General features: G+C 71.2%; 56 protein-coding genes and 1 riboswitch (2 of these 57 only partly in view). Of the genes, 30 read left to right on the top strand and 26 right to left on the bottom strand.

The annotated features are described in order from the left end of the window. Nucleotides 1-139, top strand: the final stretch of a protein-coding gene (locus AVAK2825_RS09660) for a peptidoglycan-binding domain-containing protein (protein ID WP_284397188.1). Its footprint begins 935 nt before the window's first position; 139 of the gene's 1074 nt are visible here — the last part of the coding sequence; its start codon lies beyond the left edge, outside the window; its stop codon occupies nt 137-139. A 93-nt stretch (nt 140-232) separates the two neighbouring features. On the opposite strand, the gene AVAK2825_RS09655 is transcribed toward AVAK2825_RS09660, so the two are convergent. Further along, entirely contained in the window at nt 233-2233 is a 2001-nt protein-coding gene (locus AVAK2825_RS09655) for a carboxylesterase family protein (RefSeq protein WP_284397183.1), read from the bottom strand. 280 nt (nt 2234-2513) lie between these two features. Further along, nucleotides 2514-2747, top strand: a riboswitch (cobalamin riboswitch). A 132-nt stretch (nt 2748-2879) separates the two neighbouring features. On the opposite strand from AVAK2825_RS09655, the gene cobM reads away from it, so the two are divergent. Genes cobM through AVAK2825_RS09600 form a run of 11 tightly spaced genes read left to right on the top strand, consistent with a single transcriptional unit; the run spans nt 2880 to nt 12065 of the window. Next, a complete protein-coding gene (gene cobM / locus AVAK2825_RS09650; RefSeq protein ID WP_284397180.1) occupies nt 2880-3701 on the top strand; it encodes a precorrin-4 C(11)-methyltransferase in 822 nt (273 codons plus the stop codon). Then, the gene (locus tag AVAK2825_RS09645) at nt 3698-4708 is read left to right on the top strand and encodes a sirohydrochlorin chelatase (RefSeq protein ID WP_284397177.1); all 1011 of its coding nucleotides are present in this window, start codon (nt 3698-3700) and stop codon (nt 4706-4708) included. Before cobM ends, AVAK2825_RS09645 begins: the two co-directional genes overlap by 4 nt. Further along, a complete protein-coding gene (locus AVAK2825_RS09640) occupies nt 4705-5400 on the top strand; it encodes a precorrin-8X methylmutase (protein ID WP_272566252.1) in 696 nt (231 codons plus the stop codon). The genes AVAK2825_RS09645 and AVAK2825_RS09640 overlap by 4 nt, the downstream gene beginning before the upstream one ends. After that, nucleotides 5397-6506 carry a cobalt-precorrin-5B (C(1))-methyltransferase gene (locus AVAK2825_RS09635; RefSeq protein WP_284397174.1) on the top strand — a complete coding sequence of 370 codons (1110 nt, stop codon included), beginning with the start codon at nt 5397-5399 and terminating at the stop codon, nt 6504-6506. Before AVAK2825_RS09640 ends, AVAK2825_RS09635 begins: the two co-directional genes overlap by 4 nt. Further along, nucleotides 6503-7876, top strand: a complete 1374-nt coding sequence (cbiE, locus tag AVAK2825_RS09630; protein ID WP_284397171.1) for a precorrin-6y C5,15-methyltransferase (decarboxylating) subunit CbiE — start codon at nt 6503-6505, stop codon at nt 7874-7876. Before AVAK2825_RS09635 ends, cbiE begins: the two co-directional genes overlap by 4 nt. Further along, nucleotides 7873-8709: a precorrin-2 C(20)-methyltransferase gene (cobI, locus tag AVAK2825_RS09625; protein ID WP_284397169.1), complete on the top strand. Its 837-nt coding sequence runs from the start codon at nt 7873-7875 to the stop codon at nt 8707-8709. Before cbiE ends, cobI begins: the two co-directional genes overlap by 4 nt. Continuing rightward, entirely contained in the window at nt 8706-9503 is a 798-nt protein-coding gene (locus AVAK2825_RS09620) for a cobalamin biosynthesis central domain-containing protein (protein ID WP_284397167.1), read from the top strand. Before cobI ends, AVAK2825_RS09620 begins: the two co-directional genes overlap by 4 nt. Beyond that, nucleotides 9500-9937 carry a cobalamin biosynthesis protein gene (locus AVAK2825_RS09615; RefSeq protein ID WP_284397164.1) on the top strand — a complete coding sequence of 146 codons (438 nt, stop codon included), beginning with the start codon at nt 9500-9502 and terminating at the stop codon, nt 9935-9937. The genes AVAK2825_RS09620 and AVAK2825_RS09615 overlap by 4 nt, the downstream gene beginning before the upstream one ends. Nucleotides 9938-9985: 48 nt before the next feature. Next, entirely contained in the window at nt 9986-10648 is a 663-nt protein-coding gene (locus AVAK2825_RS09610; RefSeq protein ID WP_284397162.1) for an energy-coupling factor ABC transporter permease, read from the top strand. Between the two features lie 14 nt (nt 10649-10662). After that, complete coding sequence (gene cobJ, locus AVAK2825_RS09605) at nt 10663-11667, top strand: precorrin-3B C(17)-methyltransferase (RefSeq protein WP_272566244.1); 1005 nt, start codon at nt 10663-10665, stop codon at nt 11665-11667. Further along, nucleotides 11664-12065 carry a (2Fe-2S) ferredoxin domain-containing protein gene (locus tag AVAK2825_RS09600; protein ID WP_284397158.1) on the top strand — a complete coding sequence of 134 codons (402 nt, stop codon included), beginning with the start codon at nt 11664-11666 and terminating at the stop codon, nt 12063-12065. The genes cobJ and AVAK2825_RS09600 overlap by 4 nt, the downstream gene beginning before the upstream one ends. Before the next feature lie 53 nt (nt 12066-12118). On the opposite strand, the gene AVAK2825_RS09595 is transcribed toward AVAK2825_RS09600, so the two are convergent. Beyond that, complete coding sequence (locus AVAK2825_RS09595) at nt 12119-13009, bottom strand: LysR family transcriptional regulator (RefSeq protein ID WP_284397156.1); 891 nt, start codon at nt 13007-13009, stop codon at nt 12119-12121. Between the two features lie 91 nt (nt 13010-13100). On the opposite strand from AVAK2825_RS09595, the gene AVAK2825_RS09590 reads away from it, so the two are divergent. Both AVAK2825_RS09590 and AVAK2825_RS09585 read left to right on the top strand, forming a co-directional pair. Next, nucleotides 13101-14171, top strand: a complete 1071-nt coding sequence (locus tag AVAK2825_RS09590; protein ID WP_284397154.1) for an alkene reductase — start codon at nt 13101-13103, stop codon at nt 14169-14171. Between the two features lie 43 nt (nt 14172-14214). Continuing rightward, complete coding sequence (locus tag AVAK2825_RS09585; protein ID WP_284397151.1) at nt 14215-15150, top strand: NADP-dependent oxidoreductase; 936 nt, start codon at nt 14215-14217, stop codon at nt 15148-15150. A 63-nt stretch (nt 15151-15213) separates the two neighbouring features. On the opposite strand, the gene AVAK2825_RS09580 is transcribed toward AVAK2825_RS09585, so the two are convergent. The 8 genes from AVAK2825_RS09580 to AVAK2825_RS09545 form a co-directional block, all read right to left on the bottom strand. Continuing rightward, nucleotides 15214-15516, bottom strand: coding sequence for a hypothetical protein (locus AVAK2825_RS09580; protein ID WP_284397150.1), 303 nt, complete (start codon nt 15514-15516; stop codon nt 15214-15216). A 70-nt stretch (nt 15517-15586) separates the two neighbouring features. Continuing rightward, nucleotides 15587-15805 (bottom strand): hypothetical protein, encoded by a 219-nt coding sequence (locus AVAK2825_RS09575; RefSeq protein WP_272566235.1) that lies wholly within the window; start codon nt 15803-15805, stop codon nt 15587-15589. 76 nt (nt 15806-15881) lie between these two features. Then, nucleotides 15882-16538, bottom strand: a complete 657-nt coding sequence (locus tag AVAK2825_RS09570; protein WP_284397148.1) for a flavin reductase family protein — start codon at nt 16536-16538, stop codon at nt 15882-15884. Nucleotides 16539-16687: 149 nt separating this feature from the next. Then, nucleotides 16688-17209, bottom strand: a complete 522-nt coding sequence (locus AVAK2825_RS09565) for a TIGR00725 family protein (RefSeq protein ID WP_284397147.1) — start codon at nt 17207-17209, stop codon at nt 16688-16690. Beyond that, nucleotides 17187-18008 (bottom strand): ABC transporter permease, encoded by an 822-nt coding sequence (locus AVAK2825_RS09560; protein ID WP_284397146.1) that lies wholly within the window; start codon nt 18006-18008, stop codon nt 17187-17189. Before AVAK2825_RS09560 ends, AVAK2825_RS09565 begins: the two co-directional genes overlap by 23 nt. A gap of 5 nt (nt 18009-18013) precedes the next feature. Next, nucleotides 18014-19090 (bottom strand): extracellular solute-binding protein, encoded by a 1077-nt coding sequence (locus AVAK2825_RS09555; protein WP_284397145.1) that lies wholly within the window; start codon nt 19088-19090, stop codon nt 18014-18016. A gap of 66 nt (nt 19091-19156) precedes the next feature. After that, on the bottom strand, nt 19157-20188 hold the full coding sequence (locus AVAK2825_RS09550) for an ABC transporter ATP-binding protein (protein WP_284397144.1): 1032 nt from the start codon (nt 20186-20188) through the stop codon (nt 19157-19159). After that, the gene (locus tag AVAK2825_RS09545; protein WP_284397143.1) at nt 20185-20952 is read right to left on the bottom strand and encodes an ABC transporter permease; all 768 of its coding nucleotides are present in this window, start codon (nt 20950-20952) and stop codon (nt 20185-20187) included. The genes AVAK2825_RS09550 and AVAK2825_RS09545 overlap by 4 nt, the downstream gene beginning before the upstream one ends. Before the next feature lie 242 nt (nt 20953-21194). On the opposite strand from AVAK2825_RS09545, the gene AVAK2825_RS09540 reads away from it, so the two are divergent. Further along, nucleotides 21195-22103 carry a LysR substrate-binding domain-containing protein gene (locus AVAK2825_RS09540; RefSeq protein ID WP_284397141.1) on the top strand — a complete coding sequence of 303 codons (909 nt, stop codon included), beginning with the start codon at nt 21195-21197 and terminating at the stop codon, nt 22101-22103. A gap of 18 nt (nt 22104-22121) precedes the next feature. On the opposite strand, the gene AVAK2825_RS09535 is transcribed toward AVAK2825_RS09540, so the two are convergent. After that, nucleotides 22122-23051, bottom strand: coding sequence for an AraC family transcriptional regulator (locus AVAK2825_RS09535; protein ID WP_284397139.1), 930 nt, complete (start codon nt 23049-23051; stop codon nt 22122-22124). Between the two features lie 65 nt (nt 23052-23116). Here AVAK2825_RS09535 and AVAK2825_RS09530 point away from each other — a divergent pair, with 65 nt between their 5' ends. Beyond that, nucleotides 23117-24403, top strand: a complete 1287-nt coding sequence (locus AVAK2825_RS09530) for an MFS transporter (protein WP_284397137.1) — start codon at nt 23117-23119, stop codon at nt 24401-24403. Between the two features lie 100 nt (nt 24404-24503). Here the strand turns inward: AVAK2825_RS09530 and AVAK2825_RS09525 are convergent, their stop codons facing one another. The 8 genes from AVAK2825_RS09525 to AVAK2825_RS09490 form a co-directional block, all read right to left on the bottom strand. Beyond that, nucleotides 24504-25514 carry an aldo/keto reductase gene (locus AVAK2825_RS09525; RefSeq protein WP_284397135.1) on the bottom strand — a complete coding sequence of 337 codons (1011 nt, stop codon included), beginning with the start codon at nt 25512-25514 and terminating at the stop codon, nt 24504-24506. A 61-nt stretch (nt 25515-25575) separates the two neighbouring features. Then, nucleotides 25576-26421 carry a shikimate dehydrogenase family protein gene (locus tag AVAK2825_RS09520; RefSeq protein ID WP_284397133.1) on the bottom strand — a complete coding sequence of 282 codons (846 nt, stop codon included), beginning with the start codon at nt 26419-26421 and terminating at the stop codon, nt 25576-25578. Nucleotides 26422-26455: 34 nt separating this feature from the next. After that, the gene (locus AVAK2825_RS09515) at nt 26456-27853 is read right to left on the bottom strand and encodes an MFS transporter (protein ID WP_284397131.1); all 1398 of its coding nucleotides are present in this window, start codon (nt 27851-27853) and stop codon (nt 26456-26458) included. A gap of 130 nt (nt 27854-27983) precedes the next feature. Further along, entirely contained in the window at nt 27984-28358 is a 375-nt protein-coding gene (locus AVAK2825_RS09510; protein WP_284397128.1) for a DUF485 domain-containing protein, read from the bottom strand. 68 nt (nt 28359-28426) lie between these two features. Next, nucleotides 28427-28852 carry a hypothetical protein gene (locus tag AVAK2825_RS09505; protein ID WP_284397126.1) on the bottom strand — a complete coding sequence of 142 codons (426 nt, stop codon included), beginning with the start codon at nt 28850-28852 and terminating at the stop codon, nt 28427-28429. A gap of 38 nt (nt 28853-28890) precedes the next feature. Then, nucleotides 28891-29220, bottom strand: a complete 330-nt coding sequence (locus tag AVAK2825_RS09500) for a hypothetical protein (protein WP_284397124.1) — start codon at nt 29218-29220, stop codon at nt 28891-28893. 31 nt (nt 29221-29251) lie between these two features. Continuing rightward, nucleotides 29252-29779: a hypothetical protein gene (locus AVAK2825_RS09495; RefSeq protein ID WP_284397122.1), complete on the bottom strand. Its 528-nt coding sequence runs from the start codon at nt 29777-29779 to the stop codon at nt 29252-29254. A gap of 94 nt (nt 29780-29873) precedes the next feature. Next, complete coding sequence (locus AVAK2825_RS09490) at nt 29874-31298, bottom strand: FAD-binding oxidoreductase (protein WP_284397120.1); 1425 nt, start codon at nt 31296-31298, stop codon at nt 29874-29876. 134 nt (nt 31299-31432) lie between these two features. On the opposite strand from AVAK2825_RS09490, the gene AVAK2825_RS09485 reads away from it, so the two are divergent. The 8 genes from AVAK2825_RS09485 to AVAK2825_RS09450 all read left to right on the top strand — a co-directional run bounded on the left by AVAK2825_RS09485 (nt 31433) and on the right by AVAK2825_RS09450 (nt 38519). Then, a complete protein-coding gene (locus AVAK2825_RS09485; RefSeq protein ID WP_284397119.1) occupies nt 31433-32104 on the top strand; it encodes a TetR/AcrR family transcriptional regulator in 672 nt (223 codons plus the stop codon). Nucleotides 32105-32180: 76 nt separating this feature from the next. Beyond that, a complete protein-coding gene (locus AVAK2825_RS09480) occupies nt 32181-33176 on the top strand; it encodes a Bug family tripartite tricarboxylate transporter substrate binding protein (protein ID WP_284397118.1) in 996 nt (331 codons plus the stop codon). After that, the gene (locus AVAK2825_RS09475) at nt 33173-34675 is read left to right on the top strand and encodes a carboxylesterase/lipase family protein (protein WP_284397117.1); all 1503 of its coding nucleotides are present in this window, start codon (nt 33173-33175) and stop codon (nt 34673-34675) included. Before AVAK2825_RS09480 ends, AVAK2825_RS09475 begins: the two co-directional genes overlap by 4 nt. Nucleotides 34676-34766: 91 nt before the next feature. Next, nucleotides 34767-35528 (top strand): GntR family transcriptional regulator, encoded by a 762-nt coding sequence (locus tag AVAK2825_RS09470; RefSeq protein WP_284397649.1) that lies wholly within the window; start codon nt 34767-34769, stop codon nt 35526-35528. Further along, nucleotides 35525-36334, top strand: coding sequence for a transporter substrate-binding domain-containing protein (locus tag AVAK2825_RS09465; RefSeq protein WP_272566205.1), 810 nt, complete (start codon nt 35525-35527; stop codon nt 36332-36334). Before AVAK2825_RS09470 ends, AVAK2825_RS09465 begins: the two co-directional genes overlap by 4 nt. Nucleotides 36335-36386: 52 nt before the next feature. Then, nucleotides 36387-37049, top strand: a complete 663-nt coding sequence (locus tag AVAK2825_RS09460; RefSeq protein ID WP_284397113.1) for an amino acid ABC transporter permease — start codon at nt 36387-36389, stop codon at nt 37047-37049. A gap of 32 nt (nt 37050-37081) precedes the next feature. Further along, a complete protein-coding gene (locus tag AVAK2825_RS09455) occupies nt 37082-37732 on the top strand; it encodes an amino acid ABC transporter permease (protein WP_272566202.1) in 651 nt (216 codons plus the stop codon). Next, nucleotides 37719-38519 (top strand): amino acid ABC transporter ATP-binding protein, encoded by an 801-nt coding sequence (locus AVAK2825_RS09450; protein ID WP_284397107.1) that lies wholly within the window; start codon nt 37719-37721, stop codon nt 38517-38519. The genes AVAK2825_RS09455 and AVAK2825_RS09450 overlap by 14 nt, the downstream gene beginning before the upstream one ends. A 131-nt stretch (nt 38520-38650) precedes the next feature. Here AVAK2825_RS09450 and AVAK2825_RS09445 read toward each other — a convergent pair whose 3' ends face one another. Continuing rightward, complete coding sequence (locus tag AVAK2825_RS09445) at nt 38651-39031, bottom strand: EF-hand domain-containing protein (protein WP_284397103.1); 381 nt, start codon at nt 39029-39031, stop codon at nt 38651-38653. A 167-nt stretch (nt 39032-39198) separates the two neighbouring features. Here AVAK2825_RS09445 and AVAK2825_RS09440 point away from each other — a divergent pair, with 167 nt between their 5' ends. Continuing rightward, complete coding sequence (locus AVAK2825_RS09440; protein ID WP_284397100.1) at nt 39199-39771, top strand: cob(I)yrinic acid a,c-diamide adenosyltransferase; 573 nt, start codon at nt 39199-39201, stop codon at nt 39769-39771. A gap of 39 nt (nt 39772-39810) precedes the next feature. On the opposite strand, the gene AVAK2825_RS09435 is transcribed toward AVAK2825_RS09440, so the two are convergent. Both AVAK2825_RS09435 and scpC read right to left on the bottom strand, forming a co-directional pair. After that, the gene (locus AVAK2825_RS09435) at nt 39811-40233 is read right to left on the bottom strand and encodes a hotdog fold thioesterase (protein WP_284397097.1); all 423 of its coding nucleotides are present in this window, start codon (nt 40231-40233) and stop codon (nt 39811-39813) included. A gap of 96 nt (nt 40234-40329) precedes the next feature. Next, entirely contained in the window at nt 40330-41847 is a 1518-nt protein-coding gene (gene scpC, locus AVAK2825_RS09430; RefSeq protein ID WP_284397095.1) for a succinyl-CoA:acetate CoA-transferase ScpC, read from the bottom strand. 167 nt (nt 41848-42014) lie between these two features. On the opposite strand from scpC, the gene AVAK2825_RS09425 reads away from it, so the two are divergent. Next, complete coding sequence (locus AVAK2825_RS09425) at nt 42015-42743, top strand: TFIIB-type zinc ribbon-containing protein (protein ID WP_284397094.1); 729 nt, start codon at nt 42015-42017, stop codon at nt 42741-42743. 37 nt (nt 42744-42780) lie between these two features. On the opposite strand, the gene AVAK2825_RS09420 is transcribed toward AVAK2825_RS09425, so the two are convergent. Next, the gene (locus tag AVAK2825_RS09420) at nt 42781-44067 is read right to left on the bottom strand and encodes a solute carrier family 23 protein (protein WP_284397092.1); all 1287 of its coding nucleotides are present in this window, start codon (nt 44065-44067) and stop codon (nt 42781-42783) included. 274 nt (nt 44068-44341) lie between these two features. Here AVAK2825_RS09420 and AVAK2825_RS09415 point away from each other — a divergent pair, with 274 nt between their 5' ends. Together AVAK2825_RS09415 and AVAK2825_RS09410 are read left to right on the top strand one after the other, a co-directional pair. Next, the gene (locus AVAK2825_RS09415; RefSeq protein WP_284397090.1) at nt 44342-45637 is read left to right on the top strand and encodes an AsmA family protein; all 1296 of its coding nucleotides are present in this window, start codon (nt 44342-44344) and stop codon (nt 45635-45637) included. 212 nt (nt 45638-45849) lie between these two features. Next, a complete protein-coding gene (locus AVAK2825_RS09410; RefSeq protein ID WP_284397087.1) occupies nt 45850-48450 on the top strand; it encodes an ATP-binding protein in 2601 nt (866 codons plus the stop codon). A 27-nt stretch (nt 48451-48477) separates the two neighbouring features. Here the strand turns inward: AVAK2825_RS09410 and AVAK2825_RS09405 are convergent, their stop codons facing one another. The 3 genes from AVAK2825_RS09405 to AVAK2825_RS09395 form a co-directional block, all read right to left on the bottom strand. Further along, nucleotides 48478-49323, bottom strand: coding sequence for a hypothetical protein (locus tag AVAK2825_RS09405; protein WP_284397084.1), 846 nt, complete (start codon nt 49321-49323; stop codon nt 48478-48480). A gap of 185 nt (nt 49324-49508) precedes the next feature. Then, a complete protein-coding gene (locus AVAK2825_RS09400; protein ID WP_284397083.1) occupies nt 49509-50099 on the bottom strand; it encodes a hypothetical protein in 591 nt (196 codons plus the stop codon). Nucleotides 50100-50207: 108 nt separating this feature from the next. Next, nucleotides 50208-51233, bottom strand: coding sequence for a phosphatidylinositol-specific phospholipase C (locus AVAK2825_RS09395; protein ID WP_284397082.1), 1026 nt, complete (start codon nt 51231-51233; stop codon nt 50208-50210). A gap of 171 nt (nt 51234-51404) precedes the next feature. Here AVAK2825_RS09395 and AVAK2825_RS09390 point away from each other — a divergent pair, with 171 nt between their 5' ends. Then, complete coding sequence (locus AVAK2825_RS09390; RefSeq protein WP_284397077.1) at nt 51405-52112, top strand: response regulator transcription factor; 708 nt, start codon at nt 51405-51407, stop codon at nt 52110-52112. Beyond that, nucleotides 52112-53583 carry the 5' portion of an ATP-binding protein gene (locus AVAK2825_RS09385; RefSeq protein ID WP_284397073.1) on the top strand. It continues 511 nt past the right edge of the window, so the window shows 1472 of its 1983 coding nt (coding positions 1-1472); its start codon is at nt 52112-52114; the stop codon falls past the right edge of the window. The genes AVAK2825_RS09390 and AVAK2825_RS09385 overlap by 1 nt, the downstream gene beginning before the upstream one ends.

Below are 53583 nucleotides of genomic sequence, written 5' to 3'. Positions count from 1 at the left end.
CCTGGGCTACAACGTGGGCACGCCCGATGGCGCTGCCGGCGCCCGCACGGCCACCGCGCTGCGCAACTTCCAAAAATCGAAGGGCCTGCCGATCACGGGCCGCGTGGACGCCGCCACGGCCGACGCGCTCTCTCGCTGAAGCCAAAAGCGCGAAGGGGACCGCCGGCCCGCGCCTGCCCGTCCCCTTTTGCGCGGCGCCGGGCCTGGCCCCGGCGCCGCCATGCCACCCCGGTCACTGCCCCCCGATGGGCGCCACCGTGTTCCACAGCGCGGTGCAGTGGGCCGCCGAATCGATGGACGATGCCAGGAGGCTGCTGGGGCCGCCCGCGGTGCTCCATTGCGAAAGCGACGAGGTCAGGCCGGCATAGGGCGTCCAGGCCGTCGGCAGCTGCGCGCCGCTGGCGGCCACCGGCGTCCATGGCGCCGGGCTGGCGGGGCTGTTCACGAAGCTCGCCCAGGCGGCGGCCATGGTCTGGGCCAGGGCCTGGTCGGCGGGCGGCGGCGGCTGGCTGCCCCGGGTGTACACCGCGTAGGCCGTTCCCAGGGTGTTGAACACGTAGGGCAGCTCGTTGCCGTGGCAGACGTTGCCGTTCTTGCCCGGTGCGCAGGCCGCGACTTCCGTGGGCGGCTTGCCGGCGCTGTAGAGGTCGATCAGCGGTGGCTGGGCGAACAGGTAGCCGAAGGCCGGCAGCGCGGGGCTCGCTTGCGCGTTGCGGGCGGCCGCCCGGTTCGCCATGGCCAGGTTGCCGCAGCGGAACGCGAAATCATTGATCACGCCGGACAGCGTCGCCGCCGTGCCGTTCATGTAGCTCGGCGCGGGCCGGGTGGGCGCGCGGTAGGGGAAGACCGCCTGGCCTTGTGCCGTGGTGCTGTAGCCCAGAATGGTCTTGGCGTCGTCCGGCCAGACCTTCGGCACCAGCTCCCCGTTGAAGACCAGGGAATTGAGCCCCACCCCCAGCTTCAGGAAGGCCAGGTCGGCGAAGACGGCGCCCTCGTCGCGGTTCACGCCGAAGACGAAGGGCTTGGGCGGCATCGAGGCCGTGGCGGACACCGCGTTGTAGCCGGCCAGCGGCTGGCCCACGATGACTTTGCCGTCCACGGTGGGCGACCAGGGCAGGCCATCGTTGACCTGGGGCGACGCCTGGGCCAGAAGCCCCACCAGCGGGCGCGTGGCGGCCTCGCGTTCGGCGGCGGTCAGGGCCTTGGGGGTGCCGGCCTTGCCCCGGGTGCCGAACAGCTGGCCCGCCTGGGCCGCGACGATCTGCGCCGGCGTGGCCTTCAGCAGGATGGGCTTCTTCGCAAGGCACCCGCCCACCTGGGTGCACAGGGCATCGCGGAACAGGCTGCCTATGCCTTGCGCCTGCGCGGGCGTGCGGTACACCGAGCCCACCGGGTTGCTCTCCATGATGGCGGCCTGAAAGCGCGTGGCGCTGTCCGGTGCCGAGAACAGGTGCAGCCCCGCCGACATGGCCCCGGCGCTCTCGCCCGCGACCGTCACCCGGGTGGCATCGCCCCCGAAGGCGCCGATGTACTTCTGCACCCAGTCCAGCGCTGCCTGCTGGTCCAGGATGCCGAAATTGCCCCGCAGCGGCCCCCCGACGGTGGGGTTTTCCACTGCGTTGTCGAGGGCCAGGAAGCCCAGCGCCCCCAGGCGGTAGTTGATGGTGACGACCACCATGTCGCCCGCCGCCGCGAGGTACGAGCCGTCGTACAGGTTGCCCACCGTGGCGCCCTTGGCGCTGTCGTACAGCGGCAGGTAGCCGCTGCCTTCCACGAACGCGCCGCCGTGGATGAAGAACAGCACCGGCCGCTGGGGCTGCGCGCCGATGGCCGACTGCGGCGTGAAGACGTTCAGGTACAGGCAGTTCTCGCTCTGCGCGCTGGTGGGAAGGTTCGGCCGCGCGGCCTGCGGGCAGAACGGGCCGGCGGCCGTCTGCGCCACGTTGCTGCCGGCCGGGACCGTCGCCGCCGGGGGCTGGAACCGCGCGGCCGTCGCGTACTGGATGCCCAGGTAGGCGTTCACCGGCAGCGGCGCCGATGCGCCCGCGGGGGTGACGGGCGTCTGCAGTCCGCACAGCGTGGGCGCCGCGGGCGCGCCGGCGATGGTGACGGTGGTGCCGCTCGCGCAGGCCGGTGCCGTGGCGGCCGCGGCCATCTTCGGGGCGCCCAGGCACAGCAGGGCAGGGGCCGCCAGCGCCAGCAGGGCGCGTCGGGCGGAAGGGGGTCGTTGCATGGAAATCTCCCTCTCTTGTTCGATGGATCGGTGTGTCGCGCCCCCCGGGCGGGGGGCGGGTCCATTCTTGGAGAAAGCACGGGCCCCGGGCCGCCGCAGCGCCTGAAGCCTTCTGAATCGTTCTGGGTGGCGGTGCCGGCCCAGGGGGGCCGTGTGCAAGGCGTTACCTGCGGTCACAGCTCCTTGGAATCCTTGGCCTGGCCTGTCATGTTTGCTATTGAAATAATAGCTACCAAGGCATGTTTCACTAGGGCGTACGGCCTGAAAGGCTTGCAGTCGATCTATACTCCCGCCCGTTGGTGCTCGCGCGGTCATTGCGACCGCGCAGTTAAACGGGAACCAGGGAGGGCGCGTCCGGCACGGACCGCGCCCCAACCTGGGCTGCCCCCGCAACGGTAAGCGAAAGAAGGCCTCGCCTTCACCCCGTGGATCGTGCCCACTGGATGCCTCGGCATCTGGGAAGGGCCCACGGGTTTTCGCCAGCCCGGAGACCGGCCGACAGGGGGTCGCGCGCCCCAAGGCACAGGCCTTGGCGCGCGCGACCCATTTCACGGAACCTGCGGGGAGGCAGGGGTCCGGGCGAATGCATTCCTGTGGTCCCCATGCAAATCTTCTCTGTGCTGGCGCGTGCGCCAGCCCCGCGGCCATGACGCCGGGCACCGTCTGGTTCGTCGGCGCCGGGCCGGGCGATCCCGAGCTCATCACCGTCAAGGGCCGCGCGCTCATCGAGCGCGCCGGCGCCATCCTGTTCGCGGGCTCGCTCGTCAACGAAGCGGCCACGCGCTGGGCCCCGCCCGGCTGCACCATCGCCGACAGCAAGGACATGACGCTGCCGCAGATGGCGGCGTGGCTCATCCTGCAGGCGCAAAAGCACGACACCGTGATCCGCCTGCAGACGGGCGACCCGGCCCTGTACGGCGCGCTGATCGAGGTGGTGCAGCCGCTGGACGCCGCGGGCGTGCCGGTGCGCGTGGTGCCGGGGGTGTCCTCGGCCATGGCCTCGGCCGCGGCGGCGGTGGAGAGCTTCACCCTGCCCGAGGTCACGCAGAGCGTGATCTTCACCCGCGTGGAGGGCCGCACGCCCATGCCGCCGGGCGAGTCGCTGGCCGAGCTGGGCCGCCACCACTGCACGCTGTGCATCTTTCTGTCGATCACGCTGCTGCACAAGGTGCAGGCCGGGCTGCGCGAGGCCGGCTGGGCCGACGACGCGCCCCTGCTCGTGGTGCACAAGGCGAGCTGGCCGGGCGAGGAGCTGATCGTGCGCGGTACGCTGGCCGACATCCGCGACCGCTGCCGCGAGGCCCAGGTGGTGAGCCAGGCCATGGTGATCGCCAGCCCCACGCTGGGCGCCCGGCAGTGGACGGAGCTGGCCAAGTCCAAGCTGTACGACCCCACCTTCACGCACCGCTTCCGCCGGGCGAGCGAGCCCGCCCGCCCCACCCAAACCCCCTTGGAGCGTGCCCCATGAACACCACCATCCTGCTGATCGGCCATGGCTCGCGCGAGCCCGAGGGCAACGACGAGATCCACGCCTTCGTGGCGCAGTGGCGCGCGCGCCAGCCGGCCTGGCGCATCGAGGTGTGCTTCATCGAGTTCGCGCCGCCCGGCCTGCACGACGGCCTGCTGCAGGCCGCGCAGGGCAGCCAGCGCGTGCTGGTGCTGCCGCTCATCCTCAACGCGGCGGGCCACGTGAAGATGGAGATCCCCGAGGCCATAGAGCATGCGCGCGCACACTGCCCGGGCGTGGCGTTTCTCTACGGCCCGCACCTCACGGCGTGCGAGCCCATCCTGGCCATCCTGCAGCGCCAGCTGCGCCAGTGCATGAACGCGCTGGACATGCCCGACCCCACCACCACCGGCGTGGTGCTGCTGGGCCGGGGATCGTCCGACCGGCAGGCCAACGGCGACGTCGCCAAGATGGCGCGCTGGCTGCAGGAAGACGGCCACCATGAACTGGTCGAGATCGCCTTCACCGGCATCACCTGGCCGCGCCTGGAGCGCGTGGTGCAGCGCCAGGTGCTGCTGGGCATGAAGCAGATCGTGGTGCTGCCGTACTACCTGTACACCGGCACGCTGATGCAGCGCATCGGCCGGCAGGTGGCGCACCTGCGCGCGCAGTACCCGCAGGTGCGCTTCGCGCAGTCGCCGCACTTCGGCCTGGAGCGCGAGATCTTCGAGTTGCTGGAGGGCCGCGTGGCCGACCTGCTGGAGGGCACCCCGGGCAGCCTGCTGCCCTGCGACGGCTGCAAGTACCGCGAGATCGCGCACGACCTGGGGCACGGCCACAGCCACGAACACACGCACGCCCCGGCGGGCGCGCCCGCGCCGACCCCCGAGGCGGCGGTGGCCCTCTCCGCGGGCGGGGCGCCGGTACCCCGGCACGCGCACGCCCCGCACGGGGCCGACCACGCCCATGGCGCGGCGCACCCGCACCCGCACCCGCACCCGCACCCGCACGAGACCGCCGCCGCATGAGCACCGTCAACACCGTCACCGAGCAGCTCACGCGCGCCGGCCAGGCCATCGAGCACGACAGTTTCGCCATCATCGACGCCGAGGCCGGCCCGCACCCCTACACCGCGGCGCAGTGGCCCATCGTGCGCCGCATGATCCACGCCAACGCCGACTTCGAGTTCAACGGCCTGACCGACTTCCACCCGAAGGCGGTGGAGGCCGGCATCGCCGCCCTGCTGCGCGGCGGCGCGCCCGTGGTGGCCGACGTGGAGATGATCTGCTCGGGCCTGTCGCAGCCGCGCCTGGCCCACTTCGGCATGCGCACGCACCAGTTCATCAGCGACGCCGACGTGATCGCCCAGGCCCAGGCCGAGGACACCACGCGTGCCGTGCAGGCCATGCGCAAGGCGCACCGGCACGGGCTGCTGCAGGGGGCCGTCGTCGGCATCGGCAACGCCCCCACGGCGCTCATCGAGCTGGTGCGGCTGATCCGCGAGGAGGGCGTGCGCCCCGCGCTCGTCGTGGGCATGCCGGTGGGTTTCGTCTCCGCCGCCGAATCCAAGGACCTGATGGCCGGCGTGGACGCGGTGCCGTGGATCGTCATCCGCGGCCGCAAGGGCGGCTCCACGCTGGTGGTGGCCGCGCTGCACGCGCTGCTGGCGCTGGCCGAGGCCCGCCAGAAGGCCGCGATGCCGGGGGCGCCGTCGCCATGATGGAAAAGACCGTGCGCCGCGGCACGCGCACCGGCTTCACCACCGGGGCGTGCTCGGCCGCCGCCGCGCGCGCCGCGGTGCTGGGGCTGGTGCACGGCTGCGTGCCCGAGGCGGTGGACTGCCTGCTGCCCAACGGCGACGTGGTGCGCTTCGCCGTGAACGACGGCCGCTGCGACGGCCAGGCCGCGCATGCCATGGTCATCAAGGACGCGGGCGACGACCCCGACTGCACCGACAAGGCCCACCTGACCGCCGACGTGCGCGTGCTGCCCGGCGACGCCGGCGCGGTGCGGCTGGCGGGCGGCTTCGGCGTGGGCACCGTCACCATGGCCGGCCTGGGCCTGGCGGTGGGCGGCCCGGCCATCAACCCGGTGCCGCGCCAAAACATCGAAGAGAACGTGCGCGCCGTGGGCGAGGCGCTGCTCGCCCATGCGGGGCTGGAGGTCACCATCTCCGTGCCGCAGGGCGTGGACATGGCGAAGAAGACGCTCAACGCGCGCCTGGGCATCCTGGGCGGCATCTCCATCCTCGGCACCACCGGCATCGTGAAGCCCTATTCCACCTCGGCCTACCGCGCGAGCGTGGTGCAGGGCGTGCAGGTGGCGGCCACGCTGGGCCACGGCGTGGTGGTGCTCACCACCGGCGGGCGCACCGAGCAGTTCGCCATGAAGGAGCGCGCGCAGCTGCCCGCCGCCTGCTTCGTGCAGATGGGCGACTTCCTGCGCTACGCGCTCGACGAGGCCGTGGCCCAGGGGCTGCGCGAGGTCGTCATCGGCGGCATGGTGGGAAAGCTCACCAAGATCGCCCAGGGCGAGACCATCACCCACGCCAACCGCGCCGAGGTCGACACGCAACTGCTGGCCGAACTCGCCGCCGGCATCGGCGCGCCGGCCGACGTGTGCGCCGAGATCGCCGCCGCCGAGACCGCGCGCTTCGCCGCCGAGCGCATGGAAGCGCTGGGCCTGGCCGCACCCTTTCACGCCGCGCTGGCCCGCGCGGTGGTGGACACCCTCATGGCCCCCGACCGCTACGGGGGCCGCTTCCAGCTCCAGGTGCTCGTCTGCGACTTCGACGGCCGCAAGATGGCCGAGGCCTGCTCCGCATGAACGCCCCCGACACCGTGACCGCCTTGACCACTGCCCCGACCGCCATGCCCGACCCCCAACCCTGCCGCATCATCGGCGTGCTCGACGACGGCGCGGCCAGCCTGGGCGCCACCGCACTGGCCCTGCTGCGCCGCGCCGACCTGGTGGTGGGCGGCACGCGCGCGCTCGCGCTGTTCGAGGACGACATCGCTCCCGGCGCCACGCGGCGCGACCTCACGGGGCAGCTCTCCGCCGTGCCCGGCTGGATCGCCGCCGCGCGCGAGGCGCAGCAGGCCAGCGTGGTGCTGGCCACGGGCGACCCGCTGTGCCACGGCATCGCCAGCTACCTGGCCTCGCGCCTGTGCATCGAGGCCATCGAGGTGATTCCCAACGTCTCCACGCTGCAGCTGGCCTGCGCCCGCCTGGGGCTGGCCTGGCAGGACGCGCGCATCGTCTCGGTGCATGCCAGGGATGCGGGCGAGTGGCAGCAGGGCGCGGCGCCGTCGCACGGCCTGTATGCGCTGGCGCAGGCCGTGCGCGCGCACGACCGGCTGGCGGTGCTCACCAGCCCCGACAACACGCCTGCGCGCATCGCCCGCCTGCTGGTGGCCGAGGGCCTGCAGGACGACTTCCAGCTCAGCGTGGCCGAGCGCCTGTGCACGGCCGACGAGCGCGTATGCGCCGACCTGGCGCCGGCCGACGCGGCGCAGCAGGCCTTCGCCGATCCCAACGTGGTGCTGCTGGTGCGCACGCGCCAGCGGCCCGCGCCGGTGCGCTTCGGCCTGCCCGATGCGGCCTACCACCAGCGCCAACCGGACAAGGGCCTCATCACCAAGCAGGAGGTGCGTGCCGTGTCGCTGGCGCGCCTGCAGCTGCGCGCCGACAGCCGGGTGTGGGACATCGGCGCGGGCAGCGGCTCGGTGGGGCTGGAGGCCGCGCGCCTGTGCCCCCAGGGCCATGTGTGGGCCATCGAGAAGAACGAGGCCGATGCGGCCATCGCGCGGCAGAACGTGCAGGCCTTCGGCGTGTCCAACCACACGCTGGTGCACGGCAAGGCGCCCGAGGGGCTGGATGCGTGGCCTGACCCGGACGCCGTCTTCATCGGCGGCTCGGGTGGCGAACTGGCCGAGCTGATCGCGCTGTGCCTGAAACGCCTGCGCCCGGGCGGCTGGCTGGTGATGAACTTCGTCACGCTGGAGAACCTGGCCGCCGCCACGCAGGCCCTGCAGGCCGCGGGCGCCGCGTGGGACGTGCTGCAGCTGCAGGCCGCGCGCAGCAAGCCCATCCTGCACATGCACCGCATGGCCGCCGAGAACCCGGTGTGGATCGTCTGCGCGCAGGCCGTGGGCACAGAGGCCCCGGCAGCGGCGGTGGTGGAGGAGGGCGCATGACCGATACGACCCCGTCCAGCGCCGCCCTGGGCCGCCTCATCGGCGTGTCGCTTGGCCCCGGCGACCCCGGCCTCATCACCCGCGCCGCCTGGGCGCAGCTGCAGCGCAGCGATGCCGTGTGGACCTACCCGGCCCGCAGCACCAAGACGCCCAGCTACGCCTTCGACATCGTGCAGCGCGCGGGATTGACACCGCCCGCCGTGCACCAGACGCTGCTTTTCCCGATGACGCACGACGGCGACAAGCTCGCCCGTGCCTGGGCGCGCGCCGCCGCCGCCGTGCTGCCCTGGCTGCAGGCCGGGCAGGACGTGCTGTTCCTGGTGGAGGGCGATGCCAGCACCTATGCCACCTTCGGTCACCTGGCGCGCACCGTGCGGGCGCTGGATGCGCGCATCGAGGTGCCGGTGATCGCGGGCGTGAACGCTTTCACCGCCGCCTGCGCCGCGCGCGGCATGCCGCTGGCCGAGCAGGACGACACCGTCGCCATCGTGCCCGCCGCCTACGGCGTGGGCGCGGTGGACCGCCTGCTGCCCGACTTCGACACCCTGGTGCTCATGAAGGTCAAGCCGCTCATGGACGAGTTGATCGACTGGCTCGTGCGGCGCGGGCTGCTGCCGCACACGCAGTTCATCGAGCGCGTGGGCGCGCCCGACGAGCGCTGCGTGAACGGCCCGGACCTGCCGGCCCTGCGCGGCACCAAGGTCAGCTACCTCTCGCTCATGGTGGTCAAGAACCCGCACCGCATCCGCGGCGAGCGCATCAAGGGCTGCCTCAAGAAAACTTCGCCCACCGACGTGGGCGCCTTCGTATCCGAACCGGAGCTTGCCGAATGACTTCCCCCGCCGCCACCCCCGCCGTGGTGCTCTCCGCGCCCGCGCAGCCGCTGGAGGCCGTGCGCGTGTGCCTCGTCGCCATCACTCGCCACGGCGCCGCGCAGGCCGCGCAGTTGGCCCGCGACGTGCCGCAGGCCCATGTGTGCACCGCGGCCAAGTTCGCCAGCGCGTTCGAGGGCCTGCCCAACACCCTGCGGGCCTACGAAGGCGCGCTGCGCGACGAGATCGCGCCGCTCTTCGCCGCCTACGACCAGCTGGTGTTCTTCGTCTCGCTCGGCGCCGTGGTGCGGCTCATCGCGCCGGTGCTGAAATCCAAGGACGAGGACCCCGGCGTGACGGTGGTGGACGACGCGGGCCAGTTCGTGATCCCCGTGCTGTCGGGCCATGTGGGCGGCGCCAACGACTGGAGCGAGCGCATCGCCGCGCTGATCGGCGCCACGCCCGTGCTCACCACCGCGTCGGACGTGGGCAAGACCATTCCCGTGGACATCCTCGGGCGCCACCTGGGCTGGCGCGTGGAGGCGCCCAAGATCAACATCACGCGCGTGTCGGCCCACGTCGTCAACGGCGAGCCCATCGCCGTGGTGCAGGAGGCCGGCCGCCGCGACTGGTGGAACCGCGCGACGCCGCTGCCCGCCAACATCGCCTGCTTCGACCGCCTGGGCGATGTCGATCTGGCGCACTACCGGGCCGTGCTGTGGGTCACGCATGCGCCGGTGCCGCCCGAGCAGTGGCAGGCCCTGCAAGAGCGCCTGGTGGTCTACCGCCCGCCGCTGGAGGGCGCTGCGGCATGACGGCGGCACCCGGCACCGGTGGGCTGCGGCTGGCCATCGGCCTGGGCTGCGACCGCGGCACGCCCGAGGCCACGGTGCAGGCCTGCCTGCTGCAAGCCCTGGCGCAGGTGCCCGCCGACCTGCGCCACGTGGCTGCCGCCGCCAGCATCGCCGCCAAGGCCGACGAGGCCGCCTTTCTGGCATTGGCGGCGCGCCACGGCTGGCCGCTGCAGTGGTACACCGCCGCGCAACTGGCGGCCGTGCCCGTGCCCAATCCCTCGGCCACGGTGCTGCGCTACATGGGCACCCCGTCGGTCAGCGAGGCCGCGGCGCTGCTGGCGGCCGGTGCCGCGCACGACGCATCCGCCCTGCTGGTGGAAAAGCACCGGCTGCGCGGCGCGGACGGCCGCAATGCCACCGTGTCGATCGCGCGCATGGCGCACGCGGCCGGCTGATCCCTTCGTTCCGATCTTTCCCCTTCTTCACCCCAAAAGGCTCACACCATGCACATCGAAATCGGCATCCTTTCGCAGGACAAGATCGCCTTTGCCTCCGTCGCCGCCACGGCGCTGCTGGGCGCGCACGCGCTGCCCCTGCTCAAAAGCCCCACCGCCTGGCTGCGCACGCTGCTGGCGGCCTTTTTCTTCAGCGTGCTCATGCAGGTGTGGCACATGCCGGTGGGGCCGTCCGAGCTGCATTTCGTGGGCGCCATGCCCATCTACCTGCTGTTCGGCTTCATTCCCACGCTGTTCGGCTTCGGGCTGGGGCTGCTGGCCCAGGCCCTCGTGTTCGAGCCGCAGGATCTGGCGCATCTGGCCATCAACTTCCTGAGCCTGGCCGTGCCGCTGGTGGCTGTGCACCACGGCCTCGGAAAGCGCATGCAGCGCATCAGCGTGGCCAACGTGCTCAAGCTCGACGCCATGTACTACGCCGGCGTGACGCTCATGGTGGGCTTCTGGCTGTCCATCAGCAGCGATGCGGCGCCCGTGGCCGACTGGGCGCTGTTCGCCGCGTCGTACCTGAGCCTTGTGGCGGTGGAGCCGCTGCTCACCATCGGCATCACGCTCGGCGCCGCCCGCCTGCGCGGCCGCCGCTGGCTGGCCGCCTGCATCGACGAGCGCACGCTGCAGCGCGTCGCATCCCCCGCCCCGGCGGCCGCTGCGTGAGGGGCCCCGCGACCATGTCCGCAGGAAAGATCATGCTCGTGGGCATCGGCCCCGGCAGCACCGACCACATGACGGCGCGCGCGCGCGCCGCCATCGCCGAGGCCGACACCATCATCGGCTACGTCACCTACATCAAGCTGGTGGCCGATCTCATCGAGGGCAAGGAGATCATCCGCAAGTCCATGACCGAGGAGCTGGACCGCGCCATCGAATCGCTGGCCCGCGCCCGCGAGGGCAAGAAGGTGGCGCTCATCTCCTCGGGCGATGCGGGCGTGTACGGCATGGCCGGCCCCACGTTCGAGGTGCTGTTCCAGGCCGGCTGGACGCCGCCCGCCTTCGACGAGAACGGCGTGGTCGAGCCCGGCGGCATCGAGGTTGAGATCGTGCCCGGCGCCTCGGCCATCAACAGCTGCGCCGCCCGCGTGGGCGCGCCGCTCACGCACGACTTCTGCGCCATCTCGCTGTCCGATCTGCTCACGCCCTGGCCCACCATCGCGCGCCGGCTCGATGCGGCCGCCCTGGCCGACTTCGTGGTCGCGCTCTACAACCCCAAGAGCGGCCGGCGCACGCGGCAGATCGAGGAGGCCCAGCGCCTCTTTCTGCGCCACCGCAGTCCGGACACGCCGGTGGCCATCGTCAAGAGCGCCTACCGCCGCCGCGAGCGCATCGAGTTCGCCACGCTGGCCACCATGTGCGATGCCGACATCGGCATGCTCAGCACCGTGCTGATCGGCAACAGCAACACCATCGTGCAGCACGGCCTCATGGTCACGCCGCGCGGCTACGCCAACAAGTACGACGTGGAGGGCGGCGGCGCCACGCGGGCCGGCGAGCGGCCGGGCCGGTCGCTTTCCACCGGCCTCAACGGCTGGCTGGAGAATCTGCAGCTCGACCACGCGGCCGGCGAGAGCATCGAGGCCCTGGCCCGGCGCCACCGCCTGCCGGCCGATTACATTCGCGACACCCTGGCCCAGCCCCTGGCGGCCGAGGCCGTCGCCACCACCGAGGAAGAGGCATGAGCCAGCAAGACCCCACCACCGCCACCGCCACCGCCACGACCGCAGCGCCCGAAGGGGTGCGCGTGGCCATCCGGCCGAAGATCGGTGCCTACCGCCGCCACATCCTCATCTGCACCGGCCCGCGCTGCGCCGAAGACGGCCAGGCGCAGGCCCTGTTCGACAGCCTGGGCGACAAGTTCAAGGCCGCGGGCCTGAACGATGGCGAGTTGCGCGTCAAGCGCAGCCGCGTGAGCTGCTTCGCCGCCTGCAAGGGCGGGCCGGTGATGTGCGTGCAGCCCGACGGCACCTGGTACTACGACGTCACGCCCGCCAACATGGACCGCATCATCGAAAGCCACCTGGTGGGCGGCCAGCCGGTGCAGGACCTGGTGTTCCACCAGGGGCCGTCCGGGGGCTGAACGGCGCGGGTGCGGCGGCCGGGGCGGCCGGGCCGTGCACCCCGCGGCCGGCTTCACGCACCGGTGGCCAGCCGCTCCTGCAGGAACTCGATGAAACGCAGCGTTTTCGCCGGCAGTAGCCGCGTTTCGGTCAAGGCGTAGACCGGGACGGGCGTTCCGTACCAGCCCGGCAGGATGCGGCGCAGGCGCCCCTCGGCCACGTGGTCCGCGACGACGCCTTCCGCCAGCAGCGCGATGCCCTGGTCCAGCACGGCCAGGCTGCGGCACATCCCCACGCTGTTGACCTTGAAGCGCTGGCCGATAGCGACTTCCACGGTGGCCCCTCCCTCGTCGGCGTTCAGCACCCACGGGCCGAGCTTGGGAGAGCCGATGCACTCATGCTGTGACAGCGCGGCGGGGTCTGCGGGCTCGCCCGCTGCCTGCAGATAGCGGGGCGATGCGTACAGGTGGGTGGTCAGGCGGGCCAACTGGCGCGCGACCAGCGTCGAGTCCGGCTGCTCGCCCATGCGGATGGCCACATCGAAGGGTTCGGCCACCAGGTCCACCCGGCGCGGGCTGAGGTCCAGATCGAAGGCGATGCCCGGATAGCGGCGCGCGAACTCCGCGATCAGCGGCGCCACATAGATGGTCGCAAAGTCCACCGGCAGCGAAGCACGCAGCACCCCGCTGGGCTGGGCCAGCAGGTCGCCCAGCTGCTCGTGCGCGATCCGCGCCTCCTCGACGATGCGCCGGCAGCGCTCGTAGTAGATCTGCCCCGCCTCGGTCAACTCGATCCTGCGGGTCGTGCGGTGCAGCAGGCGCAGGCCGATCGATGTCTCCAGCGCGCCGATCCGGCGCGACAAGGTCGAGTTGGGCACCCCCGTCGCATCGCCGGCCGCGCGAAAGCTCTTGGCTTTCACCACCTCCACGAAAAGCGCCATGTCGTTCAGGTATTCGAGGGCCATTGCGTCAATATTGGATCAATCATTCCCATCAAACCATCTTTATCTCACGGGTGGGTTAATCGAAGATGCAGCTTCGCAACCGGAGAAACCCATGACCGCCCTTTTCAGCCCTGCCACCGTCGGCCGCTACACCCTCTCGAACCGCCTCGTGATGGCGCCGATGACGCGTTCCCGCGCCGCGCCCGACGGCACGCCCACGGCCCTCGCGGCCACCTACTACGCGCAGCGCGCCGATGTCGGGCTGATCGTCTCCGAAGGCACGCAGCCTTCCGACGACGGCCAGGGCTACCTCACCACCCCCGGCATCTACACCGATGCCCATGTGGCCGGCTGGCAGGGCATCACTGGCGCCGTGCACGCCAAGGGCGCGCGCCTGTTCATCCAGCTCATGCACGTGGGCCGCATGTCGCACCCCGATAACACGCCCCACCACCGGCAGGCCGTGGCCCCCTCTGCGATCGCGCCCGGCGCGCCGATGTTCACGATGACGGGCATGCAGCCCATCCCCGAGCCGCGCGCGCTGACCACCGAGGAGATCCAACAGACCGTGGCGGACTTTCGTCTGGCCGCTCGCCGGGCGATCGAGGCGGGTGCCGACGGCGTCGAAATCCACGGCGCGAATGGCTATCTGGTCCAGCAGTTCTTCGCCCCGAGCGCCAACACCCGCACCGACCAGTACGGCGGATCGATCGAGAACCGCGCCCGTTTCGCGATCGAAGTGGCCACCGCGATCGCCGAGGAAATCGGCGCGGACCGTACCGCCATTCGCCTGTCGCCCGGTGCCCAGCTGGGGGGCATCGATGAGGGGCCCGAAGGGCCGGCCCTGTACCGCTACCTGAGCGCCGAACTCTCCCGGCTGGGCCTGGCTTATGTGCATGTGATGCACGTGGGCGACGAAGCCTTGGTGGCGGACATTCGCAAGCTTTGGCGCGGCACGCTCATCGTCAACCGCCCGGGGCGTGCACGCGAGCAGATCGGCAACGACCTGGCGTCGGGCCTGGCCGATCTGGAAGCCTACGGACAGATGGTGCTGGCCAACCCCGACTTCGTCGAGCGCCTGAAAACCAACGCCCCGATGAATGCGCCGGACCACAACACCTACTACGGCGGTGGTGCCAAGGGCTACACCGATTACCCGGCCCTGGCCGGCGCAGCCGCCTGAAACGGCGCGCCCCGCCATCGACACCTGCACAGGAGAACCTCCCATGACAACGACCCAACGCGCAGTCCTGATCCGCGCCTACGGCGGCGCGTCGGCCGCCGAGATCGGCGAGATCCCGAAACCCTCCGCCGGCGACGGCCAGGTGCTGGTCCGGGTTCGCGCGGCCGGCGTGAACGGCATCGACTGGAAAGTCCGCGAAGGCCTGGTCCAGAAGGCTTTCCCGATTCCCCTGCCCGCCGTGCTCGGCATCGAATTGGCCGGCACCGTCGAGGCCGTCGGGCCGGGGGCCTCGCGCTTTCGGGTCGGCGACCGCGTCATGGGCCCGCTGGGCCGGCTCGGCGCGTATGCGCAATTCGTGCTGGTGGCCGAGGCGAACCTGGTGCACACGCCCGCGGGGCTGGACGATGTCCAGGCCGCCGGCATCCCCGTAGCGGCCGTCGCGGCCTGGCAGAGCCTGCACCAGGCGGGGCCCATCGCGGCAGGCCAGCGCATCCTGATCCACGGCGCTGCGGGAGGGCTGGGCGGCTATGCCGTGCAGTACGCCAAGCGGGCCGGCGCCGAGGTCTTCGCCACGGCCTCCGCAGCGCACCTCGACCATGTCCGAAGCCTGGGCGCGGACCACGTCATCGACCACCGAAGCGAGCGTTTCGAGTCGGTGGCGCAGGGCATCGGCCTGGTGCTGGACTACGTTGGCGGCGAGGCGCTCGATCGCTCGTGGGCCGTGCTGGCCGAAGGCGGCGCCATCGTCAGCGCGGCCGCGCCCGACATCGCCGCACGCACCCCTGCCGGCCGTCGCGGACTGTGGTTCGTGAACCAGGCGGACGCGGTGCTCCTGGCGCAGTTCGCGCAGGAAATTGCCCAAGACTCGCTGATCTCGAAGCTGAGCGATACCGTGGGCTTCAACGGCATTCCGGCAGCCATCGAACGCAGTCGCACCGGCCCCCGCATCGGCAAGGTGGTGGCCGACTTCACGCGCTGATCGGTCCCGGGCACGGCAAAGGCCTGGAAGGCAAACGTCTTTCGGCGGTGTATCGCTCCGGCCTTACCGCTGCGCCGGCGGGCGCGCCAGCCAGCGCACTCCCACCCCAGCCAGGTACAGCATCAGCGCCGAGGGCAGCGTGAACATCGACCCCCACGCACCGATCATGAGCACCGAATACGCCGCGTCCGACAGCCCGGGGGCCGCGGCGCATTGCATGCCCGAGCCCTCGTTGCCTTCGCAGCCGAGCAGGCGCAGCAGCGGCCACGACAGCAAGAGCAGCAGCACCGGCGCGAGGCCGAGGGCGATGCACAGCAGGCCGAACCAGCAGCGCACGGCGAAGCGGCGCAGCGCGGCGGCCCTCATGCCGGGCCGTCCCGTTCCATCGCAGTCGCCCCGCACCGCGCAGGGGCCGGCTGCGGGCCGTGCCTCCGCATCACTTCTTCGCGCCCAGCACCAGCAGCAGGCCGCCGACGGCGATGGCGCCGATGCCCACCCACAGCGGGATGTTGACGGTCTCCTTCTCCTTGGCCGATATCTCCAGCGGACCGACCTTCACCACGGTGGTGTCCTTCGTGTAGCTGAAGCCGCCGTAGGCCAGGCCCAGGGCGCCGGCCACGATCAAAACGATGGCGATCAGTCGGGTGGGGTTCATGGTGTCGGTTCTCTGCAGTGGAATGGAAAAGGGTTGGTGGAGCATAGCCGCTGGCCAGTGCCCCGCCCAGGCCCGCTCAGCGCGGCCGATGCATCTTGAACAGCTGCTCCGGCCCCACCGTGAAATAGTCCGCCGGGCCGCCCGCGCGCAGGATGTGCCCGGCATGGGCCGTGTCGTACACCCCGTCCTTGAGTAGCGCGCGGTCGATGTGCACCGCCACCACCTCGCCCAGCACCAGCCAGGTGGGCACCTTCTCGCCGTCCGCGCCCTCGAGCTGCACGATCTGCGTGCGGCGGCATTCCATGGCCACCGGGCTTTCGGCGACGCGGGGCACGGACACGATCCGCGAGGCCGCGGGGGTGAGGCCGCCGAGCGTGAACTCGTCCACCTCGGGCGGCACGGCGGCGCAGGTCCGGTTCATGGCCTCGGCCAGCGGGCGGGTGGCCAGGTTCCAGACGAACTCGCCCGTGGCCTGGATGTTGGCGAGCGTGTCCTTGGCGCCGATGCTGGCGAATCCGATGATGGGCGGCGTGTAGTTGAAGGCGTTGAAGAAGCTGTAGGGCGCCAGGTTGAGCACGCCGGCCGCGCTGCGCGAGGCGATCCAGCCGATGGGGCGCGGCCCCACGATGGCGTTGAAGGGGTCGTGCGGCAGGCCGTGGCCCTGGCGCGGCTCGTAGCTGTGGATGCCGGAGGCGGCCGGGGCGGGGTCGTGGGGGGAGGTGGCGGTCGTCATGCCTGCACGATACACAAACGGTTCCGGATTCGCCGGCCGGGGCATTTGCTACTATTTTTATAGCTAACAGGGCAATCAATCTCCCGGCGTGCGGCCTGAAAGGTTCGAAAAGGCTGCGAACGCCCCCTTCACCCCCCGCCCGGGCGCCTTCAATCCAGCAGGCAGGCGGCCACCGCGCCCAGCAGCTCGCCCAGGTCCGCCGCCGGCACGGCACCGGGCAGGGCGATGTCGCCGTGCAGCACATACACCGGCTTGCCCCACTTGAGGCCCAGCGCCATCTCCGACAGCGTGCCCATGCCGCCGCCCACGGCCACCAGGCAGCGGCTGCTGCGCGCGATGAGGGCGTTGCGCATCTCGCCCATGCCCGTGGGCACGGCCACGCTGAGCCATTCGTTGGCGTGGCGGTCGTCGTCCTCGGGCAGCAGGCCGATGGCGATGCCGCCCGCGTCGTGCGCGCCGCGCGAGGCCGCCGCCATCACGCCGCCGCGCCCGCCGCAGACGATGGCCATGCCCGCGGCCGCCAGGTGGCGCCCCACGGCGTAGGCGGCCTGGCATTCGCGCACGCCGCCGTCGCCGGGGCCGATGACGCCCACCGGCTGGGCATGGCGGCGCGGGCCGCGCTGGCGGGCGGCCAGCCGCGCCAGCGCCTCAACGGTGGTTTCGGGAAGCATCGCGCTCCCGTTGGCGGGTGGCCACATCTCCAACTCCCATCACGATCACACACACGACCATGAGCACCAGCGAGAGCGCCGCCGCCATGGAAAAGTCGTTGCCCCCGTCGCTGACCTGCGCGAGCAGCATCAGCGGCAGGATGTTCAGCTGCGTTCCCACCAGCGCCAGCGCCGTGCCGTAGGTGCCCATGGCCAGCGCGGCCACGGTGCAGGCGCTGGCGAGCACGGAGGGCGCCACCTCGGGCACCACGGTGTCCCAGAACGCGCGCAGCGGCGTGGCGCCCAGCGTGCGCGCGGCGGCCAGGGGCCGCAGGTCCAGGTGCGCGAACACGGGGTACAGCGACAGGGCCACGCGCGGCACGAGGTAGTAGGCATAGGCCAGGCCCAGGCCGCCCACGCTGTAGATCCAGCCGCCCACCACGGCGGGGTCGGCGCCCAGCCGGGCGGCCAGCTGCGTGACCAGGCCCGCGCGGCCGAACGCCAGGATGAAGCCGTAGGCGATCACCAGCCCCGAGAAGGCCAGCGGCAGCCCCAGCATCGCCATGAGCCAGCGGCGCCTGCCCTCGGGCTGGCGCGCCAGTTCGAGGGCCAGGCAGCTGCCCACCACGGCCGACACCGCGCCGCTGCCCAGCCCCAGCAGCAGCGTGTTGCGCAGCGCGCCCGCGAACAGCGGGTGGTGCAGCAGCCGCCCGAAGGCCGCGCCGTAACCGGCCAGGGCCTCGGGCAGCAGCGCCGCCAGCGGCACGGCCAGAAAGAGCGCCATGAAGGCCCAGGCGGGCCAGGCACCGAATCGCCGCATGGCGTTCAGCGGCCCACGGTGGCCTCGGCCCAGAGGCGGTCCACCTCGGCCTTGCGCGCGGAGGCCTTCACCACGTCCAGCGGGCGGATCTGCGGGGCGGCGGGCATCTTCGCGGCGATGTCGGCGGCCAGCGGCACGCCCGGCACGGCGGGGCGCACGAAGCCCTGGGCGAACAGCGCCTGGCCGGCCTGGCTCATGGTGAAGTTCAGCCACAGCTTGCCGGCATTGGGGTTGGGGCCGTTCTTGACGAGGCTGATGGCATAGGGCGCGGCCACGCTGGCCTCGCGGGGGATCACCACCTCCAGCGCATCGCCCATGCCGTCCACATGCCTGGCCTTGAGGCCGTCGTTCTCGTAGCCGATCCAGATGGGAATCTCGCCCTTGAGGAACTTGGCGTACGGCGTGGTGCCCTCCACGCGCAGCACGTTGCCGGCCGCATGCAGGCGGCCCAGGTAGTCGGTGCCGGGCTTGACGTCGTCCACGCTGCCGCCCATGGCGTAGGCGGCGGCGAACGCCACCACCTGGCCCACGCCGGCGGTGCGCGGGTCCAGGTACACCACGGCGTTGCGGTACTCGGGCCGCAGCAGGTCGGCCCAGCCGGTGGGCACGGTCTTCACGAGCTGGCGGTTCACCAGGAAGGCGATGTTGAGCGTGTGGATGGTGAACCAGCGGCCTTCGGCCTCGCGGAACACCGGCGGCAGGTGCTCGAAGTTCACCGGCTTGAACGGGGCCACCACGTCCTTGGCGGCGGCGTCCACGGCCGAGGCCGCGAAGTAGTAGGCGGTGTCGGCCTGGGGGCGGCGGCGGGTCTTCTCCAGCGCCAGCACGGTGGCGGCCGAGCCGATGTCGTTGTAGGTCAGCTCGATCTCGGGGTAGCGCTTCTTGAACTCGCGAAACAGCGCCTTCCAGTTCGCCCATTCGGGGCCGGTGTCGAACGACACGCACAGGCCTTCCTTCTGCGCGGCCTGGTAGAGCGCCTTCTCGCCGGCGTACAGCTCGGGGCCGTCGAATGAGAAGGCGGCGGGCGCGAGGGCGGCCAGCGGCAGGGCGCCGGCGGCCTGGATGAGTTGTCTGCGTTGCATGGGGAAATCTCCGAAAGGGTCGGTGGGAATGCGGGGAATCGGATGGGAGCGGGCAGCGCCGTGCGGTCAGTCGTCCAGCAGGCGGATGTGCTCGGGCGCGATGGCGACGGCGGCCTGGGCCGGCTGCGGCGACTCGGCCAGCAGCGGCGTGGGCGCACCGGGCACCGCGAAGTCGTAGCGCGTGGTGCTGCCCAGGTAGCGCAGCGCGCCGGTCCGCCCCTCCAGGCGGTTGACGGCGCGCGGGGCCGGGTCGGGCCGCACGTGCTCGGGGCGCACCAGGGCGTGCACGGCCTGGCCCGGGGCGCGCGGGCCGGTGGGCGTGCAGAGCGTCGCAAAGCCCAGGTCGATGCGGTCCGGCCCCGCCACGGTGGCGGGCCAGACGGTGGACAGGCCCACGAACCGCGCCACCGCGCGGCTGGCGGGCGCCTCGTAGAGCTGGCGCGGCGTGGCGAACTGCAGCAGGCGCCCGTCCTGCAGCAGGGCCACGCGGTCGGCCATGGCCAGGGCCTCTTCCTGGTCGTGCGTGACCAGCAGCGTGGTCGCGCCGAAGCGCCGCTGCAGCTGGCGGATCTCGTCGCGCAGGTGGCCGCGCACGCTGGCGTCCAGGGCGGACAACGGCTCGTCCAGCAGCAGCGCGCGCGGGTCGATGGCCAGCGCGCGGGCCAGGGCCACGCGCTGCTGCTGGCCGCCCGACAGCAGCGCCACCGGGTGCGCGGCGCGGTCGGCCAGGCCCACCGTCTCCAGCAGCGCCAACGCGCGGCGCCGGCGTTCGGGGGCCGGCACGCCGCGCATGTGCAGGCCGTAGGCCACGTTGTCGATCACCGGCAGGTGCGGGAACAGCGCGTAGTTCTGGAACACCATGCCGATGCCGCGGCGGTGCACCGGCGTGTGGGCGAGGTCTTCGCCGGCCAGCAGGATGCGCCCGCCGTGGCCCGCGCCCTGCAGGCCCGCGACGAGCTGCAGCAGCGTGGACTTGCCCGATCCGCTCGGGCCGATGACCGCCACCAGCTCGCCGGTGGCGACCTCCAGGGACACGCCGTGCAGCCCGTGCGGGCTGTCCGGGTAGCGGTAGTGGACGTCTTGGAGAACGAGGCTCATGGGCGGTGTTTCACGAGGGACGAGGAAAAGAGCGCCGCCGAACCCGCCAGCACCAGCAGCACCACCGTGGCCGCGCAGGCGAAGCCGGTGGCGCCGTAGAAGGCCTGCAGCAGCAGCACCGGGTACGTGCGGCTCTGGAAGCCCGCCAGCAGGTTGGACAGGTTGAACTCGCCCACCGACAGCGCCGCCACCATCACCAGCCCGCTGAGCAGGCTCTGGCGCAGGCTGGGCAGCACCACGGTGGTGAACTGGCGCCAGCCCGAGGCACCCAGCGTGGCGGCGGCGGCCTCCAGCCGGGCCAGGTCCTGGTGGCGCAGGTCGGCCAGCAGCGTCTGGGTGAGGTAGGGCAGGGTGGCGACGGCGTGCGCGGCGATCAGCAGCGGCAGCGAGCCCAGCCAGGGCAGGGCGTCGGTGTTGAACACGATCACGTAGCCGAACGCCAGCGTGACCGGCGGCACGGCGATGGGCAGCGCGCTCACCAGCCGCGCCATGCCGGCGCGGCCCCGGCGGGCGCCGTGGTACAGCGCATGGGCCAGCGGCAGCGCCAGCACCGTGTTGATGGCGCAGGCCGACAGCGCCACCAGCAGGCTGGTGCCGAAGGCTTTGCGGAACGCGGGGTCGGCCCACAGTTCGGCGTACCAGCGGCCGGTCAGGCCCGTGGGCAGCAGCGTGTTCGTCCAGCGCTCGCCCACGCTGCCCAGCAGCAGCAGGGCGATGGGCAGCAGCAGGTAGGCGGCGTAGAGCAGGGCGGCGGCGCGGACCAAGGAGTGACTCCGGTGGAGGGGACGGGGCGAGGGGCTTTGCAGGCACCAGGCGACCCGGCATACTTTCCTGAAGCGCCACATTGCCGATGGCGGCGTGGAAGATTCATCAAAATTCTAGGAATAACGGTGCCATCGATGGGTGAAACCTGGATGACGTTGCTTGAGCAAAAGGAAAGTGTTTTTCACATCCGTGTCATGCGGGCCGGGCGCGCTGCCGCCCGGAGCGCTGCCCAGGGGGAGGCGTGAAGCGCACCTGCCCCACCATCCAGGAGCTGCTGGCCTTCGATGCCGTGGCGCGGTATGAAAGCCTCACGCTGGCCGCGCAGGCGCTGTGCGTCACGGTGAGCGCGGTCAGCAAGCAGGTGGCCGGGCTGGAGGCGTTCATCGGCCGGCCGCTGCTGCAGAAAAGCGGGCGCGGCGTGCAGCTCACGCCCCAGGGCCACGTGTACTGGCAGAAGGTGGCGGGCGGGCTGCGCGCCATCGAGGCGGCCACCTTCGAGGCCCGGGCGGGCGATGCGGGGGCGGGGCTGCTCACGCTGGCCAGCGTGCCCACCTTCCTCACCAAGTGGCTGATCCCCCGGCTGCCGGCCTTTCGCCAGCAAAGCCGCCAGGTCACCCTGAGTTTCAGCCGCCACCTGGAGCCCACCGACGGCATGCCGCCCGGCGTGGACGCGGCCATCCGCTACGGGCCGGACGGCTGGCCCGGCGTGGTGTCCGAATACATCGCGGGGCGCGAATTCGTGCTGGTGGCGGCGCGCACGCTGGTGGACGCGCACCACCGCATCGCCCGGCCCGAGGACCTGCTGGGGCACACCTTACTGCACCACGAGAACGCGCCCACCGCCTGGCGCCAGTGGGCCGCGCAGCACGGGGTGGCCGCGGCGCACACGGCAGCGGGGCCGCGCTTTGCGCAGTACGCGCCGCTCATCCAGGCCGCGCTCGCGGGCCTGGGCATCGGCCTGGTCCCCCGGGTGCTGGTGCAGGAGGAACTGGCCGAGGGCGCGCTGGTGAGCCCCTGCGGCGAGCCCGTGGCCATCGACCAGGGCCACTACCTGTGCTACCACCCGGGGCGGCTCAAGCTGCCGGCGTTCGCCGCGTTCCGCGAGTGGCTGCTGGCCGAGGGGCAGCGCTCGCGCGGCCCCGTGGGCTGATCGATCGCGCGCGGGGCGCTACCCCGGGCCCAGGCCCGCGGGCGACTGCAGGCCGAGAAAGCGGGCCGGGGGCATGCCCACGGCGCGCCGCACCATGGCGCTGAAGGCACTGGCGCTGTAGCCCAGTTCGGCCGCGATCTGCCCCACGGGCAGGCGCTCGGCGGCCAGCGCCACCGCCTTGGCCAGGATCACCTGCTGGCGCCACTGCGTGAAGGTGCTGCCCAGCTCGGCGCGAAACAGCCGCGCCACGGTGCGCGGGCTGGCCCCGGTGTCGCGCGCCCAGTCCTCCAGGGCCTCGTGGCGCGTGGGGTCGGCCAGCACGGCCTCGCACAGGTGCAGCAGGCGCTTGTCGCGCGGCAGGTCCACGCCCAGTCGCAGGGCGGCGGCGCGGCGCAGCTCCTCGCAGATCAGGGCGCTCAGGTGGCGCTCGCGCCGCAGCAGCTCGGGCGTCGGGGGCGTGGCGCTGTCGTCGGGCTCGGAGGGCATCTCGCACACCAGGGCGCGCAGCAGGGGCGACACCTCCAGCACGCGGCACTGGCGCCAGGCCGCGTCGTCCGCGCGCGCCGCGCCGATGGGCACGCCCGGCCCGCAGCGCCCGCGCGGCTGGTGGAAGTACAGCGTGCGCAGGTCGGCGTCCTGCACCATGGTGACGGCATGCTCCACGCCGGGCGGAATCCACAGCGCGCGCGAGGGCGGCACGATGTAGGTGCCCTGCGCGGCGGTGAGGCGGATCACCCCCGTGGTCGAGATCGCCACCTGCGCCCACGGGTGGCTGTGGGGCAGCACCTGCGTGTCGGCGGGCAGCCAGCGGGCCTTGGCGCGCACCGGGCGCGTGCCGGCGGGCACGAACAGGTCGGGCGTGAGCGAGCTGACGTACGACACCGCGCGGCGCGGGCGCGGCGCTGCGCTGGGGGCCGGCGCGGGAGTGGAATGGGCGGTGCTTGGCATGATCGCGACAGAAGTTGGCAGTCTATCGTCAACCTGCCGCCGCGCCGCTGCCTAAGATCGCTGCCATGACCTCCACCGCATCCCCCCACCCCGCAGCGCCCGCCGGCACGCTGCGCCAGGACGCCCGCACCATCGGCCTCATCGGCCTGGCCCACGGCTCCTCGCATTTCTTTCACATGCTGCTGCCGCCGCTGTTTCCGTTCCTGATCGCGGAGTTCGGCTTCAACTACTCGGAGCTGGGGCTGCTGGTGTCGGTGTTCTTCGTGATCTCGGGCGTGGGCCAGGCGCTGTCGGGCTTTCTGGTGGACCGGGTGGGCGCGCGCCCCATCCTGTTCTTCGCGCTGTCCAGCTTCGCCGTGGCGGGCCTGGTGGCCGGCACGGCGCAGGGCTATGCGGGGCTGATGCTGGCGGCGGCGCTGGCGGGGCTGGGCAATGCGCCCTTCCATCCGGTGGACTTCACCATCCTGAACAAGCGCGTGTCGCCGCAGCGCCTGGGCCACGGCTTTTCGGTGCACGGCATCTCGGGCAACCTGGGCTGGGCCACGGCGCCGGTCTTCATGGCCGGCATCGCCGCGGCCACCGGATCATGGCGCACCGCCTGCCTGTGCGGGGCCGCGCTGGCGGCGGTGGTGCTGGCCATCATGGTGTGGCAGCGCGACGCGCTCGATGACCGGCAGGGCGCCTGGGCCCACGCGCCCAAGCCCGGCACCGCCGGCGCGCCGGGCGCTGCGGCCGTGGCCGAGCACCCCATGGCCTTCCTCAAGCTGCCCTCGGTGTGGCTGTGCTTCTCGTTCTTCTTCTGGACCACCTGCGCCCTGAGCGCCATCCAGAGCTTCGCCAGCCCCGCGCTGCAGCAGATGTACGGCCTGCCGCTGGCGGTGACCTCCATGGTGGTCACGGGCTACATGCTGTGCGGCGCCGCCGGCATGGTGGTGGGCGGCTTTCTCGCCGGCCGCGTGGCGCGGCTGGAGGGCATCATCACCGTGTGCCTGCTGGCCACCGGCGTGCTGCTGCTGCTGGTGGGCACCGGCTGGCTGCCCGGCATGGGCGCCGTGGCGTTCGCCGCCATCGCGGGCCTGGGCACGGGCCTGGCGGGCCCCTCGCGCGACATGCTCATCAAGCGGGCCGCGCCCCCCGGGGCGACGGGCCGGGTCTATGGCACGGTGTATTCGGGCCTGGACCTGGGCTTTTGCGTGGCGGCCCCGATCTTCGGCGCGCTGCTGGACCGCGGCGCGGCGCACGGGATCTTCTATGGATCGGCCGCGGCACTGGTGCTGGGCGTGGCCTCGGCCGGCGTGGTCGGTGCGGGCGTGGCGGCCCGGGCCCGCGCGGCCCGGCCCATGGCCGCCTGACGCGCGGCGCCGGCGGGAAGGGCTTGGAGCCTTTCAGGGCTCCAGTGCAGATTCCACTAGGGCATGTTGCTATTAAAAACGTAGCAATGTGCTTTGGGGCTCAGAACGCTTCGGTATCCACCTCGGCCTGTGCCTGGGGCGGGTAGCGGTCGCCCGCCATGGCGCGGTCATGGACGAGCGCATCGAGCCGCGCCAGCAGCTCGGGCGGCAGTCGCACATCCGCCGCGCCCAGGTCGTCGCGCAGGTGCGCCACGCTCGTGGTGCCCGGAATCGGGATGATCTCCGGCCCCTGCGCCAGCAGCCAGGCCAGGGCCAGCTGCGCGGGCGTGCAGCCGGCCTCGCGGGCGAGGGCTTCGTAGGCGCCCAGCAGCCGCAGGTTGGCCGCGTAGGCCTCGGGCGCGAAGCGGGGCATCGTGCGGCGGATGTCGCCCGGCGCCAGCGTGGACACATCGCGCAGCGCGCCGCCCAGGAAGCCCCGCGCCAGCGGGCTGAACGCCACGAACGCCGTGCCCAGCTCGCGGCAGGCCTGCAGCACGGCGATCTCGGGGTTGCGCGTGCACAGCGAATATTCGGTCTGCAGCGCGGTGATGGGGTATTCGGCGTGCGCGCGGCGCAGCGTGGCGGCCGACACCTCCGACAGGCCCACGCCGCGGATCTTGCCCTCGCGCACCAGGTCGCCCAGCGTGCCCACGCTGTCTTCGATGGGCACGCGCCGGTCCCAGCGGTGCAGGTAGTACAGGTCGATCACGTCCGTGCGCAGCCGGCGCAGGCTGGCCTCGCAGGTCGCGCGCAAGGTGGCGGGGCGGCCATCGATCACGCGCACCAGCTTACCGTCGCCGTTCGCGTCCACGCCCTGCATGCCGCACTTGCTCGCCAGCGTGATGCGCTGGCGGTGCGGCGCGAGGATCTCGCCCACCAGCGTCTCGTTGGCTCCGAAGCCATAGAGCGCCGCGGTGTCGAACAGCGTCACGCCCTCGTCGAGCGCGGTGAGCAGCACCCGCTCGGCCTGCTCGCGCGAGGCCGGCACGCCGTAGGCATGGCTGAGGTTCATGCAGCCCAGGCCGATGGGGTGGACCTGGAAGGGGCCGAGGGAGCGGGGGGTGGTGGGCATCGAATGGCGCTGGTGTGCGAAGCGGAAGGTGGCGTGACGGTAGCGGCCGGGCAGGCACCGGTCAATACACGATGCGCGCCACCGCACGCAGCGCCTCGGGCGTGGCGCCGCCCCAGCCGAAGAACTCCAGGTACGCGGGAATCATCTCGAACAGCATGTCGGTGCCCTGCTGCACCGGGCAGCCGCGGGCCATGGCGGCCTGCAGCAGCGGGGTGTGGGCCTGCGCCATCACCACCTCGCCCACGAAGGTGCCGGGGGCGATGCGGTCCACGTCGAAGGGCAAGGGGTCGTCCTCGCGCATGCCCAGGGGCGTGGCGTTCACGACCAGGTCGAACCCGGCCGGGTCGTTGCGGCCCACCGCCGTGCGCAGGGCGGGGTAGTGCTGCCGCAGCCGGTCGGCCAGCGCCTGCGCGCGGTGGCCGTCCACGTCGAACAGGGCCAGCTCGGCCACCCCTGCGGCGGCCAGCGAGGCGGCGATGGCCGACCCGACCCCGCCGCTGCCGGACACCAGCGCGCGCCGGCCCGCCAGGGCCAGGCCCTTGCGCTGCACGCCGCGCACGAAGCCGGCGCCGTCGAACTGGTCGCCCAGCAGCGTGCCGTCGGGTCGGCGCACGATGGCGTTGCAGGCCCCGGCGATGCGCGCCGTGGGCGTGAGCGCATCCACCAGCGCCAGCGTGCTCACCTTGTGCGGCATGGTCACCAGCGCGCCGTGCCAGTTGGTCATGCGGCGCAGCACCTGCAGCGTGGCGGGGTAGTCCTCGGCCCGCACGCCCATGGGCACCACCAAGGCGTTGATGCCCTGCTGCGCGAACCACGGGTTGTAGATCATCGGGGCCTTGAAGGCCTCGGTCGGGTAGCCCAGGTGGGCGATCAGGCGGGTGCTGCCGTTGATGGTTTGCTGCTGCATGGGGAACGATGGTGGGCCGATTGCCGTGGGTCTTTCAGCGGCCGCGCCCATGGCTGCGCAGGGCTTCCTGGCGGGCCTGTTCGTATGCGGCCTCGGACAGGGGCTGGGCATCGGGCTGGCCCAGGTCCTGCGTGGGAATGCGGAAGGTCTCGCGCGCCGACCACGCGGCCAGCGCCGCGATGGCCGTCACGCCGAATGCGATCGCGCCCACGGTGGCCGGCACGTTGGTGGAGCCGGGCGGCGCCACGGCGGCGAACAGCGCGGGCAGCAGGGCGGTGAGCGTGGTGCCCACGTTCTGCGAGATGGCCATCGAGGTCACGCGGGTGCGGGCCGGGAACAGCTCGGGGTAGAAGCTCGGGAACACCGCGTTGTAGCCCTGGTACACCACGCCCCACATGAGCAGCGACATGCCGATCGCCATCGGCACGTGGTGGATGCTGATGGCATACAGGTACAGGAACGCCAGCAGCCCCGACGCCAGCGCGCCCACGATGATCGGCGGGCGCCGGCCGATGCGGTCCGACAGGTTGCCCACGTGCGGGATCACCAGCACCGCGACGATGTTGCCCAGCACCGGAATCCACAGGTACACGCTCTTGTCGAAGCCCACGCCATAGCCCGGCTGCACGGCATAGGCCGCGCCGAACACCGTCGCCACCACCGGGATCACGTTCATGAGCGCCATGCACACCACGCGCAGCATGTTCGGCCCGTTCTCCTGGAACGCCTGCACGATGGGCGCGCGTGGCACGGCGCCCTGCCGGCGCTCGGCGGTGAACACGGGGGTTTCCTGCACTTCGCGGCGGATGTAGTAGCCCACCAGGATCACGATGAAGCTCAGCAGGAACGGCACGCGCCAGCCCCAGGTGTTGAACTGCTCGGCCGGCAAGAAATACGCCAGCGGCAGGAACACCGCCGCCGCCAGCACCTGCCCTGCCTGCACGCCCTGCAGCGCAAAACTCGCATAAAAGCCCCGCCGCCCGGTCGGCGCGTGCTCCAGGATCATCGAGCTGGCCCCCGAGATCTCGCCGGCCACCGCGAAGCCCTGGATCAAACGCAGCACCACGAGCATCGCCGGGGCCAGCAGGCCGGCCTGCGCATAGGTGGGCAGCAGGCCCACGGCCAGGGTGGAAAAGCCCATCAGGAACATGCACAGCACCAGCACCTGCTTGCGGCCATGGGTGTCGCCCCAGTGGCCGAGCACCAGGGCCCCGATGGGCCGGGCCACGTACCCCACGCCGTAGGTGGCGAGCGAGGCCACGATGGCCGCCGTCGGGTTGCCCGCGGGGAAGAAGATCTGCGGAAAGATCAGCGATGCGGCGGTGGCGTAGATGAAGAAGTCGTAGTACTCCAGCACCGAGCCGATCCAGCCACTGGCGGTGGCCTTGCGCGTTTGCTGTAAGCCGCTGTCGGCGGCGTGGTGGTCTGGCATGGGTTTGTCTCCCCTGTTGGAATGGTTGGATGGACGCAAAAGCCTGCGTTGGGCGTTTGGCCGAGCATCGCATGCCTTGGGGTGCCTTTTGGCCATCCGTGCTTGGCGGGTGGCGCCGGCCGGCGGTGCATCAGGCCTTGCGTTCGAGTTCCCTGGCGTACCGGTGGCTGGCGATGCCCAGGACGATGCCGAAAACGATGAACCCCAGCCCGAAGGCATGGCCGAAACTGAACCACGACCCTTTGCCGCTGCCGGAAAAGGCAATGAACAGGGCACCGGCGACGATGAAGAACAGGGGCGCGAGGAACCGGTTGCGCCGCTGCGCGGCCAGCACCACGCTGCTTTGCGCGACCTGCGAATCCAGCGTGCGCGCCTTGGTCTCGCAAGGGCCCTGGCCGCAGCAGATGGAATGGCCCAGGTCCTTGGCGCAGGCCGGGCAGACCCCCTTGTTGCAGGCGCGGCAGGTGCCCACTGCGTCGGCGGCCTGGTGTACGAAGCACTTCATGGATTCTCCGGGTGGTTGGTGGCCATGGCGCGGACTTTATAGCGTTGCAGGCGACGCGGTCCCAGGCGTCATGCCCCCTCTGCTGGACGCGGCGGGGCGGCGTCGATGGGCGCCCAGCCTGCCACGGATTCCAGCGTGGCCTGGGCGGAGAAGGCCGTGGATCGGGCCGCAAAGACTTGCTGGTAATGGAGGGTGGCCCCCTCCCATCGGAAGTCCTGCGCAAAGCCCTTGGCCAGCACCTCCAGCCGGGCGATCTTCCACCTGTCCACGTCGATCAGCGCAGCGCAGGTGATGGGCCCTGCGGCGTAGTCGGTGGTCAGCCATTCCTGCGTGGCCAGAAAGCGCGAGTCGGGCGACCACAGGAGGGGCTGGCCGAAGATCCGGTGCGGGATGCCGCGGCCGTCGATCGACAGGCGAAAGTACTCGGGGCCGAATCGGATCTCACCTTCGAAGCGCAGCACCGCCCGATGGGTTCCGTCGGGAGAACGTGGCATGTCTGGGATCGCTGGAACGGGCGCCTGGGGAGCAGCCATCATTTGAAAAGCACGCGGACGATGCCCGCGAGCAGAAGCACCAGGGCGACCGGCAGGAACCACCAGAGCATTCCCAGGGCCGAGGCCGTGCCCCGCAGGCTCCACGCCAGCAGCCCCAGCGCGACGCCGCCGATGCCCATGGCCAAGAACAGGAAGCGCCCGACCTTCTCCGACGCGTCGCCGAACAGGTGCTCGTCCGAATCCCCCATGTGCATCGCGAGCAGGCCGAAGGGCACGGCGCAAAGCAGCAAGGCCCACCTGGGCGCATCCAGCCTGGCCGCCAGCCCGGGCGGAATGGTCAGTGCAATGAGCAGCAGGATCTTGGACATCGTGGTTCACCCGGCGATCGCCGCCATGGGATCAGATCCCGATCTTGCCATGGGCCGCGCGGCGATTTGCGCCCTGCCGGTGGTGCCAGGCCAGCGCCCGTTCCAGTTCCTGCGGGTGGTAGCTCAGGCCCGCCAGCGCCACGGTGTAGTCGCCGCCGAAGAGAAGCCGCCGGGTCTTGCTGATCCCCCTGCGCCGATCGGGCGCCGCATGGTCCGCCACATCCACCAGGATGCGCTGCTCGTCCAGGTCGAGCTTCACCCGCTCGATCTCGTGCCACGGCACCAGACCCGTCCCGCCGCGAAGGTCATTCAAGCCGTGCGAATCGACGATCACGGCAGGTTGAAGGTCGCAGAGGGCTTCGAGCACCGTCTTTCCCAGCGTGCCCCCCACGCAGAAGGCTCCGAATGCCGAGAGCCCCGCAAGGAAGGTGACCAGCCGGTTCCCCGTGAGCATGAGAACGACCGAGTAGATGCAGATGGCCAGCATCAGCACGGTGAACGGCAGGGAAAAAATGAGCGTCCAGCGCCGGCGGCGCAAGGTCAGTCGTTTCGCAGGCATGGCTTCGGATGGGCCGATGGCCGAGACGGCGGCATGGGACGGGTGGCATGGCCGGCGATCCGCCCCCCTGCGGGCCGGCCTTCGGCCGCCCGCGTCACAGCGCGAAGATCTTGCCCGGGTTCAGGATGTTCTTCGGGTCCAGCGCGCGCTTGATGGCGCGCATCATGTCCACCGCGCCCGCGCCGGTCTCGTCCAGCAGGAAGCCCATCTTGTGCAGGCCCACGCCGTGCTCGCCCGTGCAGGTGCCGCCCAGGCGCAGTGCGCGGGCGACGAGCTGGTGGTTCAGGTCCTCGGCCTTCAGGCGCTCTTCGGCGCTCTCGGGGTCGATCAGGTAGCCGAAGTGGAAGTTGCCGTCGCCCACGTGGCCGACGAGAAAGTAGGGGATGCCGCTCGCGTCGGCCTCGGTCACCGAATCGAGCAGGCAATCGGCCAGGCGGCTGATGGGCACGCAGGTGTCGGTGCTGATGGCGCGGCAGCCGGGGCGGCTTTGCACCGCGGCGAAGTAGGCGTTGTGCCGCGCGGTCCACAGGCGGGTGCGCTCCTCGGGGGTGGTGGCCCATTCGAACGCGTTGCCGCCGAACTCGGCCGCGATCTCCTGCACCACCTCGGCCTGCTCCTTCACGCCGGCCGGCGAGCCGTGGAATTCCATGAGCAGCATGGGCTCCTCGCGCAGGCCCAGCTTGCTGTGGGCGTTGACCATGCGCACGGTGTGCGCGTCGATCAGTTCCACGCGCGCGATCGGCACGCCCAGCTGGATGGTCTGGATGGTGGCGCGCACGGCGGCCTCGATGCTCGGGAACGAGCAGATGGCGGCCGACACGGCCTCGGGCAGCGGGTACAGGCGCACGGTGACCTCGGTGATCACGCCCAGCGTGCCTTCGCTGCCCACCATGAGGCGGGTGAGGTCGTAGCCGGCCGCGCTCTTCTTGGCGCGTGTGCCGGTGCGGATGGCCTCGCCGCCGGCCGTGACCACTTCGAGGGCCAGCACGTTCTCGCGCATGGTGCCGTAGCGCACGGCGTTGGTGCCGCTGGCGCGGGTGGCGCACATGCCGCCGATGCTGGCGTCCGCGCCGGGGTCGATGGGAAAGAACAGGCCCGTGTCCTTGATGGCATCGTTGAGCTGCTTGCGCGTGATGCCGGGCTGCACGGTCACGGTGAGGTCGTCGGCATCGACGCTGAGCACGCGGTTCATGCGGTTCACGTCGATGCTGATGCCGCCCTGCACGGCCAGCAGGTGGCCTTCGAGCGAGGAGCCCGCGCCGTACGGAATCACCGGCACGTCGTGCTGCGCGGCCAGCTTCACGGCGTCGGCCACGTCCTGCGTGGTTTCGGCGAACACCACGGCCGAGGGAGGGGGCGCCTTGAGCGAGCCCTCGTCGCGGCCGTGCTGTTCACGCACCGCCTGGGCCGTGGAGCACTGCGCGCCGAAGCGGGCGGCCAGTGCGTCGAGCAGTGCCTGTGGAACGGGGCGCAGGTGGATTTCGGGAAGCAGGTGCTTGGCGGCGGCGGGGGCGTTCATGGCGTGTCTCCAGGCTGGAATGGGTGCGGCTTTTTCATTGTAGGCAGCCCGTCGCAGGCAGGGGGTTGCCCGGGATTGACGGTCTCGCTGCCGCGTATTTACATTACGTTCGAAATGTATAACGTTTGCCGCCGATGATCCACCGCACGCCCCGCCGCACCCATGCCGAGCGCAGCGCCGCCACGCAGCAGCGCCTGATCTCCACGGCCATCGAGGTCATCCAGTCGCGCAGCTTCGAGGCGATGTCGATCCACGAACTGGCCCGCACGGCGGGAATGACGTCGGGGGCGGTGCAGCACCACTTCGAGTCGAAGGCCGCGCTGATGATGCGCGTGCTCGCCGAGCTGATCGCGGCGCAGGACCGCGAGGGCCTGCTGTGGCCCGCCGCATCGCTGCCGGCGCTGCAGCGCGCGCAGCATTTCGTGCGGTCCGCGTGGCACATCGTCTATGCGCAGCCGCGCTTCATGGCGGCGTGGAACGTTTATCTGGGCAGCCGCAACCAGCCCGAGGTGGTGGCGCACATCGCCGCGCTGCGCCAGGACCTCAATGCGCGCATGCACACGGGGTTCTTCGAGGCGTTTCCCGAACTGGCGGGCGACCCGGAGCGCGAGGGGTTCGTGGGGCTGGTGTTCTCCACCCTGCGCGGCCTGGGCCTGCTGGAGATGTTCCGCCCCACCGACGAAGCCACCCATGCGCAGCTCGATTGCCTGGCCACGCTCATCGCGCAGCGCTGCGACGGCCTGGCCCGCGCGGGCGCTCCGGCATCGAAACCCCGTCCCCGCGCCAGGCTACCGCGCGCGGCATGACCGGCGCCGTGCCCTGGCCCGGGCACGTTCGCACCCCAGGGCATCCGGCATCCATCACGACAACAGGAGACACACCATGAACCCCCCTCGCACAGGCGCACGGCGCGCCCTGGCCGGCGCCGCGCTCGCATCGCTGGCCTTCGCGGCCGGCGCCCAGCCCGCGGGCTACCCCGCCAAGCCGATCCAGCTCATCGCCCAGCAGCCGCCGGGCAGCGCGTCCGATGCGATGACGCGCGCCTGGGCCGACTGCGCCGCGCGCGAGATGGGCCAGCCCGTGGTGGTGCAGAACAAGCCGGGGGCCAACGGCATCCTGGCGGTCAATGCGCTCAAGTCCCAGCCGGCCGATGGCTACACGCTGATGACCATCGGCATGTCGCAGATGACCATCACGCCCTACGTCTACCGGCAGCCGCCCTACGACCCGCTGCACGACTTCGACAGCGTGGCGGTGCTGGGCAGCACGCCGCTGGTGCTGGCCGTGCCGGCGGGGCTTGGCATCACGCGGCTGGCGCAACTGGCGGACCAGGCCAGGGCCCATCCGGGCGGGCTCGATTTCGGCTCGCCCGGCAAGGGCAGCCCGGCGCACCTGCTGACCTCGGCGCTGCTCGACCGCATGGGCGTGTCCGGCACGCACGTGCCCTTCGTGGGCGAGGGCGCCGGCCTCACCGCCCTCATGGGCCAGCAGATCCAGGCGATGACGCTGGTCATCGGCACGGCCGCGCCGCATGCCAGGTCGGGCGAGCTCGTGCCCCTGGCGGTGTTCGCGCCGCAGCGCTCGCCCCTGCTGCCGGATGTGCCCTCGATCGGCGAGGCCCTGCCGGCCGCCAAGGACCTGGCCCGCACCGCGTGGATCGCCGTGGTGGCGCGGGCCGGCACGCCGCCCGCGCTGCTGGGCACGCTCAATGCCGCGACCGAGAAATGCCGCAGCGGCGATGCGTCCTACCGCGCGCGGATGGAGGCCATGAACGTGACGCTGGCCGAGTCCGTCCCGGGGGATGCGCGCACCTGGGCGGCACGCGATACTTCGGTCTGGAAACCGTTGATCGACAAACTGGGATTGGCCACTGAATGACTCTGGATACCGTGCCGTGCGTGCACCTTTCCCACGGAGGTGGGCTGCAGGGGCGCCTTGACCATGGCGTCGCCGTGTTCCGCGGCGTGCCTTATGCGCAGGCCCCACAAGGCGCGCTGCGCTTTTTAGCCCCCCGGCCCGCGCCCGCCTGGTCGGGACTGCGCGAGGCGATGGCTTTCGCGCCGGTGCCGCCCCAGTGGCCGCGCGGCGGCGGTGCCCGGGCCCGCCCGCTGGGCGGCCCGGACTGCCTGGCGGTGAACGTGTGGACCCCCGAGCCCCGCGCGGGTGCGAACCTGCCGGTGATGGTCTGGATTCCCGGCGGCGGCTTTCTGCGCGGCGGCGCAAGCGACCCGCTGTACGACGGCGCGTCGTTCGCGCGCAAGGGCATCGTGTTCGTGTCGCTGCAATACCGGCTGGGCGTGGACGGCTTCATGCACTTCGGTGGCGAGGCGCCTGCCAACCGGGGCCTGCTCGACCTGCTGGCCGCGCTGCGCTGGGTGCGGGAGCACATCGCGGCTTTCGGCGGGGATGCCGGGCGCGTGACGGTGTTCGGCCAGTCGGCGGGCGCGGGCGCCATCACCTGCCTGATGGGCATGCCGGCGGCGCAGGGCCTGTTCCAGCGCGCCATCCTGCAAAGCCCGAGCGTGGCCTGCCAGACCGTCGAAGAGGCCACCGTGGTGCGCACTGCCGTGGCGCAACTGCTGGGCGTGGCCCCTACGCTCGCAGCGCTGGGCGCGGCGCCGCCGGCGGATGTGCTGTTCGCCGTGCACCGGCTGGCCGAGGACGCGGCCCTGCGCGACCAGCACGGCATCAGCCGCCGCAACGTGTTCCCGCTGCGTCCGGTGATCGACAGTCAGGTGCTCGCCCAGGCGCCGCTGGCAGCGCTGCAGCGCCAATGGTCCGATCCGTCGCGGCCGCCGCTGCAGGTGCTGGTGGGCAGCAATGCCGAGGAAATGCGCCTGTACCACGTGCCCGGCGGTGCCATCGACCGAGTGACCGATGAACAGGTCACGGCCTTCATGCGGGACACGGGCCTGCCGCCCGCGGCGCGCCAGGCCTATGCGGCGCTGCCCGCGTGCGAGGGCGGCGCCCATGCCGGCGAGATGCTGTGCGCCATGCAGTCCGACTACTACTACCGCGTGCCGGCGCGCCGCATCGCGGCCCTGGCCGTCGCGAACCGACTGCCGGTGCACCGGTACGAGCTGGAATGGCGGTCGCCGCAGTGCAGCGGGCAACTGGGCGCCGCGCACGGGGTGGACCTGCCGTTCGTCTTCGACCGCCTGGCCACGTCCACCGGGCGCGAGTTGACCGGCGATGCCCCGCCGCAGCCGCTGGCCGATGCCATGCACGGTGCGTGGGCGGACTTCGTGGTGCAAGGCGACCCCGGCTGGCCGGAGCACGGCCCCGGAACGCCCTGGATGCAGTTCTTCGACGACCTGGGCTGGTGCGGCCCGGCGCCGGCCTCCGGCACGCTGGACGCGTGGAACGGCGTGCTTTGAACTGAACGGATCCGGGGCGGCCCGCCAGTCGCCAAACTGGTGCATCTGGCTTGTATACCAGTTGGCACGGAACCTGCGTAGTTCCGTGGCAATGACCAGCGCCACCGAAATCAGCAACCGCATCATCGAAGCCGTGATGGCCCAGAAGCTCGCCCCCGGCGCGCGCCTGGGGGAGCAGCAACTCGCCATGCTGTTCGACTGCAGCCGCACCATCGTGCGCGAGGCGCTCACGCGGCTGTCCACGCGCGGCATCGTCACCGTCAGTGCGCGCCGTGGCTGGTACGTGATCGAGCCCTCCGAGGACGAAGCGCGCGAGGCCTTCGAGGCGCGCCGCGTCATCGAGCTGGGCCTTCTGCACCAGCTGAAGACGGTGGACAAGGCCGCGGTGCGCAAGCTGCGGGCCCATCTGCAGCGTGAGAAGGCGGCCCTGGCGGGCAGCGACGTGGGCGCGCGCAGCTTCCTGCTGGGCGACTTCCATGTGTGCCTGGCCGAGTGCCTTGGCAACGGCCTGCTGGCCGACACGCTGCGCGACTTCACCGCGCGCACCACGCTCATCGCCATGCTGTACCAGTCGTCGCACGACGCGGCGCAATCGTGCGAAGACCACGTGCGCATCGTCGAGGCGCTGGAGGCGGGCGACATCGCCCGCGCCGAATCGCTGATGGCCGAGCACATCGGCTCGGTGCAGTCCGCCCTGCGGCTGCAGGCCAGCGCCGATCCGCTCGAACACCTGCGCAGCGCGCTGGCGCCCGTGCGCGCCGGCGCCGCCAGTGGCCCGGCCGCCCCTTCCGCTTCCCCTTCCCCCGCCGCGTCCCCGGGCGACGCATCCACCTACCTAGGAGCCTTGCTATGACCTTCGCCACCCGCTTTCTCTCCCGCCGCCTGGCCCTGGGCCTCGTGGCCGCCGCCGGCCTCGTGTGCGCCGTGGCGCCCGCACAGGCGCAGACCGCGCTGGACGACATCCTGAAGTCCAAGACGATCAAGATCGCCATCCCCACCGACTACCCGCCCTACGGTTTCGTCGGCACCGACCTCAAGCCCCAGGGCCTGGACATCGACATGGCCGAGCTCATCGCCGCCAAGCTGGGCGTGAAGGTGGAACTGGTCGCCGTCACCAGTGCCAACCGCATCGCCTACCTGCAGACCAAGAAGGCCGATCTCGTCATCTCCACGCTGGGCAAGAACCCCGAGCGCGAGAAGGTCATCGACTTCACCTCGGCCTATGCGCCGTTCTACCAAGCAGTGTTCGGGCCCAAGTCCCTCACGGCCAAGGCATGGAGCGACCTGGCCGGCAAGAGCGTGGCGGTCACGCGCGGCGCCATGGAAGACCAGGAACTCGCCAAGGTCGCCCCGCCCAGCATCGACGTGAAGCGCTTCGAGGACAACAACGCCACCATCGCCGCCTTCGTGGCCGGCCAGACGCAGTTCGTGGCCACCAGCGCCTCGGTGGCGGGCAACATGATGCAGAAGAACCCGCAGCTGCAGGCCGAATACAAGCTGCTGCTCAAGGACAGCCCGTGCTTCATCGGCCTGCCCAAGGGCGAGGCCGCGCTGATGGCCAAGGTCAATGAAATCATCGCCGGCGCCAAGAAGAGCGGCGAGTTGGACACCATGGCCAAGAAGTGGCTGGGCCGTCCCGCCGGCGACCTGCCGGTCTGAGCCCCCTGGCTGCAGTGCACTTTCCCTGACCCGTTGACCTGATCGGCTGCCCATGCGCATCGAGTTCGACTTCATGGCCGTGCTGTCGCAGTGGCCGCTGCTGGCCACGGGCGTGGCCTGGACCCTGGCCCTCACCGCCGTGGCCACCGTGGTGGGGATGGCGGTGGGCATCGCCTGCGCCTGGGCACGGTCCCAGGGGCCGGCGGCGCTGCGCTGGCCGGTGGCGGCCTATGTGGAGCTGGTCCGCAACACGCCCTTCATCGTGCAGCTGTTCTTCATCTTCTTCGGGCTGCCCGCGGCGGGCCTGAAGCTCTCGCCCGAGGCGGCCTCGTTCATCGCCATGGTGATGAACCTGGGCGCGTACTCGACCGAGATCGTCCGCGCCGGCATCCAGGCCACGCCGCGCGGCCAGATCGAGGCGGCGGTGAGTCTGGCGCTGTCGCGGGTGCAGGTCTTCACGCGCGTGGTGCTGCCGCCCGCGCTCAAGAAGGTGTGGCCGGCCATGGTGAGCCAGATCGTCATCGTGATGCTGGGCTCGGCCGTGTGCAGCCAGATCTCGGTGCAGGACCTGAGCTACGCCGCCAACCTGATCCAGAGCCGCAACTTCCGCGCCTTCGAATCGTTCATCGTGGCCACGGGCATCTACCTCGTGCTCTCGATCGCGCTGCGCCGGCTGCTGCACTGGGTGGGCCCGCGCTTTCTCTTCGGCCGCTGAGCATGGCTCCAGCAATTTTCTAGGAACGCGAGATGGTCGATTTCACCTTCTGGGACATCCTGCGCAACCTGCTGCTGGCCGCGCGCTGGACCGTCGTGCTCTCGCTGATCGCCTTCGTCGGCGGCGGCCTGGTGGGCGGGCTGCTGCTCGTGGCCCGGCTCACCGGCGGCCGCGTGGCCGAGCGCGCCGTGGGCGTGTACGTGCAGGTCTTCCAGGGCACGCCGCTGCTGATGCAGCTGTTCCTGTCGTACTTCGGCCTGGCGCTGCTCGGGCTCAACGTGTCGGCCTGGACCTCGGCCGCCGTGGCGCTCACGCTCTACACCAGCGCCTTCCTGGTGGAGATCTGGCGCGGCTGCGTGGCCGCCGTGCCCAAGGGCCAGTGGGAGGCCTCGGGCAGTCTGGCCCTGTCGTTTGGCGAGCAGATGCGCCACGTGATCCTGCCGCAGGCCGTGCGCATCGCCACGGCGCCCACGGTGGGCTTTCTGGTGCAGGTGGTCAAGGGCACGGCGCTGGCCTCGGTGATCGGCTTCGTGGAGCTGACCAAGGCCGGGGGAATGATCGCCAACACCACCTTCAAGCCGTTCGCCGTCTTCGCCTGCGTGGCGCTCGTCTATTTCGCGCTGTGCTTTCCCGTGAGCCTGTATGCGCAACACCTCGAAAGGAAGTTCCATGGCCGCCGCTGAAACCCTGGCCGACGCGCCCGCTGTGGCACCTGCCGTGCCCGCGCCGCCGGGCCGCTCCATCGTACAGGTCACCGCGCTGCGCAAGTCCTACGGCACCAACGAGGTGCTCAAGGGCATCGACCTGACGGTGCAGCCCGGCGAGGTGATCGCCATCATCGGCAAGAGCGGCTCGGGCAAGAGCACGCTGCTGCGCTGCATCAACGGCCTGGAAACCTTCCAGGACGGCGCGCTCACGGTGGACGGCAAGCCGCTGCTGCACGACAGCGCCATGGCCATGCGCGAGCTGCGCCAGCGCGTGGGCATGATCTTCCAGAACTTCAATCTCTTTCCGCACCTCTCGGTGGGCCGCAACGTCATGCTGGCCCCCACGCTGGTCAAGCAGCGTTCGCAAAAGGACGCGGCCGCACAGGCGGCCCGGCTGCTGCAGCGCGTGGGCCTGGGCGAGAAATTCGACGCCATGCCCGACCAGCTGTCGGGCGGTCAGCAGCAGCGCGTGGCCATCGCCCGCGCGCTGGCCATGGAGCCGGCCGTGCTCCTGTGCGACGAGATCACCTCGGCCCTCGACCCCGAACTGGTGGGCGAGGTGCTGCGCGTCGTGGAGTCGCTGGCCCGCGAGGGCATGACCCTGCTGATGGTGACGCACGAGATGGCCTTCGCCCGCAAGGTGAGCAACCGCGTGATCTTCATGCACCAGGGCCGCGTGCACGAGATGGGTCCGCCACAGGACCTGTTCGGCGACCCGCAGACGCCGGAACTGCTGCAGTTCCTGTCGTCGCTCAAGGATTGAGCCGCCCTCGCCGGTAGCTCCCATGGCGGCGGGCCGTCCGTGCCCGCACACGCATCAAGGCCCGCATGCTCCTCAGCATGCGGGCCCGTCGGGGTGGAGTGGAGTTCGTGTGGTAGTTGCTCCGGGCGGCGTCAGGAGTGGGCGCCGGCCTTGAATTCCGAGCGCGACAGGGCACCGTTATGGTCCTTGTCGAGCTCCTTGAAACGGTTGCCGATGGCGGGCAGGCGTGCGGCCTCTGCCAGGGTCAGTTGTCCGTTCTTGTCGCTGTCAACGCGATCGAACGCGCTGGAAGTTTGTGCGGCCGGCTGCGAGCCGCCGAAGGTGGCGCCCTTGGCGCCGGGATGCAGGCCCATGGAGGTGCCCGACGCGGTCTGGGGAGGTTGGTTGGACGGGGAGGTGAGGGTCGGGGAAGGCGTTTGTGCATGCACTGCGGCACCTCCCAGGGTGATCGCCGCGAACAGCATCACGCTGCGGCTGTCGAAAGGAAGGGTGCGTCGTTGCTGAGGTGCCATGGGTTCACGCTCCGTGAAAGTTGAACAGGATTGCATTGCACCGCAACCTGCGGTGCCCGGCCAGTGATTTTGCCCGCTGTTGCCCTGATACACATTTGCCTGCCGGTTGTAACGCACAATGCCCGCGGCCGCCTCCAGCGCGGCTTGCAATGCACAAGGAGCAGCCCATGGGCAACCGACTGACACAGATCGCCACGCGCACCGGAGACGACGGCACCACGGGCCTGGGCGACAACACCCGCGTCTCCAAGGACAGCCCGCGCCCGCACGCCATGGGCGATGTGGACGAGCTCAATTCCCACATCGGCCTGCTGCTGTGCGAGCCGTTGCCGGCCGAGGTGCGCACGCTGCTGTCGGACGTGCAGCACCAGCTGTTCAACCTGGGCGGCGAACTGTCGATTCCCGGTTTCGAGCTGCTCAAGGACGAGGCGCTCGCGCAGCTCGACGAGGCCCTGGCCACCCACAATGCGGCGCTGCCGCGGCTGGCCGAATTCATCCTGCCCGCCGGCACGCGCGCCGCGGCGCAGGCCCACGTGTGCCGCACCGTCGCCCGCCGCGCCGAGCGTGCGGTGGTGGCCCTGGGCGCCGCCGAGCCGGTGCGCGATGCGCCGCGGCGCTACCTCAACCGGCTGTCGGACCTGATGTTCGTGCTGGCGCGCGTGCTCAACCGCCTGGACGGCGGCGACGACGTGTACTGGAAGAGCGAGCGCATGGCGCGCGCGGAGTCCGGCGCGGCCTGACTGGCACCGCCGCCGGCCTGAAATCCGCCGCCGCGGCGGTCAGCGTGGCGCCAGCATGGCGATGGTCAGGCGCGACACGCAGGTCAGCTCGCCTTCGTCATTGACCATGTCGATCTGCCACACCTGCGTGGTGCGGCCGATGTGCACGGGCCTGGCGGTGCCGGTCACCCAGCCGCTGCGGGCCGAGCGCAGGTGGTTGGCGTTGATGTCCAGGCCCACGGCGTGCCAGCCCTCGGGCGAGGCATATACCGCGCCCACCGAGCCGAGCGTCTCGGCCAGCACCACGCTCACGCCGCCGTGCAGCAGGCCGAAGGGCTGCTTGGTGCGCGCATCGACGGGCACGCGGGCGCGCAGGAAGTCGTCGCCGATCTCGGTGAATTCGATGCCGAGGTGGGACACGGCGGTGCCTTCGTTGCCGGCTTGCACGGTGGGCAGGTCGATGGGACGCTTCCAGATGGGCATGGGGGATTCCTTGCGTTGGTGGGTGGGGCCGGCCGGCCGCGGGCGGCCGGGAAAGTGGGCCGGATTATCCGGCGCCCTTCCCGCCGCGCGGGTCGCTCAGGCGCGCATGGTGCCGGTGCGCACGTAGCGCTCGTGCCAGGACAGCGCCTCGCCCAGCAGGTGGGGCGTGTGGCGGCCGCAGCCGCTGGCCTCGGCGCGGGCCACGTAGTCGCGCAGCGCGGGGCGGAAGTCCGGGTGCGCGCAGCGCTCGATCACCACGCGCGAGCGCTGCGAGGGCGACAGCCCGCGCAGGTCGGCCAGGCCCTGCTCGGTCACGATCACCTGCACGTCGTGCTCGGTGTGGTCCACGTGCGAGGCCATGGGCACGATGCACGAGATGGCGCCGCCCTTGGCCAGCGACGGCGTGAGGAACATCGACAGGTAGGCGTTGCGCGCATAGTCGCCCGAGCCGCCGATGCCGTTCATGATGGACGTACCCATCACGTGCGTGGAGTTCACGTTGCCGTAGAGGTCGGCCTCGATCATGCCGTTCATCGAGATCAGGCCCAGGCGGCGGATCAGCTCGGGGTGGTTGCTGATCTCCTGCGGGCGCAGCACGATGCGCTCGCGGTAAAAGTCGATGTGGCGGGTGAATTCCTCGGTGGCCGCCGGGCTGAGCGACAGCGCCGTGGCCGAGGCGCTGTCGAGCTTGCCCGAACGCAGCATGTCCAGCATGCCGTCCTGCAGCACCTCGGTGTAGGCCGTCATGTGGTCGAACGGCCCGGCGTTCAGGCCGGCCAGCACGGCGTTGGCGATGTTCCCCACGCCGGACTGCAGCGGCAGCAGGCCCGGCGGCAGGCGGCCCCGCGCCACCTCGTGCTGCAGGAACTCGATGATGTGGCCGGCGATGCGCTCTGAGGTGTCGTCCGGTGCGGCATAGGCCGAGTTGCGGTCCGGCGCGTGCGTGTCCACCACGGCAACCACCTTGGCCGGGTCGCAGCGCAGGTAGGGCTCGCCGATGCGGTCGGCCGGGCGCACCAGCGGGATCGGCACGCGGTTGGGCGGCAGGTCGGTGCCGTAGTAGATGTCGTGCATGCCCTCCAGTCCCTCGGGCTGCCAGCTGTTGACCTCCAGGATGATGCGGTCCGCCTGGTCCAGCCAGGTCTTGTTGTTGCCCACCGACGATGAGGGGATCAGCCGGCCGTCGGGCAGCACGCCGGCCACTTCGATCACCGCCACGTCCAGCTTGCCCCACAAGCCGAACCACACGTAAGGCGCCACGTGCGACAGGTGGGCGTCCACGTACTGCATCTGGCCGGCATTGATCTGCTGGCGGCAGGTGGGGTCGGACTGGTAGGGCATGCGCATGCTGATGCCGCCCACCTTGGCCAGCGCGCCGTCCAGCTCCGGCGCTGTGGAGGCCCCTGTCCACAGCCCGATGCGAAAGGCCTCGCCGGCCGCATGCAGCCTCTCGATGCGGCGGGCCAGCGCCGCCGGCACGGCCTTGGGATAGCCCGCGCCGGTGAAGCCGCTCATGCCCACGCGCGCGCCGTCGGGAATCAGCTCGGCGGCCTGTTCGGCCGACAGGGTGCGTTCGCGCAGCAGGGGGTTGAGAACGCGGCTGGGTGGGGTCATGGAGGGGGGCTTTCGGCGCAAGGAGGGGCGGCCACAAGGGGCCGCAAAGGCTGCGCGAAATCTTAGCAGCCGCCTGTGTCGCCACTCAGGGTTTACCCGAGTGCCAAAGCGGTCCCGGTCACTTTGAAATGCACCCGCGGCGACCGGCGGTACGATCGATGCCGCTCATGTCCACGACCTCCCTTTGCCCCTCCTGCCGGCAGCCCGCCGAGTCCCATCGCTTCCGCTCGCACGGCAGCGAGACCATCGAGCTGGACCTGTGTTTTGCCTGCCAGGGCCTGTGGTTCGACCCGCGGGAGAACACGCGCCTGGCCCCGGCCGGGGTGGTGGCGCTGTTCGAGCTGTTGCACCAGCACCGCGGGGATGCGCGCCACCCGGTGGCCCAGCGGCTGCAATGTCCGCACTGCCCGCGCGCGCTGGAGCCCGGCTTCGACGTGGTCAAGGGCGGGCGGTACAAGACCTTCCGCTGCCCCGCGGGGCACGGCCGTTTCAGCACCTTCGGCTCGCTCATGGTGGAAAAGGGGTTCGTGCGGCACCTGTCGGTGGCGGAGATCGACGCGCTGGCCGAGCGCGTGGGCACCATCCAGTGCACCAGTTGCGGCGGCACGGTGGACATACGCAACGACCACGCCTGTCCCTATTGCCGCTCGGCCCTGTCGCTACTGGACCCGCAGGCCGTGGACCGGGCATTGGACCGCCACGCCAGCGCGGCGCGGGCCGCACCGGCTACCTCTGCGCCCGGGCCCTCCGACGTGGCCGATGCGCTGGTGGCACTGGAGCGCGTGCGTTCGCGCGAGCGGCGCGAGATGGAGCGGGAGCGGCTGACCGGCGCGGGCGAAGGCTTCGATCTGCTGGCCGCGGGGCTGGAACTGGTCTGGACGCTGGTGCGGCGCTGAGGCCGCACCGGCGGCTGGGCGCCCGCTGCGGCAGGGGTCAGCGCCGGCGGTTCAGCAGCGCGTAAAGGCCGATCGCGCCGAAGGTGGCGGTGCCGATGCCGCCCAGCGCGAAGTCGCCGAATTTCAGCGTGAAGTCCCCCGTGCCGATGATGAGCGTGATGGCCGCCACGATGAGGTTCTTGTTGTCCGAGAAGTCCACCCGGTTGTCCACCCAGATCTTGGCGCCGGCCACCGCGATGAGGCCGAACACGACGATGGAGACGCCGCCCATCACCGGCAGCGGAATCGCCTGGATCAGCGCGCCGAACTTCGGGCTGAAGCCCAGCAGCAGCGCGATCAGCCCCGCCACCAGGAACACGGCGGTGGAGTAGATCTTGGTGGCGGCCATCACGCCGATGTTCTCGGCATAGGTGGTCACGCCCGTGCCTCCGGCACTGCCGCTCACCATGGTGGCGATGCCGTCGCCGATGAAGGCGCGGCCCATGTAGCGGTCCAGGTTCTGGCCCGTCATGGCCGTCACGGCCTTGATGTGGCCCAGGTTCTCGGCCACCAGGATGACGGCCACGGGCGCGATCAGCAGCATGGCCGGGCCGCTGAACACCGGCGCCGTGAAGTGCGGCAGGCCCAGCCAGGGGGCGGAGGCCAGGGCCGACAGGTCGATCGGCTTGCCCCAGCCCAGCAGGTTGGTGAACACGGCATAGACCCCGCTGGCGGCGATCAGCCCCAGCAGGATCAGCAGGCGCTGCGCCATGCCCCGCGTGAGCACGGCCACCAGGCCCACGCACACGAAGGTGACGGCCTGCATCCAGCTCTCGAAGTTGTTGGCCGCCATGTTCTTGATGGGAATGCCGGCCAGGTTCAGCCCGATCACCGCCACCACCGCGCCCGTCACCACGGGGGGCATGAAGCGCTCGATCCAGCCGGTGCCGATGGCCTGCACCAGCGCGCCGATCAGGGTGTAGACCAGGCCGCACGCGACGATGCCGCCCAGCGCCACGGCCATGTTGGCGTTGGGGCCCTGGCCGGCGTAGCCCGATGCGGCCACGACCACGCCGATGAAGGCGAAGCTGGAGCCCAGGTAGCTCGGCACCCGTCCGCCGGTGATGAGAAAGAAGATCAGTGTGCCCAGCCCGCTCATCAGGATGGCCACGTTGGGGTCGAACCCCATCAGGATGGGCGCGAGCACCGTGGCGCCGAACATCGCGATCACGTGCTGCACGCCCATCACGGCGGTCTGCCCCCAGGGCAGGCGTTCGTCGGGGGCGACGACGGCGCCCTGGGCAGCTGTGGTCACCCGCCAGCGGGGAAAGTAGGGGGAAGTCACGGGAATGTCTCCTGAAAAGGTATGGGCACCTCGGCGTGGGGGTGCCGTCTGGATGGGGGGAACGGCCGGTGGGGCGTGGGCGAGTTTAGGGTCAATGCAAACCGGTCTGGCCGAGGGGCGGGTACCGCGTTTCGGCCCCTGGGCCCACAGCCACGTAGGACAGAGCCGACCTGCCGCAGCCGGCCCCTGCGATAACGTAGCCCTTCGGTACCGCAGCACCGTCCCGCCCCCCCCGCCTGGGCTCTTCATACCCTCTCGAACCTTTCTGACGCACATGCCGCGCCACCGCTTCCGCTGGATTGCCCTGGGCGCCACTGCCGTGGCGATGGCGTGCGCGGGCGCCCTGGCGATCTGGTGGCCGTCCGAGGCCGAGCTGGCCCGCCGCGCGGGCGATGCCGCGACCGAGCGGCTGGGCGTGCCGGTCAAGGTCGGCCAGTTGCACTGGTCGCTGTTTCCTTCGCCGCGCGTGGAGCTGCGCGACGTGCGCACCGAACAGGAAGCCCCCTTGAGCGCCGAGCGCCTCTCGGCCGGCGTGCGCTGGGGCGACCTGCTGCACCGGCGACTGGCGCTGACCGACCTGCAGCTGGAGAACGCCACCATCCCGCAGGCCTCGCTTTCGGAGTTCCAGGTGCGGCCCACCGATGATGGCGCCGAATCCTCCCTGCCGTTCACCCTGGCCCCCATCCCGGTGGAGCGGGCCGACTGGCAAGGCGTGCGCTGGATCGGCCGCAACGGCCGTACGCTCGTCTACGCCGGCAGCGCCGAATTCGACACCGCATGGCGGCCCCGCCAGGCCTGGCTGGAGCGCACCGGCGCACCTGTGCCCACACGCATGGCCATCACGCGCGAGGGCACCGAGGACCGCTGGCGGGCCGACGTGTCCGCCGGCGGGCGCACCGAACAGGGCACCCTGCGCCTGCAGGAGATCAACGGCCGTTACCGGGTGACCGGCGCTATCGACTTCACCGGCGTCGATGTGGAGGGCGTCATGGCCGCCTTCGAGCGCCGCGCCGTGGTGGCCGGCAAGGCCAGCGGCCACACCGACCTGATCGCCGAGGGGGCCGACCCGGCCGAGGCGGTGCAGGCCCTGCACACCCGCACCCGTTTCACGGTGGCGCGCGCCCGGCTGCTGACCTTCGACCTGGAGCGGGCCGTGAAGACTGTGGGCACCCAGCGCGGCGGCACCACGCAGCTCGACAGCCTGGAAGGCGTGGTTCGCACCGAGGCGGACCGCAGCGGCACCATCGTGCGCTACAGCGACCTCAAGGCGACCTCCGGCGTGCTCACGGCCACGGGCGACGCGGTGCTGCAGAACCGGCGGGTGAGCGGCCACGTGGCCGTGGACCTGGTGGATGGCGTGGTGGGCATTCCACTCGAATTCGGCGGCACCATGGACGACACCACTCTGACCCTTCCGCCGGCCGCGCTGGCCGGGGCGGCCGTGGGCACGGCTGTGGCGCCGGGCGTCGGCACGGCCATCGGCGCCCGCATCGGTGAAACCCTGCGCCGCATCTTCGGTGGCGACGAGCCGGAGGTGCCGCCCTCCAAACGCCCGGCCCCGCGCCGCTGAGCGCGCCCGGAACCCCGCCGCAAGGCCTGGATCTTCTTTTTTGGTGCAGCATGGATAACCCCATTGAAAATGCCATTCACCGCAATAAATACTAGGGCGTTACGCTATGAATTCAGGAGCAAATCAACAGGAAGGAGTGGTCGTATGACGGGTCGCAATCCGGCCCCGCCGGGCGTGGGGCGGGTCGCTTTCGATCAATAGGAAACCGTGCCATGTCCAGCGGTATCCCCACCCATCCCCCATCGTTCCTCGCCTCCGGCGGCGAGATGGCGCAGCGCATCGCCCGCCATGACTGGGCCGCCACGCCCCTCGGTCCCCTGGCCGCCTGGCCGGCCCACATGCAATGGGCCATTTCCACCATGCTGCACGCCGCCGTGCCCATGGCCACGCTGTGGGGCGAGTCCGGCGTGCTGCTCTACAACGACGCCTATGCGGCCTTCTCGGGCCAGCGCCACCCGCAGCTGCTGGGCTGCAACATCGGCGACGCCTGGCCCGAGGCGGCGCAGTTCAACCGCCACGTCGTGAAGACCGTCCTGGCCGGCGGCACCCTGAGCTACCGCGACCAGCCCTTCATGCTGAACCTCAACGGGCGTGCCGAGCCGGTGTGGATCAACCTCGACTACTCGCCGCTGCTCGACGGGACCGGGCAGCCTGCGGGCGTGCTCGCACTGGTGGTGGACACCACCGCCAAGGTCCAGGCCGAGCGGCAGCTCAAGGGCGAGCAGGAGCGTTTCGCCCAGCTGTTCGAGCAGTCGCCCAGCTTCATGGCCATGCTGGAAGGGCCCGAGCACCGCATCGTGCTGGCCAACCCCGGCTACCTGCGGCTCGTGGGCAACCGGCCGCTGCTGGGCCTGACCGTGGCGCAGGCGCTGCCGGACGCGGCCACGCAGGGCTATGTCGAGCTGCTGGACCGGGTCTATGGCAGCGGAGAGGCCCTCACGGCGCATGCCGCCCGCTACGTCCGCCAGGCCGAGCCTGGCGGGCCGGAGCACGAGCTGTACGTGGACTTCGTCTTCCAGCCGATCCGCGATGCCGCGGGCGCGGTGACCGGCATCTTCGTGGAGGGTGTGGACATCACCGAGCGCATGGCGGCCGAGGCGCGGCGCGAGGCGCTGGCGCGGTTTTCCGACCAGTTGCGGTCGCTGGACAGCGTGGACGCCGTCTGCCTGGCTGCGGCCGAAACCCTGGGCCGCACTTTGAAGGTCAGCCGCGCGGGCTATGGCGCGGTGGATGCCGCCGCGCAGGCCGTGCACGTACACCACGACTGGATGGCGCCCGGCTGCGATCCGCTCGCGCCGGTGCTGCACCTGCCCGATTTCGGCGGCTTCCTGGACGACCTGGCGCGCGATGAATCCGTGTGCGTGGCCGACGTGCGCGGCGACGCCCGCACCCGCGACCGGGCCCCGGCGCTGGAGGGGCTGTGCGCCCGCGCCTTCATGAACATGCCGGTGGTGGAACACGGCCAGCTGGTGGCCATGCTGTTCGCCCACCACGAGCACGTGCGCGAGTGGACGGGCGAGGAGATCGCCTTCATGCGCGAAGTGGCCGCCCGCACGCGCACCGCCGCCGAGCGCGCGCGCACCGAGGCCCAGTTGCGCGAGGTCAACGAGTCGCTGGAGCAGGCGGTGGCGCAGCGCACCCACGAGCTGATGGAGGTCGAGGCCAAGTACCGCCAGGCGCAGAAGATGGAGGCCATCGGCCAGCTGACCGGCGGCATCGCGCACGACTTCAACAACCTGCTTGGCGCCATGAGCGCCAGCCTGCAGGTGCTGGAAAAGCGCATCGCGCTGCACAAGTTCGACAACGCCGAGCGCTACATCGGCATGGCGCAGGGCTCGGTGCGCCGCGCCGCGTCCCTCACCCAGCGCCTGCTGGCCTTCTCGCGCCGCCAGACGCTGGACCCCAAGCCGGTGGACGTCAACCGGCTCATCGGCAGCATCGAGGAGATGGTGCGCCGCACGGTGGGCCCGGGCGTGGAGGTGGAGGTCGTCGGCGCGGGGGGGCTGTGGCTCACCCGGGTCGATCCGTCGCAGCTGGAGAACGCGGTGCTCAACCTGTGCATCAACGCGCGCGACGCCATGTCGCCGCACGGCGGGCGGCTGACCATCGAGACCGCCAACAAGTGGCTGGACGACCGCGCCGCCACCGAGCGCGAGCTGGCGCCGGGCCAGTACATCTCGGTGTGCGTGACCGACACCGGCGCGGGCATGGCGCCCGACGTGGCCGCCCGCGCGTTCGACCCCTTCTTCACCACCAAGCCCATGGGGCAGGGCACGGGCCTGGGCCTGTCGATGGTGTACGGCTTCGTGCGCCAGTCGGGCGGACAGGTGCGCATCTACTCGGTGCCCGGCGAAGGCACCACCATGTGCCTGTACCTGCCGCGCTACCTGGGCGATGCCGATGCCGAAGTGCCCGATCTGCCGGCCATGGACGACCACCGCGGCGAGGGCGAGGTGGTGCTGGTCATCGAGGACGAATCCATCATCCGGGGGCTCATCGCCGAAGAGCTGGAAAACCTGGGCTACCGGGTCGTCTCGGTGGGCGACGGGCCGGCCGGCCTGCACGTGCTGCAGTCCGGGCGCCGCGTGGACCTGCTGCTCACCGACGTGGGGCTGCCCGGCGGCCTGAACGGCCGCCAGGTGGCCGATGCCGCCCGCGTCACGCGCCCCGGCCTCAAGGTGCTGTTCATCACCGGTTACGCCGAAAACGCGGCCGTGGGCAACGGCCTGCTGGAATACGGCATGGAGGTGATCACCAAGCCCTTCGACGTGGGCGCGCTGGCCGCCAAGGTGCGGGAGATGATCGAGCGCTGAAGGGCCCGCGCCCCGCGCGCTCTTGCTTCAGGGGCGGACCCGCTGGGTGGCGTGCGTGAAGAACGTGTTGCCGCCCGAGGTCTTGAACTCGCTGAACTCGCGCGACGGCGCCCCCGAGCCGGCGGTGCGCCAGCCGAAGAGCCCGGTCGGGCTGGGGTCGGGCGCAAGGCCCTCCGTCGCCACCTCGAGCGCTGCGTTGTAGAAGGCCGTGTACTGGGTGTTCCAGCGCAGGTTGGTGGCGTCGTTGACGAGTGCCAGCACCCCGTTGATCACCTTCTCCTGGCCGCCGCCCAGCCGGGGATACTGGTCGAATCCCTTGAACTGCACGCCATGGGCGCTGGCGCGCACGATGTCCGTCAGGCTGCGCGCATTGGGGGCGCCGAAGTCCTGCGGCTTGCCCGAAGCGAGCCGGTTGTGGAGCACGCGCCGCATCATGCGCATGCCCTGCTTGGCGTCCTCGATGTCCTTCACGCCGGTGTCGCGCCACGTCTGTGGCGCCGGGGCCTCGGCCAGGAACAGGCGCATCAGCATGCCGGCCTCGGAGGCGGCATCGGGCAGCGACACCGGCTTTCGGATCGTGATGCTGACCAGCGGCGGGGTGATCGTCAGCAGCGGGGCGCCCGCGCCCTGCTGCACCTGGATGGCCAGCTTGGCATTGCCCTCGCGCAGGGCCGTGACCACGAAGGCCCACGAGTCGGCGCGGCTGTTGTGGGTGCTGCTCACCTCCAGCAGGTTCGGGATGTCGCTCACGGCGACGAGCTTCTGGCGCTTGTCGATGGCCTCGAGCTTGACGCGCAGCTTGTTGCCCACCACCAGGGTCAATACGCTGGGCACCGGGTCGTTGTAGGCGAACTTCAGGAGGGCATTGGGCATGGCAAAGGGCTCGGATCGGAAGAGAGAGAAATAAAGGAAAAAAGGGGCTGCGGCAGGCCCGCAGGCAGGTGCCTCGGGCATCCACGGAATGCGCCGCGAAGTGGCAAGAGGGACGAGAAGAGGGAAGAGGGAACGGGGCAGGGCCGAGACGCCCGGAAGGCGCCCAGGGCGGCCTCAGTGCGGCGTCATGGTGGCGGCGGGCGGAACGCCGGCACGCGCACCGCGGTGCCGATGCGCCGGCACTGGCCCTGGATGCGCTCCACCCAGGCGCGGCTCACGAGGAAGGTGCTGGAACCCACGGCCTCGTCGGTGGGCACCACGTCGGTCCGCAGGTTCACCGATTTGCCATTCGCCAGTGCCGCGCCGCGCTCGGCCGGGTCGTCGTCCTGTGCGGGGTTCGGGGCCCCCGGCGGCACCGGAGGCGGCACCCGCAGCCGGTAGATGTGTGATCCGGTGGTCCAGACCATCCACACCAGCGCAAAGCCTTCCGGATCGGCCTTGGATGGCGGAAACGCCTGCTGCACGAAGCAAAACGACTGGGGCCGCCGCGTCTGCCGCAGTTCCGTCAGGAACGCGCGGAGCATGGCTGGGCTGGCGATGTGTTCCGGGGCCGGGGCCGAGAAGGCCGGGTCGGCCGCTACGGGCTGCGGGCGGCCCGCGTCGGCCCAGGCGCCGGGCGCGAGAGTCGCCAGCAAGGCCGCCAGGCCCCAGGCGTGCAACCTCGGGCGCGCCGTGGGGCACAGGGACAAAACAGGGCGCAGCCGGGGTACGTGCATGGGGCAGGAGGGAAAGCCGGGACCGGCGTAGTGTACGCAGGCGCCTGCTCCCCGCCATGGCGCGGTGGCCAAGGCGAGGGCCCTGTTGCAGACCCTGCGGCGGGGGCGTCAGCCGTTGGTGGCGATCACCGCGCTGATGAGGCCGGGGCCGGGGAAGTCGGCCATGACCATGCCCACCCGGCCGTGCAGTTCCCCACCTGGGCCCATGCGGGGGTACAGGAGCTGGTTCGTCCCGTCGAAGGCGATCGAGCAGATGCCGATGAAGCAGTTGACGCGGGGAAAGTCGGGCCAACTGTTCTTCCAGCCCGGGGTGGTCCGCCCCGTCATGAGCAGGGGGGCGTTGGTCTGGGGGCTCGACGCCCCGCTGGCGACGAAATAGGGAAACGAGCCGGACGCGGCGCTCAGGTAGTTGATATAGGCCTGGTCGCGGCTTCCGGCGATCGCCGCGCGGGCATGTGCCTTGACTTTTTCCCACTTGTCGTACAGGTCCCAGTTGGTGCCCAGCTTCCACTCGTCCTGGATGCTGAACGCGCCGGGATACGCGATGCCGTACTGGTGCGTCGCGGAGAAGTTCTGCAGCACCACGATCTTTCCGCGAATGTCCTTGAGCACGGGGTTGCCGCCGGTGCCATCCGCGGGCGGCTGCCAGAAGGCGGCCTGGTTGGGTTGGTAGTAGCGGTTCTTGAACGTTTCCTCGAAGGTCTCGGTGTTGCCGCCGCCGTCGCCCTCCTGCTTGATCCGCATGAACACGGTTTCCGACGGGTGGGTCTTCAGGAAGTCGATCACGGTGGCGAGCACGTCGGAGAAGTAGGCGTACTGGAACTGGATGCCGTGGTAGATCGGCAGTTCGTCCTTGGTGTGGTTGCACCGGATGTCCAGCACGCGGATGCCGGATTTGAGTTGGTTCGCCAGCGGCATCGACTGCGTCTGGGTGATGTCGCCGCCATAGAACGACATGGTGTCGTGCGTGCCGGGCAGGGACAGCTCGCTGAGCCTGCGCCCGTCCGGCAGGTGCGCCATCCAGTCGGTGTTGCTGGTCTTTATTTCCGAATCATGTGAATATCCCTGCCGGCTGGCCGCCAGCTCGCCCGTGGGCACGTGGATCGCCGCGCATTGCATGAGCACCTGAGTCATCGTTCACCTCCTAAAAATGCATGTTTGTGAAAAATCGGTTGCCGGGCGGGTGGTGCCGCCCACCTGTAGCAGCCGGCACCCCCGACCCGCAAGACTAGAGAGGCAGTGCCTCGCGCGCATCCCTGATATCGGGGATGCATGCCGTTTTTCCTGCGTGCGGCGCCCCTGCCGATGAGCGCGCCCGCACCGCCGGCCGTGGCCGCCGTGCTGCTGGTGGAGGACGACCCCGCCTGCGCGCGGCGCCTGGCCCGCCTGCTCGGGCAGGTCCATCCCGGGGCCTCGGTGGCGCACGCCGGCAGCCTGGCCCAGGCCGGCGCGCTGTGGCCCGCGCGGGGCTTCGATCTGGCGCTGGTGGACCTGCACCTGCCCGATGGTTCGGGACTGGCGCTGCTGGAGGCGTTTTCTCGGGCCCGACCGCCACTGGAGGCCGTGGTGGTCTCCGCCTGGGGGCACACCGACACCATCGTCGCGGCCATCCAGGCCGGCGCACGGGGCTACCTGCTCAAGAGTGCCGAAGACGATGAACTGGTGCGCGCGCTGGCCTGCATGCGGGCCGGGGGGGCGCCCATCGACCCGCTGGTCGCCGCGCGCATCCTTGCCCTGCTGGCCTCGGCCCCCGGCCACGGCGCCAGCACCGCGCCGCCAGCCCCTGGCGCCGGCAGCGGCGCTGCCGACGGGGTGCTGCGCGTGGCGCTGTCGGCGCGCGAGTTGCAGGTGCTGCACCAAGTGGCGCTCGGGGACACCAACCGCGAGATCGCCCACACCCTGGGCCTGTCCGTGCACACCGTGGAATGCCACACACGCAGCATCTACCGCAAGCTGGTGGTGCGCACCCGCACGGAGGCCGTGGTCCTGGCACAGGCGCAAGGCTGGCTCTAGTGGAGCGCAGGGCGTCGCGTGGTGCCTCGCTGGCGCTGGCTGCCCTGCTTGCCCTGGGCGCGGTGGCCCTGCTGGTGAGCGCCTTGCTGCCGTCCCCGCGGGCCTGGGGGGCGGGCGATCTCCTGGCCTTCACCGCCGTGGAGTCGGTGCGCGGCGAGCCGCTGGAGGCCATGGCGCCCCAGGCGCCCGCCGCGGCCGCGCCGCCCGCGCACGGCTGGGTGCCCGTCACCTTGCCCGATGCCTGGAGCGACCGCTGGCCCGCGCACGACGGCGTGGTGTGGTACCGCCTGCGCTTCACGCTGCCACCCGACATCCCCGCGGACCGGGAGTTCGCACTCGCCCTGGACGCGATGAACATGGCCGGCGCGGTGTGGCTCGACGGCCAGCTGCTGTGGCGCGACGAGCGCCTGGCCGAACCTGGCTTGACCCGGGCCTGGAACCAGCCGCGCTTCGTGCGCCTGGGCGCGCTGCGGGCACCGGGGCCGGGCCGTGCGCAGGCCGGGGGCGAGCACACGCTGCTTGTGCGCATCACCGGCTACGCGCCCTATGTGGGCGGCCTGAGCGAGGTGTGGCTGGGGGCCGCGGACCCGGTGCAGCGCCTGCACGCCCAGGCGCAATGGTGGCGCGTGGGCCTGCAGCAGGTGAGCCTGGGGGTCAACGTGGCCATGGCGCTGCTGTTTCTCATGCTGTGGATCTGCTGGCCGCGCGAGCGGCTGTACGGATGGTTCGCGCTCACGGCGCTGGCGTGGTCCGCGGGCTGCTACAACCAGGTGGCCACGGGCGTGTGGCCGCTGCGCACCGTGCCGCAATGGCAGTTCGCGATGGCCGCGCTGCTGTTGCTGTTCGCCGGCAGCTACCTGGTCTTCGTCTTCCGCTTCGCCGGCCGGCGCCATGTCCGCTGCGAGGCCGCCCTGGCCTGCACCCTGGGCGCGGCCGTCCTCGCCGGCATCCTGGCCATAGGCCGGTATCCGCAGGCGCTGCCGGCCGTGCGGATGGCGACGTTGCTGGCCGGGCTGCTGCTGTTCATGCTGGCGGTGGCCTATGTGCTGCAGCATGCCCTGCGCACGCGCAGCCCCTCCAGCATCGCGCTGGCGCTGGCCGTGGTGATCGCGCTGGCCGGCGGGCTGCACGACATGGCGGCCCTTCTCGCGTGGATCGACGACACGCGCTATTACGCGGTGGTCTGTTCCACCTTCTCGCTCGTGAGCATGGCGTTCCTGCTGGCGTGGCGGCTGCGCAGCGCGTTCGAGCGCGAGGCTTACTTCAATGCGGAACTGCGCGAGAAGGTGGAGGGCGCGCGCGCCGAGCTGACCGCGGCGCTGGCCCGGCAGCGCGCCCTGGAACTGGCCAACGCCCGCCAGGCCGAGCGCATCGGCATGGTGCGCGACCTGCACGACGGCCTGGGCGGCACGCTGGTCCATGCGGCGGCCTGCTGGGGCGAGGCGCCGCAGGTGCCGGTGCCCGCGCCGCA

Origin of the sequence: Acidovorax sp. SUPP2825, assembly GCF_030158995.1 — a bacterium.
GTDB lineage: Bacteria > Pseudomonadota > Gammaproteobacteria > Burkholderiales > Burkholderiaceae_C > Paracidovorax.
Note: the sequence above shows the minus strand (reverse complement) of the source record. Positions and strands in the feature narration are given on the sequence as shown.

Bases quoted from the DNA above. Each gene is read 5' to 3' on its own strand.
- AVAK2825_RS09655 (WP_284397183.1), bottom strand. From the start codon at position 2,233: ATGCAACGACCCCCTTCCGCCCGACGCGCCCTGCTGGCGCTGGCGGCC.
- cobM (WP_284397180.1), top strand. From the start codon at position 2,880: ATGACGCCGGGCACCGTCTGGTTCGTCGGCGCCGGGCCGGGCGATCCC.
- AVAK2825_RS09645 (WP_284397177.1), top strand. From the start codon at position 3,698: ATGAACACCACCATCCTGCTGATCGGCCATGGCTCGCGCGAGCCCGAG.
- AVAK2825_RS09640 (WP_272566252.1), top strand. From the start codon at position 4,705: ATGAGCACCGTCAACACCGTCACCGAGCAGCTCACGCGCGCCGGCCAG.
- AVAK2825_RS09635 (WP_284397174.1), top strand. From the start codon at position 5,397: ATGATGGAAAAGACCGTGCGCCGCGGCACGCGCACCGGCTTCACCACC.
- cbiE (WP_284397171.1), top strand. From the start codon at position 6,503: ATGAACGCCCCCGACACCGTGACCGCCTTGACCACTGCCCCGACCGCC.
- cobI (WP_284397169.1), top strand. From the start codon at position 7,873: ATGACCGATACGACCCCGTCCAGCGCCGCCCTGGGCCGCCTCATCGGC.
- AVAK2825_RS09620 (WP_284397167.1), top strand. From the start codon at position 8,706: ATGACTTCCCCCGCCGCCACCCCCGCCGTGGTGCTCTCCGCGCCCGCG.
- AVAK2825_RS09615 (WP_284397164.1), top strand. From the start codon at position 9,500: ATGACGGCGGCACCCGGCACCGGTGGGCTGCGGCTGGCCATCGGCCTG.
- AVAK2825_RS09610 (WP_284397162.1), top strand. From the start codon at position 9,986: ATGCACATCGAAATCGGCATCCTTTCGCAGGACAAGATCGCCTTTGCC.
- cobJ (WP_272566244.1), top strand. From the start codon at position 10,663: ATGTCCGCAGGAAAGATCATGCTCGTGGGCATCGGCCCCGGCAGCACC.
- AVAK2825_RS09600 (WP_284397158.1), top strand. From the start codon at position 11,664: ATGAGCCAGCAAGACCCCACCACCGCCACCGCCACCGCCACGACCGCA.
- AVAK2825_RS09595 (WP_284397156.1), bottom strand. From the start codon at position 13,009: ATGGCCCTCGAATACCTGAACGACATGGCGCTTTTCGTGGAGGTGGTG.
- AVAK2825_RS09590 (WP_284397154.1), top strand. From the start codon at position 13,101: ATGACCGCCCTTTTCAGCCCTGCCACCGTCGGCCGCTACACCCTCTCG.
- AVAK2825_RS09585 (WP_284397151.1), top strand. From the start codon at position 14,215: ATGACAACGACCCAACGCGCAGTCCTGATCCGCGCCTACGGCGGCGCG.
- AVAK2825_RS09580 (WP_284397150.1), bottom strand. From the start codon at position 15,516: ATGAGGGCCGCCGCGCTGCGCCGCTTCGCCGTGCGCTGCTGGTTCGGC.
- AVAK2825_RS09575 (WP_272566235.1), bottom strand. From the start codon at position 15,805: ATGAACCCCACCCGACTGATCGCCATCGTTTTGATCGTGGCCGGCGCC.
- AVAK2825_RS09570 (WP_284397148.1), bottom strand. From the start codon at position 16,538: ATGACGACCGCCACCTCCCCCCACGACCCCGCCCCGGCCGCCTCCGGC.
- AVAK2825_RS09565 (WP_284397147.1), bottom strand. From the start codon at position 17,209: ATGCTTCCCGAAACCACCGTTGAGGCGCTGGCGCGGCTGGCCGCCCGC.
- AVAK2825_RS09560 (WP_284397146.1), bottom strand. From the start codon at position 18,008: ATGCGGCGATTCGGTGCCTGGCCCGCCTGGGCCTTCATGGCGCTCTTT.
- AVAK2825_RS09555 (WP_284397145.1), bottom strand. From the start codon at position 19,090: ATGCAACGCAGACAACTCATCCAGGCCGCCGGCGCCCTGCCGCTGGCC.
- AVAK2825_RS09550 (WP_284397144.1), bottom strand. From the start codon at position 20,188: ATGAGCCTCGTTCTCCAAGACGTCCACTACCGCTACCCGGACAGCCCG.
- AVAK2825_RS09535 (WP_284397139.1), bottom strand. From the start codon at position 23,051: ATGCCAAGCACCGCCCATTCCACTCCCGCGCCGGCCCCCAGCGCAGCG.
- AVAK2825_RS09530 (WP_284397137.1), top strand. From the start codon at position 23,117: ATGACCTCCACCGCATCCCCCCACCCCGCAGCGCCCGCCGGCACGCTG.
- AVAK2825_RS09525 (WP_284397135.1), bottom strand. From the start codon at position 25,514: ATGCCCACCACCCCCCGCTCCCTCGGCCCCTTCCAGGTCCACCCCATC.
- AVAK2825_RS09520 (WP_284397133.1), bottom strand. From the start codon at position 26,421: ATGCAGCAGCAAACCATCAACGGCAGCACCCGCCTGATCGCCCACCTG.
- AVAK2825_RS09515 (WP_284397131.1), bottom strand. From the start codon at position 27,853: ATGCCAGACCACCACGCCGCCGACAGCGGCTTACAGCAAACGCGCAAG.
- AVAK2825_RS09510 (WP_284397128.1), bottom strand. From the start codon at position 28,358: ATGAAGTGCTTCGTACACCAGGCCGCCGACGCAGTGGGCACCTGCCGC.
- AVAK2825_RS09505 (WP_284397126.1), bottom strand. From the start codon at position 28,852: ATGCCACGTTCTCCCGACGGAACCCATCGGGCGGTGCTGCGCTTCGAA.
- AVAK2825_RS09500 (WP_284397124.1), bottom strand. From the start codon at position 29,220: ATGTCCAAGATCCTGCTGCTCATTGCACTGACCATTCCGCCCGGGCTG.
- AVAK2825_RS09495 (WP_284397122.1), bottom strand. From the start codon at position 29,779: ATGCCTGCGAAACGACTGACCTTGCGCCGCCGGCGCTGGACGCTCATT.
- AVAK2825_RS09490 (WP_284397120.1), bottom strand. From the start codon at position 31,298: ATGAACGCCCCCGCCGCCGCCAAGCACCTGCTTCCCGAAATCCACCTG.
- AVAK2825_RS09485 (WP_284397119.1), top strand. From the start codon at position 31,433: ATGATCCACCGCACGCCCCGCCGCACCCATGCCGAGCGCAGCGCCGCC.
- AVAK2825_RS09480 (WP_284397118.1), top strand. From the start codon at position 32,181: ATGAACCCCCCTCGCACAGGCGCACGGCGCGCCCTGGCCGGCGCCGCG.
- AVAK2825_RS09475 (WP_284397117.1), top strand. From the start codon at position 33,173: ATGACTCTGGATACCGTGCCGTGCGTGCACCTTTCCCACGGAGGTGGG.
- AVAK2825_RS09470 (WP_284397649.1), top strand. From the start codon at position 34,767: ATGACCAGCGCCACCGAAATCAGCAACCGCATCATCGAAGCCGTGATG.
- AVAK2825_RS09465 (WP_272566205.1), top strand. From the start codon at position 35,525: ATGACCTTCGCCACCCGCTTTCTCTCCCGCCGCCTGGCCCTGGGCCTC.
- AVAK2825_RS09460 (WP_284397113.1), top strand. From the start codon at position 36,387: ATGCGCATCGAGTTCGACTTCATGGCCGTGCTGTCGCAGTGGCCGCTG.
- AVAK2825_RS09455 (WP_272566202.1), top strand. From the start codon at position 37,082: ATGGTCGATTTCACCTTCTGGGACATCCTGCGCAACCTGCTGCTGGCC.
- AVAK2825_RS09450 (WP_284397107.1), top strand. From the start codon at position 37,719: ATGGCCGCCGCTGAAACCCTGGCCGACGCGCCCGCTGTGGCACCTGCC.
- AVAK2825_RS09445 (WP_284397103.1), bottom strand. From the start codon at position 39,031: ATGGCACCTCAGCAACGACGCACCCTTCCTTTCGACAGCCGCAGCGTG.
- AVAK2825_RS09440 (WP_284397100.1), top strand. From the start codon at position 39,199: ATGGGCAACCGACTGACACAGATCGCCACGCGCACCGGAGACGACGGC.
- AVAK2825_RS09435 (WP_284397097.1), bottom strand. From the start codon at position 40,233: ATGCCCATCTGGAAGCGTCCCATCGACCTGCCCACCGTGCAAGCCGGC.
- scpC (WP_284397095.1), bottom strand. From the start codon at position 41,847: ATGACCCCACCCAGCCGCGTTCTCAACCCCCTGCTGCGCGAACGCACC.
- AVAK2825_RS09425 (WP_284397094.1), top strand. From the start codon at position 42,015: ATGTCCACGACCTCCCTTTGCCCCTCCTGCCGGCAGCCCGCCGAGTCC.
- AVAK2825_RS09415 (WP_284397090.1), top strand. From the start codon at position 44,342: ATGCCGCGCCACCGCTTCCGCTGGATTGCCCTGGGCGCCACTGCCGTG.
- AVAK2825_RS09410 (WP_284397087.1), top strand. From the start codon at position 45,850: ATGTCCAGCGGTATCCCCACCCATCCCCCATCGTTCCTCGCCTCCGGC.
- AVAK2825_RS09405 (WP_284397084.1), bottom strand. From the start codon at position 49,323: ATGCCCAATGCCCTCCTGAAGTTCGCCTACAACGACCCGGTGCCCAGC.
- AVAK2825_RS09400 (WP_284397083.1), bottom strand. From the start codon at position 50,099: ATGCACGTACCCCGGCTGCGCCCTGTTTTGTCCCTGTGCCCCACGGCG.
- AVAK2825_RS09395 (WP_284397082.1), bottom strand. From the start codon at position 51,233: ATGACTCAGGTGCTCATGCAATGCGCGGCGATCCACGTGCCCACGGGC.
- AVAK2825_RS09390 (WP_284397077.1), top strand. From the start codon at position 51,405: ATGAGCGCGCCCGCACCGCCGGCCGTGGCCGCCGTGCTGCTGGTGGAG.